Here is a 41,801-nt window from a genome sequence, read left to right as displayed (position 1 = left end):
TGGGCAGCCTGATCGGCCAGCCCCTGCCCGACCTGCGCGCCTACATCCTCGACGCCCACCGCCAGCCGGCGCCGATCGGCGTGACCGGCGAACTGTACATCGGTGGCGCCGGCGTCGCGCGCGGCTACCTGAACCGCCCCGAGCTGACGGCCGAACGCTTCATCGCCGACCCGTTCGGCGACCGCCCCGACGCCCGCCTGTACCGCACCGGCGACCTCGGCCGCTGGCTGCCGGACGGCGGCATCGAATACCTGGGCCGCAACGACTTCCAGGTCAAGATCCGCGGCTTCCGCATCGAGCTCGGCGAGATCGAAGCGCGCCTGGCCGCCTGCGCCGGCGTGCGCGAGGCGGTGGTCATCGCCCGCGAGGACAGCCCCGGCGAGCGCCGCCTGGTGGCCTATCTGGTGGCCGAGGCCGGCGCGCAGGAATCTGCCGCCGCGCTCGACCCGGCCACGCTGCGCGCCGCGCTGGCGACCCGGCTGGCCGACTACATGCTGCCGGCCGCCTACGTGGTGCTGGAGGCGTTGGCGCTGACCCCGAACGGCAAGCTCGATCGCAACGCCCTGCCAGCCCCCGGCCAGGACGCCGTCGTGGCGCGCCGCTACCAGGCCCCGCAGGGCCCGGCCGAGACCGCGCTGGCGGCCGTCTGGGCCGAGCTGCTCGGCCTGGAACAGGTCGGCCGCGACGACCATTTCTTCGAACTGGGCGGCCATTCGCTGATGGTGATCACGCTGATCGAGCGGCTGCGCCGGCTGGGCCTGTCCACCGAGGTGCGCGCCGTGTTCGAAGCGCCCGCGCTGCACGCCATGGCGGCCGGCCTGACCACGGGCGACGAGGCCCGCTCGCGCGCCGCGCCGGTGCCGCCCAACCTGATCGGCGCCGAGTGCGGCGCGCTGCGCCCCGAGCTGCTGCCGCTGGTGGCGCTGACCCAGCACGAGATCGACCTGATCGTCGACAGCGTGCCGGGCGGCGCCGCCAACATCCAGGACATCTATCCGCTGGCGCCGCTGCAGGAGGGCATCCTGTTCCACCACCTGCTGGACGGCGAAGGCGACGCCTACCTGATGCGCTCGACGTTCGTGTTCGACCGCCGCGCGCGGCTCGACGCCTTCCTCGACGCGCTGCAAAGCGTGATCGCGCGCCACGACATCCTGCGCAGCAGCGTGCGCTGGACCGGCCTGTCGGCGCCGGTGCAGGTGGTGCAGCGGCAGGCGCCGCTGCCGCTCCACACGCTGACGCTGGACGCCGCCGGCGACGCCGTCGAGCAGCTGCAGCAACGCACCGACCCGCGCCGGCTGCGCCTGGACCTGCGCCGCGCGCCGCTGATCGCCGCCTACGTGGCGGCCGATCCGCACTCCGGCCAGTGGCTGCTGGCGCTGCTCGACCACCACATCGTCAGCGACAACACCACGCTGGGACTGATCATCGCCGAGATCCTGGCGCTGCTGCAGGGCCGCGCCGACAGCCTGCCGCCGTCGCTGCCCTACCGCGACTTCATCGCCCGCGCGCGCGCGGTGCCGGCCGCCGCGCACGAGGAATACTTCCGCCGCCGGCTGGCCGACATCGACGCCCCGACCGCGCCGTTCGACCTGCTCGACGTGCGCCATGACGGCAGCGACGTCGGCGAGACCCGGCTCGAGCTGGACGCGGCGCTGGCGCTGCGCGTGCGCGAGGGCGCGCGCCGCCACGGCGTAAGCGCGGCGGTGCTGTTCCACACCGCCTGGGCCCAGGTGCTGGCGCAATGCTGCGGCCGCGACGACGTGGTGTTCGGCACCGTGCTGTCGGGCCGGCTGCAGGGCGCGGACGGCGCCGGCCAGATGCTCGGCATGTTCATCAACACGCTGCCGCTGCGCATCTCGCTGGGGGCGCGGCCGATCGGCCAGGTGCTGCGCGACAGCTACCGCGACCTGGGCGAACTGCTGAGCCACGAGCAAGCCTCGCTGGCGCTGGCGCAACGCTGCAGCGGCGTGGCCGCGCCGCAGCCGCTGTTTACCACCATCCTGAACTACCGCCACAACCGCGCCGCCGCCGCCGCCGCCCAGGACGCTGCGGCCCACCAGCGCGACTGGGAAGGCATGCGCGCCATCGTCGCCATCGAGCGCACCAACTACCCGGTGTCGGTTTCGGTCGACGATCTCGGCGCCGGCTTCGCGCTGACCATGCAATGCGCCGACGGCATCGATTCGGCGCGCATGGCGGCCTACCTGCTGGGCGCCGTCGAGACGCTGCTGGCGGCGCTGGCCGCCGACGCCGGCCAGCCGGCCCGGACGCTGAACATGCTGCCGGCGGCCGAACGGCGCCTGCTGCTGGCGGACTACAACGACAGCGCCGCCGACTCTCCGCGCGAGCAGCTGCTGCACCGCCTGTTCGAACAGCAGGCCGCCGCGCGGCCGGACGCCGTCGCGCTGGACTGCGCCGGCCGGCGGCTGAGCTACGGCGAGCTGGACCGGCGCGCCAACGGCCTGGCGCGGCGCCTGCTGGCGCTGGGCGTGCGGCCCGACGACCGGGTGGCGATCTGCGCCGAGCGCGGCGTCGAGATGGTGCTCGCCATGCTGGCCGTCCTCAAGGCCGGCGCCGCCTATGTGCCGCTCGATCCGGCCTACCCGGCCGCGCGCCTGGACTATATGCTGGCCGACTGCGCCCCGGCCGCGCTGCTGCTGCAGCCGGGGCTGCAGGCGCGGCTGCCGGCCAGCGGCGTGCCGCTGATCGTGCTCGACGACGCCGCCATGGCGGCCGACGCACTGCCCGCGCCGGCCGTGCCCGGCCTGCACGCGCGCCATCTGGCCAACGTCATCTATACCTCCGGTTCGACCGGCCAGCCCAAGGGCGTGATGGTCGAGCACCGCAACGTGCTGCGGCTGGTGATGCATCCCTGCTACGTGCACATCGGCGCCGACGATTGCGTGGCGCATTGCGCCAACCCGGCCTTCGACGCCTCGACCTGGGAGATCTGGGCCACGCTGCTGCACGGCGCCCGGCTGCTGATCGTGCCGCCGGCCACGCTGCTCGACGCGCAATCCTTGGGCGCGCTGCTCGGCGGCGCCGGCGTGACCGTGCTGCACCTGACCGCCGGCCTGTTCAACCAGTACGCCGAGCCGCTGGCGCCGCTCATCGCCGGCCTGCGCTATCTGCTGTTCGGCGGCGAACAGGCCGACTTCAACGCCGTCGCCCGCGTGCTGCGCGACAGTCCGCCGCGCCACCTGGTGCACTGCTACGGCCCGACCGAGACCACCACCTTCGCCACCACCCACGCGGTGACGGCGGGCACGCGGCCGCTGCCGATCGGGCGGCCGATCAGCAACACCCAGGTCTACATCCTGGACGCCCACGGCCGGCTGGCGCCGCCCGGCGTGGCCGGCGAGCTCTACATCGGTGGCGACGGCGTCGCGCGCGGCTACCTGAACCGCCGCGACCTGACGGCGCAGCGCTTCGTGGCCGACCCGTACAGCACCCTGCCCGGCGCCCGCCTGTACCGCACCGGCGACCTCGGCCGCCATCTGCCCGGCGGCGCCATCGAGTACCTGGGCCGCAACGACTTCCAGGTCAAGCTGCGCGGCTACCGCATCGAGCTCGGCGAGATCGAGACCGCCCTGACCGCCTGCCCCGGCGTGCGCGAGGCGGTGGTGCTGGCGCGCGAGGACAGCCCCGGCGACCGGCGGCTGGTGGCCTACCTGACCGCGCGCGACGGCGCCGTGCCGGACCCGGCCGCGCTGCGGGCGCGGCTGGCCACGCTGCTGGCCGACTACATGCTGCCGGCCGCCTTCGTCACACTGGCCAGCATGCCGCTGACCCCGCACGGCAAGCTGGACCGCCGGGCCCTGCCGGCGCCCGACCAGGGCGCGCTGGCCGGACCGGCCTACGCGGCGCCGCACGGCGCCATCGAAACGGCGCTGGCCGAGATCTGGCAGGATTTGCTGGGCCTGCCCCTGGCCGGCCGCGACGATAACTTCTTCGCGCTGGGCGGCCATTCGCTGCTGGTCATCGCGCTGATCGAGCGCCTGCGCGCGCGCGGCCTGGCCACCGATGTCGGCACCGTGTTCTCGTCGGCCAGCCTGGCCGCGCTGGCGGCGGCCATCGGCGCGCGCCAGGACCATGCGGCGCCGGCCTTCGTGGTCCCGCCCAACCTGCTCACCTTGCCCGGCGCCAGCGCGCCGAGCGCAGAACCTGTCGAGGAATTCCGTTTATGACTATGCAACCACTGTACGCCCGCCTGCAATCGCTGCGCGTCACGCTCGGCGTCGACGACGGCGAGCTGACCATCAAGGCGCCGCCCGGCGCGCTGGACCAGGACACCCTCGGCCTGCTGCGCCAGCACAAGCCGGCGCTGATCGCCGCGCTGGCGGCGGGCCAGGCGCCGGCGGCGCTGCTGCATCCGGCCGCGGCGGCGACGATCGCCATCACCCCGGCGCTGCTGCCGCTGGTGGCGCTGACCCAGGACGAGATCGACCTGATCGTCGACAGCGTGCCCGACGGCGCCGCCAACATCCAGGACATCTATCCGCTGGCGCCGCTGCAGGAAGGCATCCTGTTCCACCACCTGCTGGGCGGCGAAGGCGACGCCTACATCATCCGCTCCAGCTTTGCGTTCGATGGCCGCCAGCGGCTCGACGCCTTCCTCGACGCGCTGCAGCGGGTCGTCGCCCGCCACGACATCCTGCGCAGCAGCATGCGCTGGGACGGGCTGTCGACGCCGGTGCAGGTGGTGCAGCGGCGCGCGCCGCTGCCGGTCCACACGCTGACGGCGGAGGCCGGCGGCGACGCCCTGGCCCAGCTGCAACGGCACACCGATCCGCGCCGGCTGCGGATGGACCTGCAACGCGCGCCGCTGATCGCGGCCTACGTCATGGCCGATCCGCAGGCCGGCGAATGGCTGCTGACCTTGCTCAACCACCACCTGGTGAGCGACCACCTGACGCTCGAGTTCATCATCGCCGAAGTCCAGGCGCTGCTGGAGGGGCGCGGCGACAGCCTGCCGGCGCCGCTGCCCTACCGCAATTTCATCGCCCAGGCCGGCGCCGTGCCGGCCGCCGCCCACGAGGAATATTTCCGCCGCCGGCTGGCCGACATCGACGAACCGACCGCGCCGTTCGGCCTGCTCGACGTGCAACATGACGGCCAGCGCATCGGCGAGGCCCGGCTGCGGCTGGACCCGGCGCTGGCGCTGCGCGTGCGCGAGGGCGCGCGCCGCCACGGCGTGACCGCCGCCGTGCTGTTCCATACCGCCTGGGCCCAGGTGCTGGCGCAGTGCTGCGGCCGCGACGACGTGGTGTTCGGCACCGTGCTGTCGGGCCGCCTGCAGGGCGCCGACGGCGCCGGCCAAGTGCTGGGCATGTTCATCAACACGCTGCCACTGCGCATCTCGCTGGGCGCGCGGCCGATCGGCCAGGTGGTGCGCGACAGCTACCGCGACCTGGGCGAGCTGCTGGTGCATGAACAAGCCTCGCTGGCGCTGGCCCAGCGCTGCAGCGGCGTGGCCGCGCCGCAGCCGCTGTTCACCACCCTGCTCAACTACCGCCACAGCCAGGGCGGCGCGGCCGGCCAGGACGCCGGCCGCGCCTGGCAAGGCATGCGCGCCATCGCCGCCGAGGAACGCAGCAACTACCCGGTCACGGTCTCGGTCGACGACTTCGGCGACGGCTTCGCGCTGACCGCGCTGTGCGCCGCCGGCATCGACCCGCAGCGCATGGCCGGCTATCTGCTGACGGCGCTCGAGGCGCTCAGCGCCGCGCTGGCGCAGCAGCCCGACCAGCCGGCCCACGCGCTGTCCATCCTGCCGCCGGCCGAACGGCGCCGGCTGCTGGAGGACTTCAACGACAGCGCCGCCGACTACCCGCGCGAGCAGCTGATCCATCAACTGTTCGAAGCGAACGCGGCCGCCCGGCCCGACGCCACCGCCCTGGTGTTCGAGGACCGGCGCCTGGCCTACGGCGAGCTGAACCGGCGCGCCAACCGGCTGGCGCGGCGCCTGCTGGCGCTGGGCGTGCGGCCCGGCCAGCGGGTCGCGCTGTGCGCCGGGCGCGGCCTGGAGATGGTGGTCGGCCTGCTGGCCATCCTCAAGGCCGGCGCCGCCTACGTGCCGCTCGACCCGGCCTATCCGGCCGACCGGCTGGCGTATATGCTGGCCGACAGCGCGCCGGTGGCGCTGCTGACCGAGGCGCACCGGCGCGACAGCCTGCCCGCCGGCGCGCCGCCGCTGCTGCTGCTGGACGCCGACCCCGGCGACGGCGACGGCGACGGCGACGACCTCAATCCCGATCCGGCCGCGCTGGGCCTGCACGCCGGCCACCTGGCCTACATCATCTACACCTCCGGCTCGACCGGCCGGCCCAAGGGCGTGGCGGTGCAGCACCGGCCGGTGATCAACCTGTTCGACTGGGTCAACCGCCGCTTCGGGGTCGGCCCGGGCGACACCCTGCTGCTGACCACCTCGCTGTGCTTCGACCTCTCGGTCTACGATATCTTCGGCCTGCTGGCGGCCGGCGGCACGGTGCACATCGCCTCCAGCGACGATATCGCCGATCCGCGCCGGCTGCTGCGCCTGATCGACGACGCCGCCATCACGTTCTGGGATTCGGCGCCGGCGGTGTTCGCCCAGCTGCTGCCGCTGCTGGCCGAGCGCGCCGGACAGCCGCCCAACCAGACGCTGCGCCTGGCCTTCTTCAGCGGCGACTGGATACCGCTGGAACTGCCGCCGCGCTTGCGGCGGGCGTATGCGCGCTGCGAAGTGATCAGCCTGGGCGGCGCCACCGAGGCCACCGTCTGGTCCAACTTCCATCCGGTCGGCGAGCCCGATCCGGCCTGGGTCAGCATTCCCTACGGCCGGCCGATCCAGAACGCCCGCTACCACGTGCTGGACCGCCATCTGCAACCCTGCCCGCTCGGCGTGCCGGGCGACCTGTACATCGCCGGCGAGTGCCTCAGCGCCGGCTATTTCGGCCAGCCGGCGCTGACCGCCGAGCGCTATCCGCGCGATCCGTTCACGGCCGCCGCCGACGCCCGCATGTACCGCACCGGCGACCGCGCGCGCTACTGGGACGACGGCACGCTGGAGTTCCTCGGCCGCAGCGATTTCCAGGTCAAGATCCGCGGCTTCCGCATCGAGCTCGGCGAGATCGAGGCCAGGCTGGCCGCCTGCGACGGCGTGCGCGAGGCGCTGGTCATCGCGCGCGAGGACAGCCCCGGCGACAAGCGCCTGGTGGCCTATCTCACCGCCCAGGCCGGCGCCGCGCCGCAGGCCGCCGCGCTGCGCGCGCAGCTGGCGCTGACGCTGGCCGAGTACATGCTGCCGTCGGCCTTCGTCACGCTCGAGCGCTTCCCGCTGACCTCGAACGGCAAGCTGGACCGGCGGGCGCTGCCGGCGCCGGACCACAGCGCCGTCGCCACCCGCGCCTACGAGGCGCCCGAGGGCGCCGTCGAAGTGGCGCTGGCCGGCCTCTGGTCGGAGCTGCTGGGCCTGACGCGCGTGGGCCGCCACGACCAGTTCTTCGAGCTGGGCGGCCATTCGCTGCTGGCGGTGCGGCTGGTGTCGCGCCTGCGCCAGCAACTGGGCGTGGAACTGCCGCTGCGCGCGCTGTTCGAACAGCCGACGCTGGCCGGCCTGGCGGCCGCCGTGGCGCTGGCCGGCCGCGCCAGCGGCGGCGCCATCGCCGGCGCCGACCGCGGGCAGCCGCTGCCGCTGTCCTGGGCCCAGCAACGGCTGTGGTTCCTGGCCCGGCTCGATCCGGCCGGCAGCATGGCCTACCACATGCCGGCCGCGCTGCGCCTGCGCGGCGCGCTCGAGCGCGCGGTGCTGCAGGCCACGCTGGACCGGGTGGTGGCGCGCCACGAAAGCCTGCGCACCAGCTTTGCCGACGGCGCCGACGGTCCGGTGCAGCGCATCGGCGCCGCCGACAGCGGCTTCGCGCTGGCCTGGCGCGACCTGCGCGGGCTCGGCGGCCAAGAACAGGAGGCCGCCGTGGCCCGCATCGGCGCCGACGAGGCCTGCCAGCCCTTCGACCTGGCCGCCGGCCCGCTGCTGCGCGGCCAGCTGCTGTGCCTGGCCGACGACGACCACTTGCTGCTGCTGACCCAGCACCACATCGTCACCGACGCCTGGTCGATCGGCGTGCTGGTGCGCGAAGTGAGCGCGCTGTACACCGCCTTCCACCAGGGGCTGGCCGACCCGTTGCCGCCGCTCGCCATCCAGTACGCCGACTACGCGGCCTGGCAGCGCCGCTGGCTGGGCACGGCCGCGCTGCAGGCGCAAACCGCCTTCTGGCGCGCCCACCTCGACGGCGCCCCGGCCCTGCTGGAGCTGCCGCTCGACCGCCCGCGCCCGGCGCTGCAAAGCCATGCCGGCGCCAGCGTACCGCTGGCCATCCCGGCGCCGCTGGCGGCCGGCCTGCGCGCGCTGGCCGTGCGCCACGGCGCCACCCTGTTCATGACCCTGCTGACCGGCTGGGCCGCGCTGCTGGCCCGCCTGAGCGGGCAGGACGACATCGTGGTCGGCACGCCGGTGGCCCACCGCGGGCGCGCCGAACTGGAGGGCCTGATCGGCTTCTTCGTCAACACGCTGGCGCTGCGCGTGCGGCTGGACCAGCAGTCCAGCGCCGACACGCTGCTCGCGCGCGTCAAGGCCGACACGCTGGCCGCCTATGAGCACCAGGACCTGCCGTTCGAGCAACTGGTGGAGGCGCTGCGGCCGCCGCGCAGCATGCGCCACAGCCCGGTCTTCCAGACCATGCTGTCGCTCGACAACACCGCCGGCGGCGGCGCGCTGGCGCTGCCGGGGCTGACGCTCGCGCCGCACGCCACGCCGCGCACCACCAGCCATTTCGAGCTGTCGCTGGCCCTGGCCGACGACGGCGCCACCATCGCGGGCAGCCTGGACTACGCCAGCGACCTGTTCGACCATGCCACCGTCGAGCGCTACGCCGGCTATCTGCTGCAACTGCTGGCGGCGATGGTGGCCGCGCCGGCCCGGCCGCTGGCCGACTTGCCGCTGCTCGACGCCGCGCAGCGCCGGCAACTGCTGGCCGGCTTCAACGCCAGCGCCACGGCGGCGACGCCGGCCAGTGCGCTGCTGCAACAGCAGTTCGAGGCCAGGGCCGCGGCCCGGCCGGACGCGCCGGCGCTGGTGCGGGGCGATCAACGCCTCAGCTACGGCGAGCTGAACCGGCGCGCCAACCGGCTCGCGCACCGCCTGCTGGCGCACGGCGTGCGCCCCGACCAGCGCGTGGCGGTGTGCACCGACGACGGCGTGGCGCTGGTCACCGCCATGCTGGCCATCCTCAAGGCCGGCGGCGCCTATGTGCCGCTCGATCCATCCTATCCCGACCAGCGCATCGCCCACATGCTGGCCGACAGCGCGCCGGTGCTGCTGCTGGCCGACGCCGCGCAGCGCCGACGCCTGCCGACGCCGGGCCCGGCCGTGCTGGCGCTGGAGGCGGCGCAGGGCTTGCCGCCCGAGGGCCAGGGCGAGGCGGACGACGAGCGCAATCCCGATCCGGCCCAGCTGGGCCTGACGGCGCGCCACCTGGCCTACGTCATCTACACCTCCGGCTCGACCGGCAACCCCAAGGGCGTGATGCTCGAACATGCGGGGCTGGCCAACTTCGGCGCCAGCCACTACCGGCTATTCGACATCACGCCCGACAGCCGGCTGCTGCAGTTCGCCGCGTTCGGCTTCGACGCCAGCATCTCGGAAATCGCCATGACGCTGTGCGCCGGCGCCAGCCTCTACTTGCGCGAGCAGGCCGCGTATTCGGCCGCGTCGCTGGGGCTGGCGCTGCGCCGGCACGCCATCAGCCACCTGATCCTGGCGCCGACCGTGGTCGAGGCGCTGCTGGCCGCGGCCGACCCCGGGCCGCTGACCCTGATCGTGGTCGGCGAAGCCTGCCCGCCGGCGCTGGCGCGCGCCTGGTCGTCCCGGCTGCGGTTGTTCAACGCCTACGGCCCGACCGAGTCGACCATCTGCGCCACCGTGTACCGCTGCGCGCCGCACTTCCAGCTCCAGCAGGTGCCGATCGGCCGGCCCATCCCGCACACCCCGGTGTACATCCTGGACGCGCGCGGCCAGCCGGTGCCGCCCGGCGTGATCGGCGAACTGTGCATCGGCGGCGCCGGCGTCGCGCGCGGCTATCTGCACCAGCCGGCGCTGAGCGCGCAGCACTTTGTCGCCGATCCGTTCGGCGCCGATCCGGGCGCGCGGCTGTACCGCAGCGGCGACCTGGGCCGCTGGCTGGCCGACGGCAATATCGAATACCTGGGCCGCAACGACGGCCAGGTCAAGCTGCGCGGCCTGCGCATCGAGCTCGGCGAGATCGAGACGCGCCTGGCCGCCTGCGCCGGCGTGCGCGCGGCGCTGGTGCTGGCCCGCAGCGACCGGCCCGGCGAACCGCGGCTGGTGGCCTATCTGCTGGCGCAGCCGGACGCCACGCCGGACCCGGCCGCGCTGCGCGCGCAGCTGGGCGCCGAGCTGCCGTCCTACATGCTGCCGTCGGCCTTTGTGACGCTGGCCGAATTCCCGCTCGGCCCGAACGGCAAACTGGACCGCAACGCGCTGCCGGCGCCCGACAGCGAGGCGCTGCCCGCCCGCCACTACAGCGCGCCGCGCGGCGAGGTCGAAACGGCCCTGGCGGCGCTCTGGCAGGAACTGCTGGCGCTGCGGCAGGTCGGCCGCGACGCGCATTTCTTCGAGCTCGGCGGCCATTCGCTGATGGCCGCCCAGTTGCTGGTGCGCGTGCGCGATGCCTTCGGCGTCACGCTGGCGCTGCGCCAAGTGTTTGAACAACCGTCGCTGGCGGCCATGGCGGCCGCCATCACCTCATTGCAATACGCCACCTATTTGGGCGAGGACCTGGACACCATGCGCGATAGCCTGGATGGCCTGTCGAAGGAAGAACTGCTGGCAATGCTGGCCAAGGATGCACCATGAACCAACGCGAACTATCTCTGGAAGAAATCAAGCAGGCCATCCTGCAGCGCCGCGTGCGCGAACGCATGGCCGGCCAGGCCGGCGCCGCCGTCAGCGTGCCGGCGGCCGACCGCGGGCAGCCGCTGCCGCTGTCCTGGGCCCAGCAGCGCCTGTGGTTCCTGGCCCAGCTCGATCCGACCGCCAGCACCGCCTACCACCTGCCGGCCGCGCTGCGCCTGCGCGGCGCGCTCGACCTGGCCGCGCTGCGCGCCACGCTCGACCGCCTGGCGGCCCGCCACGAAAGCCTGCGCACCACCTTTGTCCAGCACGACGGCGCGCCGGTGCAGGCGATCGCCGCCGCCGACTGCGGCTTCGCGCTGCGCCTGCACGACCTGCGCGCGCTGCCCGCCGACCAGCGGGACGCCGCCGTGGCGGCGCTCGGCGCCGACGAGGCGGCCCGGCCCTTCGACCTGGCCGCCGGCCCGCTGGCGCGCGCCCTGCTGCTGCAGCTGGCCGACGACGAGCATGTGCTGCTGCTGACCCAGCACCACATCATTTCCGACGGCTGGTCGGTCGGCGTCATGGTGCGCGAAGTGAGCGCGCTGTACGCCGCCTTCAGCCAGGGCTTGCCAGACCCGCTGCCGGCGCTGGCCATCCAGTACGCCGACTACGCCGCCTGGCAGCGCCAGCGCCTCGGCGACGCCGCGCTGCAAGGCCAGGCCGACTGGTGGCGCGCCCATCTGGACGGCGCCCCGGCGCTGCTGGCGCTGCCGGCCGACCGTCCGCGTCCGGCGCTGCACAGCCACGCCGGCGCCGGCATCGCGTTGACCATCCCGGCGCCGCTGGCGGCCGGCCTGCGCGCGCTGGCCGCGCGCCACGGCGCCACGCTGTTCATGACGCTGCTGGCCGGCTGGGCCGCGCTGCTGTCGCGCCTGAGCGGCCAGGACGACGTGGTGGTCGGCACGCCGGTGGCCAACCGCCAGCACGCCGGACTGGAGGGCCTGATCGGCTGCTTCGTCAACACGCTGGCACTGCGCGTGCGCCTGCAGGACAACCCCAGCGTGGCGAGCCTGCTGGCCGCCGTCAGGGCCGACACGCTGGCCGCCTACGAGCACCAGGACCTGCCGTTCGAGCAGGTGGTCGAGGCGGTCAACCCGCCGCGCAGCCGCAGCCACAGCCCGCTGTTCCAGGTCATGCTGTCGCTCAACAACAGCAGCGGCGCCAACGCCGCCCTGTCGCTGCCGGGCCTGACGCTGGCGCCGGTCGAGCTGCCGCATTCCACCGCCCAGTTCGATCTGTCGCTGAACCTGGGCGACAACGGCCACACCCTCGGCGGCCATCTGGAATACGCCACCGCGCTGTTCGAGCGCGACAGCGTCGAGCGGCTGGCCGGCTACTGGCTGACGCTGCTGGCGGCGATGGTGGCCGACGACCGCCAGCGCGTGGCCGCGCTGCCGCTGCTGGACCCGCAACAGCGCCAGCAAGTGCTGGTCGGTTTCAACGACACGGCGCGCGCCTATCCGCCAGCGCGCCTGCTGCACCAGCTGTTCGAAGACCAGGCCGCCGCCCGGCCCGACGCCGTGGCGCTGGAGTACGGCGGCGAGCGCCTCGGCTATGCCGAGCTGAACCGACGCGCCAACCAGCTGGCGCACCGCCTGCTGGCCATGGGCGTGGGGCCGGACCAGCGCGTCGCCCTGTGCCTGGAACGCGGCGTGCCGATGATCGTCGGCGTGCTCGGCGTGCTCAAGGCCGGCGCCGCCTATGTGCCGCTGGACCCGGCCTATCCGGCCGAGCGGCTGGCCTATATGCTCGACGACAGCGCGCCCAAGGCGGTGCTGAGCCTGACCGCGCTGCAAGCGCGCCTGCCGGCGGGCGCCGGCGCGGCCCGGCCGCCGCTGCTGCTGCTGGACGCCGACGCCGGCCTGGCCGGCCAGCCCACGCACAACCCCTGCCCGCCCGGCCTGCACGCGCGCCACCTGGCCTATGTGATCTACACCTCCGGCTCCACCGGCCAGCCCAAGGGCGTGATGATCGAGCACGCCAACGCGGTCAACTTCATCCACTGGGCGCTCGAGCAATTCAGCCCGCAACAGCTGGCGCACACGCTGTTTTCCACCTCGATCAATTTCGATCTGCACGTGTTCGAGCTGTTCGCGCCGCTCGCCTGCGGCGCCACCATCCACCTGGTGCGCGACATCCTGGCGCCGGCGCCGGCCGTCACGCTGATCAACACCGTGCCGTCGGCCATCAGCGCCCTGCTCGACGCCGGCCGGGTGCCGGCCGCCATGCGCTCGCTCAATCTGGCCGGCGAGCCGCTCAAGCGCGCGCTGGTGGAACGGCTGTTCGCCGAGACCGGCGTCGAACAGGTGGCCAACCTGTACGGCCCGTCGGAAACCACCACCTATTCCACCTGGGTGCCGATGGCACGGCGCAGCGGCTTCGCGGCCCATATCGGCCGGCCGGTCGCCAACACCACGCTGTATGTGCTGGACGCGCAGCGCCAGCCGGTGCCGATCGGTGTCGCGGGCGAACTGTACATCGGCGGCGCCGGCGTCGCGCGCGGCTATCTGAACCGTCCCGAGCTGAGCGCCGAGCGCTTCATCGCCGATCCGTTCAGCGGCCGCGCCGGCGAGCGCCTGTACCGCACCGGCGACCTGGTGCGCTGGCTGGCGGACGGCTGCGTCGAGTACCTGGGCCGCAACGACTTCCAGGTCAAGCTCCGCGGCTTCCGCATCGAGCCCGGCGAGATCGAAGCGTGCCTGGCCGGTTGCGCCGGCGTGCGCGAGGCGGTGGTCATCGCCCGCGAGGACCAGCCCGGCGAGCGCCGCCTGGTGGCGTATCTGGTGGCCGAGGCCGGCACGCCTTCCGAGCCGGCCGCCGCGCTCGATCCGGCCGCGCTGCGCGCCGCGCTGGCGACCCGGCTGGCCGACTACATGCTGCCGGCCGCCTACGTGGTGCTGGCGGCGCTGCCGCTGACCCCGAACGGCAAGCTCGACCGCAGCGCCCTGCCGGCCCCGGACCGCGACGCCGTCGCGGCGCGCCGCTACCAGGCCCCGCAAGGCCCGGCCGAGACCGCGCTGGCGGCGCTCTGGGCCGAGCTGCTCGGCCTGGAACAGGTCGGCCGCGACGACCATTTCTTCGAACTGGGCGGCCATTCGCTGATGGTGATCACGCTGATCGAGCGGCTGCGCCGGCTGGGCCTGTCCACCGAGGTGCGCGCCGTGTTCGACGCGCCCACGCTGCAGGCCATGGCGGCCGGCCTGGCGGCCGGCGATGCCGCGCCGCGCGCCGCGCCGGTGCCGCCCAACCTGATCGGCGCCGAGTGCGACGCGCTGCGCCCCGAGCTGCTGCCGCTGGTGGCGCTGACCCAGCACGAGATCGACCTGATCGTCGACGGCGTGCCGGGCGGAGCCGCCAACATCCAGGACATCTATCCGCTGGCGCCGCTGCAGGAAGGCATCCTGTTCCACCACCTGCTGGGCGGCGAAGGCGACGCCTACCTGATGCGCTCCGTGCTGGCCTTCGACCAGCGTGCGCGGCTCGACGCCTTCCTCGACGCGCTGCAAAGCGTGATCGCGCGCCACGCCATCCTGCGCAGCAGCGTCCACTGGGACGGGCTGGCGACGCCGGTGCAGGTGGTGCAGCGGCGCGCGCCGTTGCCGGTCCACGCACTGACGCTGGAGGCCGGCGCCGACGCCATGGCCCAGCTGCAACAGCACACCGATCCGCGCCGGCTGCGCCTGGACCTGCGCCGCGCGCCGCTGATCGCCGCCTACGTGGCGGCCGATCCGCGCACCGGCGAGTGGCTGCTGGCGCTGCTGAACCACCACCTGGTCAGCGACCACCTGACGCTGGAATTGATCATCGCCGAAATCCAGGCGCTGCTGCAGGGCCGCGGCGACAGCCTGCCGCCGTCGCTGCCCTACCGCGACTTCATCGCCCAGGCGCGGGCGATGCCGGCCGCCGCGCACGAGGAATATTTCCGCCGCCGGCTGGCCGACATCGACGCCCCGACCGCGCCGTTCGGCCTGCTCGACGTGCGCCACGACGGCGGCCGCGTCGGCGAGGCGCGGCTGGAGCTGGACGCGGCGCTGGCGCGGCGGGTGCGCGAGGGCGCGCGCCGTCACGGCGTGAGCGCCGCCGTGCTGTTCCATACCGCCTGGGCCCAGGTGCTGGCGCAATGCTGCGGCCGCGACGACGTGGTGTTCGGCACCGTGCTGTCGGGGCGCATGCAGGGCGCCGACGGCGCCGGCCAGGTGCTGGGCATGTTCATCAACACGCTGCCGCTGCGCATCTCGCTGGGCGCGCGCGCGATCGGCCAGGTGGTCGCCGACTGCCAGCGCGACCTGAGCGAGCTGCTGGCGCACGAACAAGCGTCGCTGGCGCTGGCGCAGCGCTGCAGCGGCGTGGCCGGCACGCTGCCGCTGTTTACCACGCTGCTGAACTACCGCCACAGCCGCCCCGCCGGCATGGCGCCGGGCGCCGCCGCCCCGCTCGAGGGCATGCGCGCGGTGGCCGGCGAGGAGCGCACCAATTATCCGGTCACGGTCTCGGTCGACGATTTCGGCGACGGTTTCGGCGTGACGGCCCAATGCGCCGACGGCATCGATGCGCGGCGCATCGCCGCCTACCTGCTGACCGCGGTCGAGGCGCTCGGCGCCGCGCTGGCGCAGCACCCCGAGCAGCCGGCCCACGCGCTGTCCATCCTGCCGCCGGACGAGCGGCTTCAATTGCTGGAAACCTTCAACGACAGCGCCGCCGACTACCCGCGCCACGTCCTGATCCATCAACTGTTCGAGCACAGCGCGGCCGCGCACCCGGACGCCGCCGCCGTGCTGTGCGACGGCGACACGCTGAGCTACGGCCAGTTGAACCGCCGCGCCAACGAGCTCGCCCACCAGCTGCTCGCGCGCGGCGTGCGCCCCGACGACCGCGTCGCCGTCTGCCTCGAACGCGGCTGCGACATGGTGGCCAGCTTGCTGGCCATCCTCAAGGCCGGCGCCGCCTACGTGCCGCTCGACCCGGCCTATCCGGCCGCGCGGCTGGCGTACATGCTGGCCGACAGCGCGCCGGTGGCCCTGGTCACCACGCGCGCGCTGCTGGCGGCGCTGACGCCGGCCGTGCGCGCCATGGACGGCGCGCCGGCCGCGCTGCTGCTGGACGCCCCCGCCGAGGCCGCGCAAGCCGGCGCCGGCGCCGAGCGCAATCCCGACCCGGCCGCGCTGGGACTGGCGCCGCACCACCTGGCCTATGTGATCTACACCTCCGGCTCGACCGGCCAGCCCAAGGGCGTGATGATCGCGCACGCCAACGCGGTCAATTTCATCCACTGGGCGGGCGCGCACTTCCCGCCGCGGCAGCTGGCGCTGACGCTGTTCTCGACCTCGATCAATTTCGACCTCCATGTGTTTGAACTGTTCGTGCCGCTGGCCTGCGGCGCCACGGTCAAGCTGGTGCGCGACGTGCTGGACGCGCCCGAGGCGGTGTCGCTGATCAATACCGTGCCGTCGGCGCTGAGCGCGCTGCTGGCGGCGCGGCGCGTGCCGGCCTCGGTGGAGTCGGTCAACCTGGCCGGCGAGCCGCTCACGCGCGCACTGGCCGAGCGCTTGTTTGCCGAGACCGGCGTACTGCGCCTGGCCAATCTCTACGGCCCGTCCGAGACCACCACCTATTCCACCTGGGTGCGGATGGAACGGCACACCGGCTTCGTGCCCCACATCGGCCGGCCGGTCGCCAACACCCGGCTGTACGTGCTGGACGCCCACCGGCAACTGGCGCCGCTGGGCGTGGCCGGCGAGCTCTACATCGGCGGCGCCGGCGTCGCGCGCGGCTATCTGAACCAGCCGCTGCTGACGGCGCAGCGCTTCCTCGCCGATCCGTTCAGCGGCGCGCCCGAGGCCCGCCTGTACCGCACCGGCGACCTGGTGCGTTGGCTGCCGGACGGCAATCTGGAATACCTGGGCCGCAACGATTTCCAGGTCAAGATCCGCGGCTTCCGCATCGAGCTCGGCGAGATCGAGACCCGCCTGGCGGCCTGCGCCGGCGTGCGCGAGGCGGTGGTGCTGGCGCGCCAGGACGGCGTCGGCGAAGCCCGCCTGGTGGCCTATGTGCTGGCCGCCGCCGAGGCGCCCACGCCGGCCGCGCTGCGCGCCGCGCTGGCGCAGCACTTGGCCGAGCACATGCTGCCGGCCGCCTACGTGATGCTGGCGGCCTGGCCGCTGACGCCGAACGGCAAACTCGACCGCAATGCCCTGCCCGCGCCGGACCAGGACGCGGTCACCGCGTCCGCCTATGCGGCGCCGCGCGGCGCCACCGAACAGGCGCTGGCCGGCCTGTGGCAAGAACTGCTGGGGCTGCCGCAGGTCGGCCGCCACGACCATTTCTTCGAACTGGGCGGCCACTCGCTGCTGGCGGTGCAACTGACGGCGCGGCTGCGCAGCCGGCTCGGGGTCGAGCTCGGCCTGCGGGCGCTGTTTGCCCAGCCCACGCTGGCCGCCCTGGCCGAGCTGGTCGACCAGGCGCGCGGCGCCGGCGCGGCGGCCGACAGCCCCGCCATCGCCGCGGCCGACCGCGCCGGCCCGCTGCCGCTGTCCTGGGCCCAGCAGCGCCTGTGGTTCCTCGACCAGCTCGATCCGGCCGCCGGCGCCGCCTACCACATGCCGGCCGCGCTGCGCCTCAGCGGCACACTGGACCAGGCCGCGCTGCAGGCCTGCCTGGACCGCGTGGTGGCCCGCCACGAGGGCTTGCGCACCCGCTTCGCCGGCGGCGCCGACGGGCCGCGGCAGCACATCGCCGCGCCCGATTGCGGTTTCGCGCTCGCCACCCACGACCTGCGCCAGCTTGCCGGCCAGGCCAGCGACGACGCCGTGGCCCGCCTCGGCGCGCAGGAGGCGGCGCGGCCGTTCGACCTGGCGGCCGGGCCGCTGGTGCGCGGACAGCTGCTGCGCCTGGCCGAGGACGAGCACCTGCTGCTGCTGACCCAGCACCACATCGTCACCGACGCCTGGTCGGTCGGCATCCTGGTGGGCGAGGTCAACGCCTTGTACACCGCCTTCAGCCAGGGCCGGCCCGACCCGCTGCCGCCGCTGGCGCTGCAATACGCCGACTATGCCGCCTGGCAGCGGCAGTGGCTGCAGGGCGCGGCCCTGCGCCGGCAGGCCGATTTCTGGCGCGGCTACCTGGACGGCGCGCCGGCGCTGCTGGCGCTGCCGCTGGACCGGCCGCGCCCGGCGCTCCAGCAATACGCGGGCGCCAGCGTCGCGCTGACCATCCCGGCCGATCTGGCCGCCGGCCTGCGCCGGCTGTCGCAGCGGCACGGCGCCACCCTGTTCATGACCCTGCTCACCGGCTGGGCCATGCTGATGGCGCGCCTGAGCGGACAGGACGACATCGTGGTCGGCACGCCGGTGGCCAACCGCCAGCGCCCCGAGCTGGAAGGCTTGATCGGCTTGTTCCTCAACACCCTGGCGCTGCGCGTGCGCCTGGACGGCAACCCGAGCGTGGCGGCGCTGCTGGCGCGGGTCCGCGACAGCAGCCTGGCGGCCTACAGCCACCAGGACCTGCCGTTCGACCAGGTGGTCGAAGCCGTGCAGCCGCCGCGCAGCCTGGCCCACGGGCCGCTGTTCCAGGTCATGCTCAATCTGATGAACACGCCGGGCGACGGCGCCCTGGCCCTGCCCGGCCTGTCGCTGCGCCAGCAGAGCCGTGCGCCCGACACCACCCACGACGACCTGTCGCTGTCGCTGGTCGACAGCGGCGACGCCATCTCGGGCAGCCTGAACTACGCCAGCGCGCTGTTCGAGCATGGCACGGCCGAGCGCATCGGACACCGCTTCCTGCGGCTGCTGGCGGCGATGGTGGCCGACGCCGAGCAACCCGCCGGCGACATCGCCCTGCTCGACCCGGACGAGCGGCAACTGTTGCTGGCCGGCTTCAACGCCACCGCCCGCGCATGGGACGCGCCGGCCACGCTGATACACCAGCTGTTCGAGGCGCAGGCGGCCAGCCGGCCGGACGCCGTCGCGCTGCTGTGCGACGGCGTCGGCGTCGGCTATGGCGAACTGAACGCACGCGCCAACCGGCTGGCGCATCGCCTGCTGGCGCTCGGCGTGCGCGCCGACGACCGGGTCGCGCTGTGCGCCGAACGCAGCCCGGAGCTGGTGGTCGGCCTGCTGGCCATCCTCAAGGCCGGCGCCGCCTACGTGCCGCTCGACCCGGCCTACCCGGCCGCGCGCCTGGCCCACATGCTGCGGGACTGCGCGCCGGTGGCGCTGCTGGCGCAGGACGGGCTGCAGGCGCTGCTGGAGGCCATCGCGGTGCCGGCCACGCTGCCGGTGCTGGCCCTGGCCGGCGACGACGGACCGCCCGACGCCGACCACAATCCGGCGCCCGCCACGCAGGCGGCGCAGCTGGCCTATGTGATCTACACCTCCGGCTCCACCGGCCTGCCCAAGGGCGTGGCGGTGGAGCACGGCAACGTGCTCAACCTGGTCCGCCACCACATCGACAGCTGCGCGCTGCGGGCGGACGACCGCGTGCTGCAATTCGCCTCGTTCAGCTTCGACAGCTCGATCGAAGAACTGTTCCCGGTGCTGGCGGTGGGCGCCACCGTCGTGCTGCGGCCGGCCGACATGGTCGCGCCCTCGCCGGCCTACATCGCCTTCCTCGACCAGCACCGGATTACCGTGGCCGACTTGCCGACCGCGTTCTGGCACCAGTGGATGCTGGAAAGCCAGGCCGGCCTGGCGCCGCCGTCGGCGGCGCTGCGGCTGGTGATCATCGGCGGCGAGAAGGCCGAGCGCCGCCACCTGGACAGCTGGCTGGCCTGCGCGCGCCTGCGCCGGTGCGAACTGCTCAACACCTACGGCCCCACCGAGACCACCGTGTACGCCACCGCCCAGCGCTTCGGGCCCTGCGCCCCGGCGCCGGCCGCGGGCGTGCCGATCGGGCGGCCGATCGCCAACACCCAGGCCTACCTGCTCGACGCGCGCGGACAGCCGGTGCCGCTGGGCGTGGTGGGCGAGCTGTATCTCGGCGGCGCCGGCGTGGCGCGCGGCTACCTCAACCTGCCGGCCCTGAGCGCCGAACGCTTTATCGACGATCCGTTCGGCGGCCGGCCCGGCGCCCGCCTGTACCGCACCGGCGACCTGGCGCGCTGGCTGCCCAATGGCGACCTCGACTATCAGGGCCGCAACGATTTCCAGGTCAAGCTGCGCGGCTTCCGCATCGAACTGGGCGAGATCGAGGCGCACCTGGCCGCCTGCGACGGCGTGCGCGAGGCGCTGGTGGTGCTGCGCGAGGAGCGGCTGGTGGCCTACTTGCTGGGCGACGGCGCGGCCGCGCCCGACGCCGCCGCCCTGCGCCGCCAGCTGGCCGCCACCTTGGCCGAGCACATGCTGCCGTCGGCCTTCGTGACGCTGCCGGCCTTCCCGTTGACGCCCAGCGGCAAGCTGGACCGCCAAGCGCTGCCGGCGCCGGGCCAGGACACCTTCGCCACCGGCGGCTACGAGGAAGCGCTGGGGGCGACCGAAGTGGCGCTGGCCGCGGTGTGGGCCGAGGTGCTCAAGCTGGACCGTGTGGGCCGGCATGACGATTTCTTCGCGCTGGGCGGCCACTCCCTGCTGGCGGCCAAGCTGATGTCCCTGATCGAAATGCGGCTGCGGCGCAAGGTACCGTTGCAGCGTATTTTCAGCTGCCCCACGGTCCATCTGCTGGCCGGCGCAATCGATCAGCACCAGGCGCTGCCGGGTGCTTCCATGCCGCTGGAGCACGCGTTGCTGCGCGCGGTGCCGGCGGTCGACAACGCCGCGGCGCCCGCCGCGGCGGACGTGCTGCTCACCGGCGCCAACGGCTTCGTCGGCGCATTCCTGCTGCGCGAACTGCTGGCGTCGCGCCCGGAGGCCACCATCTATTGCCTGGTGCGCGCCGCCACTGCGCCGGCCGCGGCCCGGCGCCTGCAACAGGCGCTGGCAGACTACGGCTTGTGGCGGCCGTGCTACGCCGAGCGCATCGTCGCGCTGGCGGGCGACCTGACGGCGCCGGAACTGGGCCTCGATCACGCCACCCAGCGCCTGCTCGAACAGCGCGTCGGCCTGGTGGTCCACAACGGCGCCGCGGTCAATCACGCACAGCCCTACCGCGCGCTGCGCGCGGCGAATGTCGAGGCCACCTTATTCCTGCTGCAACTGGCGGCCAGGGCGGGAGCGGCGCGCTTTGCCTACATTTCCACCACGGCGACGTTTGCGCCGGCGCCCAGGCGCGCCACGGTGGACGAGCAAACGTGCAACCTCGACGAGCGTCATGTCGAGCATGCCGGGTACGCGGCCAGCAAGTGGCAGGCGGAAGTGCTGGTGGAGCGGGCAAGGCAGCAAGGGATGGCCGCCAGCATCTTCCGTCTCGGCCGGGTGGTCGCCGACAGCGTCCACGGCAAGGGCCGCGACGACGATATGGTGGCGCGCTATCTACGCACCTGCCTGGCGCTGGGCATCTACCTCGACACCCCGTACAACGAGACCGTCATTCCGGTCGACGCGGTGGCGGCGGCGGTGTGCCGCCTGTGCACGCCGGCCAGCGCGAGCGGCAACTACCACCTGCTCGGCCAGCAGGTCTTCGACTGGAACCAGCTGATGGACTGGGCGCGGCAGAACGACGCGGCGCTCCGACCGGTACCGCTCGGCAGCTGGTACGCCGAGGCCCTGCGGGCGTCCGCGGAAAACAGCGCCTTGCCGTTCGCGCCCTATCTGCATCTGTTCGACCCGGCGGCAGGCGCCGCGGTCGCCGCCGAGGCGGCGCTGGACCAGCAGGCGACCTGCCGGGCGCTTGCCGAGCTGGACTACGAAGTGCCGGTCATGACGGCGCCGGTGCTGTTGAAGTACCTGGACGGCATCGCCGGCGGCGGCGTGTAAGGCAGGCAGGGATAGGCCGCACGCCGCTACGCTGGCGTGCGGCCGCTGCGCGGCGGCAGAAAATGACATTGATCCGGAATTGACGACCTGTCGGATCGCGTCGGGATGAACGATCTCGACCTTGGGAAGGGGCGAAGCCCCTCCCGGCAGCACAGCTAGGCGGTACGGAAGGCCAGCGCCGGCGCGATGCCGGTGGCCTTGAGCGTGTGGCGCAGCGTGGCGCACAAGGCCACCAGGGCGACCAGCGCCAGCGCCAGGGCCAGCGCCAGCCCGGCCAGCGGCGCGCGCTCGACAAAACTCGACAGATAATGCTCGGTGGCGAACCAGGCCAGCGGCAGGCCGATGGCGGCGCCGACGCCCACCAATACGCTGAACTCCTTGCCGATCAACAGCCCGATCGCGCGCGCATCGGCGCCATACAATTTGCGCAGCACGATTTCGCGTTCGCGCCGTTGCACGCTGTAGGCGGCCAGCACGTAGATGCCGAAGGCGGCGATGCCGATGGCGATCGCGCTGGCCAGGCCCAGCAGCTTTGCCAGGCGCAGGTCGTCGGCGTAATTGAGCGCGAAATAGCTGCCGGCGCGGCGCACTTCCAGCACGTCGTTGGGGAAGTATTGGCGCTGCAGGTCGCCGACCGCGCTTTCCAGGGCGGTCAGGTCGCCGTGGCTGCGCGCGGTCAGCGTGTTGATCGACAGCGCCGGGAAATACACGATCGGCTGCGCCACATCATGCAAGCCCTCGTGGCGGATGTCCGGGGCCACGCCGATCACGCGCGCGGCCACCGCCTCGGGCCCGTCGCCCATCGTGACGAGCTGGCCCACCGCCGCCTCCGGCGTGGCGAAACGCAAGGCGCGCACCGCCGCGCCGTTCAGCACCACCGTGTCGCGCCGGTCCTCCTGGTCGCGCTGGCTGTCGAACAGGCGCCCGGCGCGCGCCGCCACGCCGTAGACGCTGAAGAAGTTCGGGCTGACCGGACGCGTGACGACGCTGGCCTTGATGCCGTCGCTGCGAGCCAGTCCGACATTGGCGCCGATGAAGCCGCGGCCGACCGGATCGGCCGCCGCCGCGACGCCGTCGACGCCGGGCAGATGCGACAAGGCTTCGCGCAGGCCGCGGCTGGCGGGGTTCTGCAGGTCGGCCGGCAAGCCGACCACCAGCAGCGGATGCGTGTCGAAGCCGGGATCGGCCGCCATCGCGTAGCGGGTCTGGTAGGCGATGGTCAGCGTCACGCCGGACAGGCCGATCGCGGTGGAAAACTGCAATACCGTCAGCGCGCGGCGCAGCCACAGGCCGGCGCCGGTCTCGCTGCCGCCGCGGCCGGCCAGGGTGCGCGGTGGACGCACCCGCCACGCCACCCAGGCCGGATAGCTGCCCGCCAGCGCGCCGACCGCCGCGCCCAGCGCCAGCGCCAGCAGCACCGCGCCGGCCGTGAACATATGCTCGAGGCGCCGGTCCATCAACTCCGAGAACAGCGGCAGCAGCAGCGCCGCCAGCGCCAGCCCCAGCACGGTGGCGCTCAGCGACACCAGCAGCGATTCGGCCAGGAACTGGCCGGTCAGGCGGCCGACGCCGGCGCCGAGCACCTTGCGCACCGCGATTTCACGCTGGCGCCGCAGCGTGCGCACGGTGGCCAGGTTGACGTAGTTGATCACCGCCAGCAGCAAGATCAGCACGGCGACGCCGGCCAGCGCGATCACCACCCGCAGGTCGCCGTGCTGGCTGCTCATCGGCGAATAGGCGGTGTCGTTGTCGAAGTACATGTCCGACAGCGCCCCAAGGCGCAGGTCCATGACCTTCTTGCCGCCCAGCTCGGCGATGACTTCCGGGCCCAGCTCCTTGATCAGCGGCGAATGGTCGGCCGCCTCCTGCAGCACCCCGGCCAGCGCCTCGGGCATGGCGCCCGGTTTGAGCTTGACGTACATCTTGGCGCCGATATTGCCCCAGGACTGGAACAGGAATTTGCGCTCCTCGTCGGCCCAGGCGGCGCTGTCGATGCCGACCAGGCCGTCATACGTGACGGTGCTGTTGCCCGGCACGTCGGCCAGCAAGGCCCCCAGCGTGTACGACTTGCCGGCGATCTGCAGCGTACGCCCCACCGCCGCGCCGTCGCCGAACAGGCGATTGGCGGTGCTGCGGGTCAGCGCGATCGTGTCGGGGCGGCTCAGCGTCTGCGCCAGGTCGCCCTCGATCGGATGGAGATGGAACATCTCCGGGAAGCTGGCGTGCACCGCCGACAGGCTCAGCGGCTGAACCACGGCGCCCACCTTGGCCGACACGTCCAGCGACATCAGGGCGGTGCCGCTCTCGACCATGCCGCTGCGCTGCGCCACCGCCAGAAACGGCAGCGGCGTCGACTCGTACCACGCCGGCTTGCCGATGATGTTGAGCTTATGCTTGATCAGGTAGATGCGCGAGGCGTCCGGCACGAAGGCGTCGTAACTGCAGGCATAGCGCACGAAACCGAGCAGCAGGAAACAGACGGCGAAGCCGACCGACAGGCCGAGCACCACAACGCTCGAATACGCCGGCTCCTTCACCAGCAGACGCAAGCCAATACGAAAATCACGCAAATTCATGGGGATCCTTTACGCACGGCGCACCGTGCGGGCAATGGGGTAAGGGTGCGGCGCGCGGCAGGTTCAGGCGGCGGCCTGGAAGGCGTCGTGGACCAACTGGCCGTCGAGCAGGCGCAGCACGCGCGAAGCTTGCAGCGCGTGCTCCGGCGAGTGTGTGACCATGATGACGGTCGTGCCTTCGGCGTTGATCTGGCGCAGCAGCTGCATGACTTCGTCGCCGTGCGCCGTGTCCAGATTGCCGGTCGGTTCATCGGCCAGCAGCACGGCGGGCGCGGCCACCAGCGCGCGGGCGATCGCCACGCGCTGCTGCTGGCCGCCGGACAGCTGGGATGGACGATGGCCGGCGCGATGGGCGACGCCCAGCTTGTCGAGCATGGTGGCGACGCGCTCGCGCCGTTCCTTGGCCGGCGTGCCGGTATATTCCAGGGCCAGTTCGACGTTCTCGAACACCGACAATTCCTCGATCAGGTTGAAACTCTGGAAAATGAAACCGATACGCCCACGCCGCAGCTGGTTCAAGCGGGATTCGCTCCAGCCAGCCACATTCTGCCCCTCGAACCAATACTCGCCGCTGTCCGGCACGTCGAGCAAACCCATTAAGCTCAGCAAGGTTGACTTGCCACAACCCGACGGTCCCGTGATGGCGAGGTATTCGCCGGGAAGGATTTCAAGGTTGATCTGGCGCAGCGCCGTGGTTTGCACTTCGCCAGCCTGATGGATCTTGTTGACGCCGACAAGTTTGATCATGGATTTTCCTGAGCAGGGTGTGAATAACTGGATTTACTGGGAAAGCTGCAAGCGCTCGGCTTTGCCAAACGACGCGTAGCTGGAAACGATGACTTTTTCGCCGGCGGCCAGGCCGGAGAGAATTTCGATCTGGCCATTGCTGCGGCGGCCGGTCCTGGTCACCCGCCGCTCCACGCTGCGGCCATCACGGCCGACCACGAACACCCAGCTGCCGCCGCTGTCGTTGACGAAGGCGCCGTTGGGCAGCAGGATCGCCTTGCCGGGCTCGCCCAGGGTGATGTGCGCGTCCAGGCTTTGGCCGGGCGACATCGCCTCGGGCTGGCCCTGCGTGAAGACCATCTCCACGGTGAAGCGGCCGTCCTTGATTTGCGGATAGATGGCGCTGATATCGACGGGATAATTTTTGCCCGCCTGGCTGATGGCGCCGTGGCGGCCGATCGTCACCCGGTTCAGGTAGAACTCGTCGAGCTGCGCGCTGAGCTTGAACAAGGTCGGGTGATCGATGCGGCCGATATGCTGGTCGGTCTTGACGGTTTCGCCCACCTGCAGGCGGAAGCCGGTCAGGCGGCCGGCGACCGGGGCGCGCACCGCAAGCGCCTCGACCGTGGCGTTGACCAGCGCCAGCCCGCTGTTGAGGCCGCGGATCGCGCCGTCCAGCTGCGCCAGCGCCTTGCTGCGGACCTTGAACTCCGCCTCATTGCTGGCTTGCTCCTGCGCCAGCAAGTGACGCTGCTGCGCCAGGCTGTCGTTGGACTCTTCCAGCTGCACCGCGGAAATAAAGCCCTGGCTGGCGAGTTTGACATCGCGCGCGTATTGCTTCTGGCGCTGGGAAAGGGCGAATTCCAGATCGGCTGTGCGGCGCTGATGGTCGATACGGCTGGCTTCGTCGCCGACGCGCAAGATGGACAGATTCGATATCTGCTGCGCGATTTCAGTCTGCCGGGCCAGCAAATCCAGGTTGCGCTGGGGATTGGACAAGCGGAACAACAACTGGCCCTTGCCGACCAGCGCGCCATCGGTGGCGGCGACCTCTTCGACCCTGCCCATCTCGACCGAATCAAGCAATACCGAGTTCAAGGGCTCGGCCTTGGCCCGGACGGTGACGTCGTCAATGAACAGGCCTTTTTCAACGGTCGCGATGCGGACCTCGCTGGCTGGCACTTGCAGTCCGTGCGGCAGCCAGCGCCAGGCCAGGTAGCCGCCAGCCATCAGCACAAGTACCGCGACGCTGATCAGGACAGCTGGCTTGTGGCGGCGCCGGGGAATAATAGAGTCCATCGCCGCACCGGTGGCGGCGCGATTGGTCGAAGCGGTCATTTAGAAATCCAAAGGACAAGTGGAACCACACTTGTGGCATTTTAAGCAAACACGGCAAATTGGCTGGGTGAGTATAGCCGTTCTCACTTCCCGATAGTTGAAATAAAAGAAATGTTTAGTGTTTTAGCTATTGATAAAACAACAGTGCCAAGGGGCACTGGATCGGGGCGGACAACGGCGGGAGTCGCTGGACAACAAGAAGGCCGTTTCTCCTCTGAGAAAGGCAGAAATGAAAAAACCCGCCGAAGCGGGTTTTTAAAAATACTGGCGGAGACGGTGGGATTCGAACCCACGATACAGGTATAAGCCGTATGCATCCTTAGCAGGGATGTGCCTTCGGCCACTCGGCCACGTCTCCTAGTCGATTACTCAACTATGTCTTTTCTACCAAACTGCGCTAGAGCAGACGACCGTCATAGTATAGAGCGAGACCGGATTGGTCAAGGCTAGCTGACGATATTTTTTGAAAATTTTATGCCTTCTCCAACTCGAACGCCTTGTGCAGCGCGCGCACGGCCAGTTCCATGTATTTTTCGTCGATCAGCACGGAGATTTTAATTTCCGAGGTCGAGATCATCATGATGTTGATGCCCTCTTCCGACAAGGTGCGGAACATCTGCGACGCCACGCCCACATGCGAACGCATGCCCACGCCCACCACCGAGATCTTCGACACCTTGGCGTCGCCGGTGATGCTGGCCGCGCCCAGCTCTTCCTTGGTGCTGTTGAGCACGTCAATTGCGCGCTGGTAGTCGTTGCGCGACACGGTGAAGGTGAAGTCCGTCTTGCCATCCACCGACTGGTTCTGGATGATCATGTCAACTTCGATGTTGGCGTCGGCCACCGGGCCCAGGATGTGGTACGCCACGCCTGGACGGTCGGGCACGCCCAGCACGGTGATTTTGGCCTCGTCGCGGTTAAACGCGATACCGGAGATGACTGCTTGTTCCATGTGTGTATCTTCCTCAAACGAAATCAGGGTGCCCGAGTTGGCTTCTACTGCCAGGTCCAGCATCGGGTCGGTCAGCGACGACAGAACGCGGGTCGGCACGCGATAGTTGCCGGCGAATTCCACCGAGCGGGTTTGCAGCACCTTCGAGCCCAGCGACGCCAGTTCCAGCATTTCCTCGAACGTGATCGCCTTGAGCCGGCGCGCTTCCGACACCACGCGCGGATCGGTCGTGTACACGCCGTCTACGTCGGTGAAGATCAGGCATTCGTCGGCCTTCATCGCGGCGGCGATCGCCACGGCGGAAGTGTCCGAACCGCCGCGGCCGAGCGTCGAGATGTTGCCGCCATCGTCCACGCCCTGGAAGCCGGTGATGATGACGATCTTGCCGTCATCCAGGTCGCGGTTCACTTTTGCATTGTCGATCGACTGGATGCGGGCCTTGGTGAAAGCGGAATCGGTTTTAATCGCGACTTGCCAGCCGGCGTAGGACACGGCTTTCTTGCCGATCGCCAGCAGCGCCATCGACAACAGGCCAACCGACACCTGCTCGCCGGTGGAGGCGATCATATCCAGTTCGCGCGGGTCGGGCTGGGCCTGGATTTCCTTGGCCAGGGCGATCAGGCGATTGGTCTCGCCGGACATGGCCGAGGGGACGACGACGATGCGGTGCCCGGCGTCATGCCACTTGGCGACACGCTGCGCCACGTTCTTGATACGGTCCGTCGAACCCATCGACGTACCGCCATATTTGTGCACGATTAAAGCCATAACAGAGAGTTTTCCGCTCAAATAAAGGTAAATGGAACCCTTAACTCTACATGCCGCACTGCAAAATAACAAGTCAAAAAACTCATAAAGTCATACCGTATAGACATATCTACATACAAAATTCGGCAGATAGGGGCTATTGTCTATACAGCCTGCCAACGCAGGCGCCAGCGTGAAACGCCCTCACCCACCAGCTGATTGCAATCCATGCCGACGCCGGCCGCGAACAGCACCTGGCGACCGCTGCTGACCACCGGCAGGCGCGAGCGCTCCCAGGCCGGGATGTTCAGCGCCTGGTAATGATACTTGAGTCCGCGCGTCGGACGGTTGTGGGCCGGCTTGAGGCGTTCGCCGCCCTTGCGGAACTCGATCAGCAAGGGCTGGGCGCGCAGCCAGCCGGCGTCCAGCCCGCCTTCGCCCTCGCCGGCCGGCTCGAAGTGCAGCACGCCGCCGTAGGCCGGGAACGCCATCTCGGTCTCGCCGTTCCAGCTGAACGAAGTGCCCGGCGTTTTGTCGAACTCGTCTTCGCGCGTGCCTTCCAGGTCTGCCAGTTTCGGCGTGATGTGCAGGCGGTCGCGGTGGCGCCTCACGTGGCAATCGGGATGCGTTACCAGCGGTTGCGCGCCGTCGCGCGCTTCCAGCAGTTGCACCAGCATTTCGGACAGCCAGGCCGCGCTCGGCATGCGCAGCTGGCGGGTGGCGAACCAGTGGCGCAGCATGTTGTAGCTGCGATCCAGGCTTAGCAGGCGCAGCCTGGCGATATCGATGCAGTCATCGACCAGGCACAGGGCCAGGTCCTGCTCGGCCAGCTCGGTCAGCAGGCGCTGGGCCGACTGCGCGTGCTGGGCGCTGCGCGCAAAGCGCTCCTGGAAGCCGGGGAAGGCCAGGTCCAGCGCCGGCATCACCTTGTGGCGCAGCGCGTTGCGGGCAAAGCGCGGGTCGTCGTTGGATTCATCCTTGATGTAGGCGATGCCGTGCTCGCTCACATACGCGGCCAGTTGCTTGCGCGAGGCCGGCAGCAATGGACGCGCCATCACCAGGTCGGGATTGGCCAGCAGTTCGGGCGCGGCGTTGGCGGCGTCCATGCCGGACAGGCCGGCGGGGCCGGAGCCGCGCAGCAGTTGCAGCAGCACGGTCTCGGCCTGGTCGTCCAGATGATGCGCGGTCAGCAGCAGCTTGACGTCGTGCGCGGCGCACAGCGCGCCCAGCGCGGCGTAGCGCACCTTGCGGGCGGCCGCTTCGGTGCCGCTCTTCTGCTGGTTGGCCAGCTGCACGCGGCGCGCTTCGAACGTCACGCCCAGCGCGGCGCAGGCTTGCTCGCAGTGCGCCAGCCAGGCGTCGGCGTTGGCGCTGAGGCCGTGGTGGACGTGGAAGGCGTACAAGGCCACGCCATGCGCTTGCGCGTAGGCGTGCGCGAGGTGGAGCAGCGCCGACGAGTCGAGCCCGCCGCTGAGGGCGACGGCCATGCGTGGCGCGCTTGGCTGCTGCGCCAGCGCGGCGGCGACGGCCTGTTCGAAGGTTGAGGACAAGGTCGGGATCTGTTGCTTCTTCAATTGCTGCTCCAAAATGCAAACCGGGGGCATGCGCCCCCGGTCGTTGTGTCATGCCGCGCGCGATTACTCTTGCGGCGTGGTTTCTTTGAACTTACCGTAGCTCATCAGCTTTTCGTGACGGGCTTCCAGCAGGTCCTTGGTCTTCATGCCGTGGAACTGGCGCAGCGAATCAGCCAGCGCGCGCTTGAGCAGCGTGGCCATCTGTTTCGGATCGCGATGCGCGCCGCCCAGCGGCTCGGTGACGATCTTGTCGATCAGGCCCATGGCCTTCAGGCGGTGCGCGGTCAGGCCCAGCGCTTCGGCCGCATCGGCGGCGCGCTCGGAGGTCTTCCACAGGATCGAGGCGCAGCCTTCCGGCGAGATCACCGAGTAGGTCGCGTATTGCAGCATCAGCACCGCGTCGCCCACGGCGATCGCCAGCGCGCCGCCGGAGCCGCCTTCGCCGATGATGGTGGCGATCAGCGGCACTTTCAGTTCCGCCATCACGTACAGATTGTGGCCGATCGCTTCGGACTGGCCGCGCTCTTCTGCGTCGATGCCCGGGAAGGCGCCCGGCGTGTCGACGAAGGTGAAGATCGGGATGCCGAACTTCTCGGCCAGCTTCATCAGGCGCATGGCCTTGCGGTAGCCTTCCGGCTTGGGCATGCCGAAGTTGCGCAGCGCGCGTTCCTTGGTGTCGCGGCCCTTTTGATGGCCGATGACCATGCAAGCCTGACCGTTGAAGCGCGCCAGGCCGCCCACCACGGACAGGTCGTCCGCATAGCTGCGGTCGCCGTGCAGTTCGTGGAAGTCGGTGAAGATTTCGTTCACATAGTCCATCGTGTAGGGACGCTGTGGGTGGCGCGCGATCTGCGCGACCTGCCAGGGGGTCAGCTTGGCGTAGATGTCTTTGGTCAGTTGCTGGCTCTTTTTGGCCAGACGGTCGATCTCCTCAGAGATGTCGACAGCCGAATCGTCCTGGACGAAGCGCAGCTCTTCGATTTTGCCATCGAGTTCGGCGATCGGTTGCTCAAAGTTGAGGAAAGTCGTTTTGGTCATTGTACCTCCGTGATTATTCTCAGCCATGCAGGCACAAAAAGGCCTCGCACAGCGATTAGAGCATCTATTCTACAGCAACCGGGTCCAGGCTACGCCATAAGTACCAGGTCGCCACCGTGCGCCACGGCTCCCAGTTGGCCGAAACCTCGCGCGCGTCGCTACGGGACACAGGTTCGCCGGAAAAATAATTCTGGCTGATGCCCTGGATCAAACCGGGGTCATCGAGCGGCAAAACATTCGGCCGCAGCAGATTAAATATCAAAAACATCTCGGCTGTCCAGCGGCCGATGCCGCGGATCTGCACCAGTTCGGCGATGACGGCCTCGTCATCCATTTGGTCCCACTGGCTGGTGTGGACGCGCTTGTTCTTGAAGTGGTCGGCCAGGTCGAGGATGTATTCGGTCTTGCGCTTGGACAGGCCGCAAGCCGACAACTGCTCGGCGCCGGCCTTGATGATCTGCGCCGGCGAGCATTTCGGGCTGACCAGCAGTAGCTTCTTCCAGGCGACGTCGGCCGCCTTGGTGGTCACTTGTTGGCCGACGATGGAGCGCGCCAAGGTGGTGAACGGGTCGTCGTGGCCGACCAGGTGCAGGTCGCCAAATTGCGGGATCAGCTTTTTCATGATGCGGTCCCGCTTCATGAGCTCGATCTTGGCCTGCTCCCAGTACGGCGGCACGGCCGATACTGCGCCGTCTGCGCCCTCGTTATCCTTGGCGGTGACCATTATGCGCGGCGCCAGTTGGTCGTGCCGTCAGGCTTGTCTTCGAGGATGACGCCGGCCGCCAGCAGATCGGCGCGGATCTTGTCCGATTCGGCGAAGTTGCGCGCCTTTTTGGCTTCGATGCGCTTGGCGATCTGTGCCGCGATGGCGGCGTCGCCGGAGGCGTCGGCCGCGCCGACCGCCGCCTGGCGGAACTGCTGCGGCGTGCGGGCCAGCAGGCCGATGACGCCGGCCAGGGCCTTGAGCTGACGCGCCACGGCGGGCGATTTCGATTTGTTCAGCTCGCTCACCAGGTCGAACAGCACGGCCAAGGCGACCGGTGTGTTGAAGTCGTCGTCCATCGCCTCGGCGAAGCGCACGGCGTACGGTTCGCTCCAGTCCAGCGCCAGGCCGTCGCCCTCGACGCCGTCCAGCGCGGTGTACAGGCGGGTCAGCGCGACGCGGGCGTCGTCCAGGTGCACGTCCGAATAGTTCAGCGGGCTGCGGTAGTGGGCGCGCAGGATGAAGAAGCGCACCACTTCGGCGTCGTACTTCTTGAGCACGTCGCGGATGGTGAAGAAGTTGCCCAGCGATTTGGACATCTTCTCGTTATCCACGCGCACGAAGCCGTTGTGCACCCAGTAGTTGACCATCGTATGGCCGAACGCGCCTTCCGACTGGGCGATCTCGTTTTCGTGGTGCGGGAACTGCAAGTCCGCGCCGCCGCCGTGGATGTCGAAGTGTTCGCCCAGCAGCGCCGAGCACATGGCGGAGCACTCGATGTGCCAGCCCGGACGGCCCTTGCCCCACTTGGAATCCCATTTGACCTCGTCGGGCTCCGATTCTTTCGATGCCTTCCACAGCACGAAGTCCAGCGGATCGCGCTTGCCGGTGTTGACGTCGACGCGCTCGCCGGCGCGCAGGTCGTCGAGCGACTTGCCGGACAGCTTGCCGTAGTTGGGGAAGTTGCGCACCGCGTAGTTGACGTCGCCGTCCGCGCCCTGGTAGGCCAGGTCCTTGGACTCCAGCGTCTCGATCAGCGCCAGCATCTGCGGCACGTATTCGGTGGCGCGCGGCACCAGCGTGGCCGGCAGGATGCCCAGCGCGCCGGTGTCCTCGTCCATGTAGCGCGTGAAACGGGTGGTCAGCTGCGAGATGGTCTCGCCGTTCTCGACCGCGCGCTTGATGATCTTGTCGTCGATGTCGGTGATGTTGCGGGCATAGGTGACCTGGTAGCCGGAGGCCAGCAGCCAGCGGTACATGACGTCGAACGCCATCATCATGCGGGCGTGGCCGATGTGGCAGTAATCGTAGATGGTCATGCCGCAGACGTACATGCGGACTTTGCCTGCCTCGATGGGAACGAATGTCTGCTTGTCACGCGCCAGCGTGTTGTAAATCTTTAAATTGCTCATCGGGCTCTTGCGGTTTCTCTGCTTGTTCTTTGTAGTGCGCGCGCCGCGGTCCCGGGCAATACGAGGACCGGGCGCGGCGCGGTAGGCGCGCACCTGGCATTCATCGCATCACGTTGGAGACCGGCTGACACTCGGTAGTTATTCTTTCCACCTTCTAAGGGGTAGAATGGACAAGTATAGCATTGATAAAAACAGCATAGACCCAATCTGCTTTAGGATTTTTGGCAAGTCGGCCAGTTCAACCCGGATAAAACCACTACGAGGAAGTAACAATGCACCAAACTCAGCCATCACTGTTCGCCAAACTGATGACCATGTTTGCCGGCGTCGCCCTGTCCGGCGCGGCCCTGGCAGCCGCTCCCGCCAACAACGCCACGCCGCAAGTTGAAATCAAGACCTCGATGGGCGATATCGTGGTCGAGCTGAACCACGAGAAGGCGCCCAAGTCGGTCGACAATTTCTTGACCTATGTGAAGGCCGGCTTCTACAAGGGCACCATCTTCCACCGCGTGATCGACGGCTTCATGATCCAGGGCGGCGGCTTCGATGAAAAACTCAAGCAAAAGAAAACCAACCCGCCGGTGGCTATCGAATCGCAGAACGGCCTGACCAACAACAACTACACGCTGGCCATGGCCCGCACCGGCGATCCCAACTCCGCCACCTCGCAATTCTTCATCAACGTGGCCGACAACGAAGCCCTGAACTACCCCGGCCGCGACGGTTTCGGCTACACGGTGTTCGGCAAAGTCATCAAGGGCCAGGAGGTGGTCGACAAGATCAAGGGCGTGCTGGTCGACGACAAGGGCATGTTCCAAAACATCCCCGTGATCCCAGTCGTGATCAAGTCGGCGACGATTTTGAAGACCCCTATCCAGCCAAAACTGTAAAATAGCGGCCTGCCGTATTTTTTAACCACTTCGGGATAACAACATGACCAACGTAATCATCACCACCAACATGGGCAAAATGACCGTCGAACTGAACGACGAGAAAGCGCCTAAGTCGGTCGCCAACTTCCTGGCCTACATGGAAGCCGGCCACTATGCCAACACCATTTTCCACCGCGTGATCGACGGCTTCATGGTCCAGGGCGGCGGTTTCGAGCCAGGCATGAAGCAGAAGCCAGCCGACACCACCGTGGAAAACGAAGGCAAGAACGGCCTGAAGAACGACACCTACACGCTGGCCATGGCCCGCACCTCGGCGCCGCACTCGGCATCGGCCCAGTTCTTCATCAACGTCAAGAACAACTCCTTCCTGGACTACCCAGGCCAGGACGGCTGGGGTTACGCCGTGTTCGGTAAAGTCATCGAAGGCACCGAAGTGGTCGACGCCATCAAGAAAGTCAAAACCACCCGCAGCGGCATGTTCGCCGACGTGCCGGCGGAAGACGTCATCATCGAGAAGATCGAACTGGCTGCTTAATTAATGAGCGATGCCAACATGCGCGCGGACCAGGTCTGCGCGCTGTTTATCTCCGATCTGCATTTGCAGCCCGCGCATCCTGCCACCAGCGTCGCGTTTTTCGACTTCCTGGAGCGGCATGCGCGGCGCGCGCAACAGTTGTACCTGCTGGGCGACCTGTTTGAATACTGGGCCGGCGACGACGATATCAGCGATCCCTATCACCAGCACATCATTGCCGCGCTGCGCAGCGTGAGCGATGCGGGCGTGGCCGTCTACTGGATCGCCGGCAACCGCGATTTCCTGGTCGGCGCGCAGTTCGCCGCCGCGGCGGGCCTGACCCTGCTGCCGGAAACCTATGTGACCGAGATCGCCGGCCAGCGCCTGGTGGTGCTGCACGGCGACGCCCAGTGCACCGAGGACGTCAAGTACATGGAGTTCCGCGCCATGGTGCGCCAGAGCGCGTGGCAGCAGCAGTTCGTGGCGATGCCGCTGGCGCAGCGCAAGGCCATCATCGCCGGCATGCGCGAGAACAGCCGCAAGGACCAGGGCAACAAATCCTACGAGATCATGGATGTGACGCCGCAGGCGATCCGCGACGTGTTCGCCGCCACCGGCGCCGACGTCATGATCCACGGCCACACCCACCGCCCCGCCCTGCACACGGTGGACGGCAAGCGCCGCTACGTGCTGCCGGACTGGGAGCCGGAAGCCCAGCCGCCGCGCGGCGGCTGGATCGCCATCGACAGCGCTGGCGCCATCACGCGCCACGCGCTCGACGGCGCCGTCATTCCAGCGTAATCGCCACCCCGTCCGCCGGCGGCGCGGCGTCGATCGGCGTCACGCAATAGGCCGAGATCGACGTCAGTCTGCGCATGCGCCGTACCAGCTCCGGCCACGGCTGCGCCCACACTTGCGGATACAACTGCTCGCCCGGCGTCACCACCGGGAAGGCCAGGTTCTCCACGCCCGGCGTGAATTCGCAATGCACGGTGGCCTTGTTGCCGCGCGCATCGCAGCGGTACCAGCCGCCCTCTTGCAGCCACACCGCCACCAGCCCATGCGTGCAGAACGGCGAACCGGCGTCGCGCAGCGTCAGGCGCTGGTAGCAGAAGCCGGACGGGATGCCGTTGGCGCGCAGCAGCGCCACCAGCAGATGGCTTTTCGCGGTGCACAGGCCGGTGCCCAGCGCCAGCGCCTCGGAGGCGTTGCAGCTGATCTCGTCGCGCTTGTAATCGATGCTGTGCTCGATCTGGTCGCGCACCCACTCGAAGCAGCGCTGCGCCGTGGCGCGCGGCGTGCCGGCCTGCAGCGAGCGGGCCAGCGCCGCCACTTCGGGATGATGAAAATCGACGACATCGCTGGCGGCGACGAATGCGGGCAACTTGGCGTTCATGGATCTCCTTTTTATCAAACGAACAAGATTCTCCCACAGTTCTGGCGGCGGCGCAGCGGATGGCCCTATAATCGATTTCATGACGATACGCATAAGTTTCTTTCGCAGCAGTCTACTGGCCGCCACCGCACTGCTGAGCGGCAGCGGCTGGTGCGCTCCCCAGACCATTACCGTCGCCTGGCGCGACAAGCCGCCCTACCATCACATCGGGCAAGGCCAGCCGCAGGGCTTCCTGCTGGAGCGCGCCAGGAACATCTTCAGCCTGGCCGGCATCCCTGCGCAGTTCGTCAACGAACCGCAAAAACGGATCTGGGCCAACTTCACGCATGGCGCCACCAATTACTGCTCGATCAGCTGGTACCGGCTGCCGGAGCGCGAAGCGGTGGCGCAGTTCACCGCCCCCATCCATGAAGACTTGCCGCACACCGTGTTGATTTCGCAGGACTTTGTGCAGCGGGTCACGGCCCATCCGACGCTGAATTCCTTGCTGGACGACCCGAGCCTGACGCTGGGCGTGGTGGAAGGCGTGTCCTATGGGCCGGCGCTGGACCAGATGATCAAGAGTGGAAAGATCCGCATCATGAGCCGCACGGTGGAAACCACGCTGATGATGCGCATGCTCGCGGTGGGCCGCGCCTCGTTCATGTTTGTGGACCGCGAAGACTTGAACTATTTCCGCCCAAGGGAAAAGTTGTTGCAGTCGACCGTGCAGTTCGATTTCCCCGACATGCCGCCGGGGATGAAGCGCCACATCGCTTGCAGCAAGGACGTGGCGCCGGAGACCATGGCCAAGCTCAACCAGGCCATCGCCGCCACCGGGGGCGCCTACAACCCCGGCCACAGCGTCAAACCGAAGTAATCAGCGCTTGACGGCTGCCATCGCCGCGTTCAGCCGGCGTATCAATTCCTGGTTCATGTCGCGCGTATGGCGGGTCCAGCGCTCCATCGTGCGTTGCAGCTCGGCGTGCAGCTGGCCGGCGCGCGCCGTGTCGCCGGCGCCGGCCGCCCAGATCGCGAACTCGGCCTGCACGGCAAAGCTGTTGTAGCGGCCCAGCGCAAACTCGAACTCCGTCTTCGCCTCGTCCTGGCGGCCGGCCGCGGCCAGCGACTGGGCCAGCAGCAGCGACACCTGTTCGCCACGGAAACCGGCGTCGGCGGCGCGGATGGTTTGCAGATGCGTGACCGCGGCGGCGGCGCGGCCGCAAGCCAGCGTGGCGCGCGCGGCGCCGTAGCGGATTTCCAGGTCGCCCGAGAACGGTCCTTGCAGGCAGGCTTCGTAGGTGGCGGCGGCCTCGTCGGCGGCGCCGGCCTCCATCTGCGCGCTGGCCAGGCGCATCTGGTTCTGCGCGGTGGGCGTGTAGGCGTAGGCGTCGCGCGCCTCGCGCAATTCCCGGCCCGGATCGAGCGAGCGGGCCGCCGCCGTCACCACCTTGCGGGCGCCGTGGTTCAGTTTTGAATCCGGCAGATAGATCGCGATGAAGTACACGATGCTGCCCAGTCCGGGAAACATAAACAGGATCATCAGCCAGTACATCTGCTGCCCGCTGCGGATCACGTGCACGGCGAAGAACAGCGCCACCAGCACGTGCAGTCCAATTCCAAATATCGTCATGAGGCTAGCTCCTACAGTTCGTCAATGTCGCGAATTGTAGAAGCTCTTGCCCCGCGCCACAAGGAAACATGCGAAACCATCAAGCCACAGTTGCCTCGGGCTGCAGCAGCCAGGCCGCCACATAGCGGACCATGCGGCCGATGAACACGCCGTTGAACAGGCCGAACATCGTGGTGACGGCGGCCGCAAACGCCAGGTCCTGCTGCATCTCGGGATGCATGGCAGTCAGCACCGCCACCACATATTTGGTGCTGAAGATGGCGATCATCAGCATCAACGGCGCCCAGCTGCCGCGCTGGCGCACGGTGCCCGCGGCGCGGTTGACCACGATGACGGCGCCGCTGCCGAGCCTCCACACAAGCGCCACGCCGGCCGCCACGCCCAAGGCCCAGACCAGCCACACGCCGCCGCCCAGCGCGCCATGTTCGTTCATGCTGGACAGCGACAGCCACACCATCACCGCCGGGATGATGAACAGTTTCTGCAGGGAGATCTCGCGGTCGCGGCTGGCCAATACACCGCGATACAGCAGGAAGGCCAGCAAGGCCCAGACGTAGGTAGGTGTATGGCTGACAATTTGCTGAATCATGATCGGCTCCGCATGGCTGGTTAAGGTGAGGCCACTATGCCCGCCGGCGCAACGGCGTGGAACACGATGCGACGAAACGCGGCAAAACGGCGCGAAATGCACGCTGGCGGCGCCAGCGTCGGTCTGGCGGGGATGAGCGAGGCCTCGGCCGCCACGGGCCGGATGATGTCGGCCAGGGCCGCCTGCTGCCGACCACCTCGATCGAACAGTACGCGACCTCGGCTTCGTCTGGCGCTTACTGCGCCGGCTGCAGGTTGGCGACCAGCGCGCCAGGCTTGGTGCTGATCCCGGTCAGCACGAACTGCACGCCGGCGTAGCGCAGGTCTTCCGGCCGGAAGGTGTGTACCGGTACATCCTTGAGCGTGCTCTCGCCCAGCAGGTTGACGACGCTGGCGATCTGGTTCTGCTTGCCCTCGTCCATGCCGTCGACCACGAAGCTGTCCACATGGGCGTCGCCGATGTAGATGACGTTGCGCACGTTATCGACCCTCAAGCGCCCCGACACCGCCATGCTGCCATGCCACGCCTGGCGCGCCAGCAGCGGCGCCACGTTCACGTCCAGGGTCAGCGCCACGCGGTCGTTCTCGGGCAGGATGGCCAGTTGCGGATGGCTCAGCTCGACCTCGAACACGCCCAGCACGCGGTGGCGTACCGGGAATTTGCGGTCCAGGTTCTGCTGCATGCGCGCCTGCGGCAGTTCCACCTGGCGCGGGCCGATCAGCGTGGAACAGGCGGCCAGCAGGCCGGCCAGCATCAGCGGCGCGGCAAGTTTGATCGTGCGTTGAAAGTACATCATGGAATCCTTCTGCAAAAAAACATAACGCCGCCATTATGACCCAAGCCCGCCGCCAGCCTCGTCGCCGACAAAAATCCTCAAGAAGTGCTTGCCTTTTTTAATTCTAGTGTTATAGTTTACTACAACACCACTCCATTAACACACATCAAGGGGACCACATGTATGTCCACGATAGGCTGGAATGACAATGCGCCGATTTATCGGCAGCTCAAGGAGAAGGTCATCGGCATGATGCTCGACGGCCTGCTCAAGCCCGGCGACGCCCTGCCCTCGGTCAGGCAGGTGGCCGCCGACTACCAACTCAATCCGATCACCGTATCACGCGCCTACCAGGAGCTGGTGGACGAAACGCTCGTAGAAAAAAGAAGGGGACTAGGTATGTACGTCACTGAAGGCGCCCGCGACAAACTGCTGGCCACTGAACGCGAGCGCTTCCTGCGCGAAGAATGGCCGCTGATGCTGGAACGTATCCGCCGCCTCGGCCTGGAGCTCGACACCCTGCTCAAGCCGATCGCCTCCGGAGGTGCGTCATGAGCGCCCTCATCACGGCGTCCAAGCTCAGCAAGCAGTACGGCAAGCAAGCCGCGCTGAATGGCGCCAGCTTCACGGTCGAGGCAGGCCGCATCGTCGGCCTGATCGGCCCCAACGGTTCCGGCAAGACCACCACCCTCAAAGCCATCCTGGGCCTGACCCAGTTCGACGGCGAGCTGTCGGTGCTGGGCATGGACCCGCGCAAGCAGCGCGAGGCGCTGATGAACGACGTCTGCTTCATCGCCGACGTCGCCATCCTGCCGAAGTGGCTGAAGGTCAAGGACGCGATCGCCTTTGTCGAGGGCGTGCATCCGCGCTTCGACCGCAGCAAGGCCGAGAAATACCTGGCCCACACCAAGCTGACGCCGGACATGAAGGTCAAAGCCATGTCCAAGGGCATGGTGGTGCAGCTGCACCTGGCGCTGGTGATGGCGATCGACGCCAAGCTGCTGGTGCTCGACGAGCCGACCTTGGGCCTGGACATCCTGTACCGCAAGCAGTTCTACCAGAACCTGCTGGAAGACTACTTCGACGAGCACAAGACCATCCTGATCACCACCCACCAGATCGAGGAAGTCGAGCACATCCTGACCGACCTGATGTTCATCCAGGATGGCAAGATCTCGCTGTCGGCGTCGATGGACGAGGTGGGCGAACGCTTCACCGAAGTGATGGTCGAGCCGCAATTCGTGGCGGCCGCCAACGCGCTGCAACCGATGAGCCAGCGCACCGTGTTCGGCAAGTCCATCATGCTGTTCGATGGCGTGCCGCGGCTGCAACTGTCGACCTTCGGGGAATTGCGCACGCCCAGCGTTGCCGACCTGTTTGTCGCGACGATGAAAGGAACCTACGCATGAAAACGATGAAATGGCTGATCAAGCGCGAACTGTGGGAGCACAAGGGCATGCTGTTCTGGGCTCCCGCCGTGATCGCCGGGCTGATCGCGGCATTGGCGCTGACCGGCATCTTCCTGGGCCACAACGCCAACTTCAGCGACGATGGCCAGACCATGTCGATCGGCACCGTCACCGTCGAAGGCGCGATGCGCGCGCGCATCGTCGAAACGGCGTCGCAGGCCTATATGCTGTCGTCGCTGCCGATCATGATGGTGTTGAGCTTCCTGGTGTTCTTCTACTGCCTGGGCGCGCTGAACGACGAGCGCCGCGACCGCAGCCTGCTGTTCTGGAAATCGCTGCCGGTGTCGGACCTGACCACCGTCATGTCCAAGGTCGCGCTGGCCCTGGTGGTGGCGCCGCTGATCACGGTGGCGATCGGCACCGTGCTGTCCTTGGTGATCCTGCTGGCCGGCTGCCTGGCGATGCTGGTGCACGGCACCAACCTGTTCGGCGCGCTGCTGGTGGCGCCCGACCTCTACCTGACGCCGCTGCGCCTGCTGGGACTGCTGCCGGTCTACATCCTGTGGGCCTTGCCGACGGTGGGCTGGTTGCTGATGGTGTCGAGCATGGCGCGCTCCAAGGTGTTCCTGTGGGCCGTGGGCACGCCGCTGGTGACGTCGCTGCTGCTGATGTGGGCCGAGAAGGCGCTGCACTTCGGCTTCAACGCCGGCTGGTTCGTCACCCGCGTGGTCGACCGCATCCTGCTGGGTGTGATTCCCGGTTCGTGGATCATCTTCGAAGCCGACACCGTGTCGCTGCGCCATGAAGCGAACAAGCTGGCGCTGCCGGACACCATCTTCAGCGCCTCGTGGGGCACGCTCAGTGGCGTCAGCGTATGGATCGGCGTCGCAGCTGGGGTGGCGATGATCGCCGCCGCCGTCTGGATGCGCCGCCGCCGCGAGGAAGGCTGAGCATGGCGGGCAAGCACTTCATGAGCGCCGCGCTGCTGGCGGCCGCCGTGGCGGCGCTGCCGGCCACGGCGGCCGACACGGAAGCCGGAGAGGGACAGATGGTCGTCATCAACGGCACCCGCAGTCCGGAAATGCAGCCTTACCGCTACATGCTGTCCGGCCTGGACGCCTTCGACAGCCAGCACGCGCTGGCGCCGAATGCGCAGCAAGTGCGCTTCCGCATGCACACCAAAAGGAAGGCGCCCGCAGGCGCCATCGACACGCTTTCGGTACGCCTGTTCGGCAACGAGACCGACATCCCGCTGCCGCTGGCGGCCGATCACAGTTTCAGCCTGCCGCGCAACCGGGCAGCGGAAGACGACAACGCCGATGTGGTGCTGAACCAGAAGAAGAACTACTACGGCTGGATGCCGGACGTGCGCAGCGCCGGCGTGCCGGCCGACATGCGGCGCCTCGGCGATATCCGGCTGGAGTGCCGGGTGCTGATCGCGGTAGCGAAGAACTACATCCCCTTCCTGCTACGCGCGACGATCAACACCCTGACCCTGACCACGGACTGGTGTTCGTTCAAGGACTTCACTTTGAGCGTGCACAGCGACCGCGTCATCGCCAGCGCCACGCTGGTGGATGGTGCCCGCAGGCTGGAGCTCAAGGTCGACGAGGATGGCAAGATGTACTCGGTGCCGCTGAACGACCAGGCCTACCCCAACGACGCCTTGATCGAGTTCAAGTTCGAGTAAGCACGGGGGTCAAGTCTGACATTCGGACACGGCCTCTGCTGTAGCGCTCGCTACAGCAG

The 41,801-nt window shown here is 69.1% G+C and carries 23 protein-coding genes and 1 tRNA gene; 11 read left to right on the top strand and 13 right to left on the bottom strand.

Features of this window, described 5'->3' with window-relative positions; translation table 11 throughout:
• From KVP70_RS31520 to KVP70_RS31510, 3 genes are all read left to right on the top strand, one after another.
• The coding region (locus KVP70_RS31520) for a non-ribosomal peptide synthetase (RefSeq protein WP_217946326.1) at positions 1-4,187 on the top strand (4,187 nt) is incomplete at its 5' end.
• Positions 4,184-10,915, top strand: a complete 6,732-nt coding sequence (locus KVP70_RS31515; protein WP_217946325.1) for a non-ribosomal peptide synthetase — start codon at positions 4,184-4,186, stop codon at positions 10,913-10,915. The genes KVP70_RS31520 and KVP70_RS31515, both read left to right, overlap by 4 nt.
• Positions 10,912-21,798, top strand: coding sequence for a non-ribosomal peptide synthetase (locus KVP70_RS31510; RefSeq protein ID WP_217946324.1), 10,887 nt, complete (start codon positions 10,912-10,914; stop codon positions 21,796-21,798). The genes KVP70_RS31515 and KVP70_RS31510 overlap by 4 nt, the downstream gene beginning before the upstream one ends.
• A gap of 155 nt (positions 21,799-21,953) precedes the next feature.
• Here the strand turns inward: KVP70_RS31510 and KVP70_RS31505 are convergent, their stop codons facing one another.
• The 9 genes from KVP70_RS31505 to cysS all read right to left on the bottom strand — a co-directional run bounded on the left by KVP70_RS31505 (position 21,954) and on the right by cysS (position 32,864).
• Positions 21,954-24,374 carry an ABC transporter permease gene (locus KVP70_RS31505; RefSeq protein WP_217946323.1) on the bottom strand — a complete coding sequence of 807 codons (2,421 nt, stop codon included), beginning with the start codon at positions 24,372-24,374 and terminating at the stop codon, positions 21,954-21,956.
• A gap of 63 nt (positions 24,375-24,437) precedes the next feature.
• Entirely contained in the window at positions 24,438-25,121 is a 684-nt protein-coding gene (locus tag KVP70_RS31500) for an ABC transporter ATP-binding protein (protein ID WP_217946322.1), read from the bottom strand.
• Positions 25,122-25,154: 33 nt separating this feature from the next.
• Positions 25,155-26,438: an efflux RND transporter periplasmic adaptor subunit gene (locus KVP70_RS31495; protein WP_229225221.1), complete on the bottom strand. Its 1,284-nt coding sequence runs from the start codon at positions 26,436-26,438 to the stop codon at positions 25,155-25,157.
• Between the two features lie 265 nt (positions 26,439-26,703).
• A tRNA-Ser gene (locus tag KVP70_RS31490) sits at positions 26,704-26,796 on the bottom strand.
• A 114-nt stretch (positions 26,797-26,910) separates the two neighbouring features.
• Positions 26,911-28,158: an aspartate kinase gene (locus KVP70_RS31485; RefSeq protein ID WP_217946321.1), complete on the bottom strand. Its 1,248-nt coding sequence runs from the start codon at positions 28,156-28,158 to the stop codon at positions 26,911-26,913.
• Between the two features lie 143 nt (positions 28,159-28,301).
• The gene (gene tilS, locus KVP70_RS31480; protein ID WP_217946320.1) at positions 28,302-29,711 is read right to left on the bottom strand and encodes a tRNA lysidine(34) synthetase TilS; all 1,410 of its coding nucleotides are present in this window, start codon (positions 29,709-29,711) and stop codon (positions 28,302-28,304) included.
• A 63-nt stretch (positions 29,712-29,774) separates the two neighbouring features.
• Positions 29,775-30,749, bottom strand: a complete 975-nt coding sequence (locus KVP70_RS31475; RefSeq protein WP_020706147.1) for an acetyl-CoA carboxylase carboxyltransferase subunit alpha — start codon at positions 30,747-30,749, stop codon at positions 29,775-29,777.
• A 64-nt stretch (positions 30,750-30,813) separates the two neighbouring features.
• Positions 30,814-31,473: a DNA-3-methyladenine glycosylase family protein gene (locus tag KVP70_RS31470; protein WP_217946319.1), complete on the bottom strand. Its 660-nt coding sequence runs from the start codon at positions 31,471-31,473 to the stop codon at positions 30,814-30,816.
• Positions 31,473-32,864 (bottom strand): cysteine--tRNA ligase, encoded by a 1,392-nt coding sequence (gene cysS, locus KVP70_RS31465; RefSeq protein ID WP_217946318.1) that lies wholly within the window; start codon positions 32,862-32,864, stop codon positions 31,473-31,475. The genes KVP70_RS31470 and cysS overlap by 1 nt, the downstream gene beginning before the upstream one ends.
• Before the next feature lie 272 nt (positions 32,865-33,136).
• On the opposite strand from cysS, the gene KVP70_RS31460 reads away from it, so the two are divergent.
• Genes KVP70_RS31460 through KVP70_RS31450 form a run of 3 tightly spaced genes read left to right on the top strand, consistent with a single transcriptional unit; the run spans position 33,137 to position 35,072 of the window.
• On the top strand, positions 33,137-33,754 hold the full coding sequence (locus KVP70_RS31460) for a peptidylprolyl isomerase (RefSeq protein WP_217946317.1): 618 nt from the start codon (positions 33,137-33,139) through the stop codon (positions 33,752-33,754).
• A 43-nt stretch (positions 33,755-33,797) separates the two neighbouring features.
• Complete coding sequence (locus tag KVP70_RS31455) at positions 33,798-34,292, top strand: peptidylprolyl isomerase (protein ID WP_217946315.1); 495 nt, start codon at positions 33,798-33,800, stop codon at positions 34,290-34,292.
• 3 nt (positions 34,293-34,295) lie between these two features.
• Entirely contained in the window at positions 34,296-35,072 is a 777-nt protein-coding gene (locus KVP70_RS31450; RefSeq protein WP_217946314.1) for a UDP-2,3-diacylglucosamine diphosphatase, read from the top strand.
• Here KVP70_RS31450 and KVP70_RS31445 read toward each other — a convergent pair.
• The gene (locus tag KVP70_RS31445; RefSeq protein ID WP_217946312.1) at positions 35,059-35,667 is read right to left on the bottom strand and encodes a transglutaminase-like domain-containing protein; all 609 of its coding nucleotides are present in this window, start codon (positions 35,665-35,667) and stop codon (positions 35,059-35,061) included. The genes KVP70_RS31450 and KVP70_RS31445 overlap by 14 nt on opposite strands.
• 79 nt (positions 35,668-35,746) lie before the next feature.
• Here KVP70_RS31445 and KVP70_RS31440 point away from each other — a divergent pair, with 79 nt between their 5' ends.
• Positions 35,747-36,526 (top strand): substrate-binding periplasmic protein, encoded by a 780-nt coding sequence (locus KVP70_RS31440; protein ID WP_217946311.1) that lies wholly within the window; start codon positions 35,747-35,749, stop codon positions 36,524-36,526.
• On the opposite strand, the gene KVP70_RS31435 is transcribed toward KVP70_RS31440, so the two are convergent.
• From KVP70_RS31435 to KVP70_RS31425, 3 genes are all read right to left on the bottom strand, one after another.
• Positions 36,527-37,279, bottom strand: a complete 753-nt coding sequence (locus KVP70_RS31435; protein ID WP_217946310.1) for a tetratricopeptide repeat protein — start codon at positions 37,277-37,279, stop codon at positions 36,527-36,529.
• A 79-nt stretch (positions 37,280-37,358) separates the two neighbouring features.
• Positions 37,359-37,970, bottom strand: coding sequence for a DUF6622 family protein (locus KVP70_RS31430; RefSeq protein WP_332844107.1), 612 nt, complete (start codon positions 37,968-37,970; stop codon positions 37,359-37,361).
• Positions 37,971-38,103: 133 nt separating this feature from the next.
• Positions 38,104-38,664 (bottom strand): DUF1439 domain-containing protein, encoded by a 561-nt coding sequence (locus KVP70_RS31425; RefSeq protein WP_229225220.1) that lies wholly within the window; start codon positions 38,662-38,664, stop codon positions 38,104-38,106.
• A gap of 162 nt (positions 38,665-38,826) precedes the next feature.
• Between KVP70_RS31425 and KVP70_RS31420 the strand changes: the two genes are divergently transcribed.
• From KVP70_RS31420 to KVP70_RS31405, 4 genes are read left to right on the top strand one after another with little or no spacing between them, the layout of a single operon-like run.
• Positions 38,827-39,198 (top strand): GntR family transcriptional regulator, encoded by a 372-nt coding sequence (locus KVP70_RS31420; protein ID WP_217946308.1) that lies wholly within the window; start codon positions 38,827-38,829, stop codon positions 39,196-39,198.
• Positions 39,195-40,052, top strand: a complete 858-nt coding sequence (locus tag KVP70_RS31415; protein WP_217946307.1) for an ABC transporter ATP-binding protein — start codon at positions 39,195-39,197, stop codon at positions 40,050-40,052. Before KVP70_RS31420 ends, KVP70_RS31415 begins: the two co-directional genes overlap by 4 nt.
• The gene (locus tag KVP70_RS31410; RefSeq protein WP_217946306.1) at positions 40,049-41,002 is read left to right on the top strand and encodes a hypothetical protein; all 954 of its coding nucleotides are present in this window, start codon (positions 40,049-40,051) and stop codon (positions 41,000-41,002) included. The genes KVP70_RS31415 and KVP70_RS31410 overlap by 4 nt, the downstream gene beginning before the upstream one ends.
• Before the next feature lie 2 nt (positions 41,003-41,004).
• Positions 41,005-41,742, top strand: a complete 738-nt coding sequence (locus KVP70_RS31405) for a hypothetical protein (protein WP_217946305.1) — start codon at positions 41,005-41,007, stop codon at positions 41,740-41,742.
• The last annotated feature ends 59 nt before the right edge of the window (positions 41,743-41,801 follow it).

Origin of the sequence: Duganella violaceipulchra (assembly GCF_019166075.1) — a bacterium.
Lineage (GTDB): Bacteria > Pseudomonadota > Gammaproteobacteria > Burkholderiales > Burkholderiaceae_D > Rugamonas > Rugamonas violaceipulchra.
Note: the sequence above shows the minus strand (reverse complement) of the source record. Positions and strands in the feature narration are given on the sequence as shown.

What these genes read in the sequence shown, in the direction of transcription:
- KVP70_RS31515 (WP_217946325.1), top strand. Translation starts at nt 4,184, where the DNA reads ATGACTATGCAACCACTGTACGCCCGCCTGCAATCGCTGCGCGTCACG.
- KVP70_RS31455 (WP_217946315.1), top strand. Translation starts at nt 33,798, where the DNA reads ATGACCAACGTAATCATCACCACCAACATGGGCAAAATGACCGTCGAA.
- KVP70_RS31425 (WP_229225220.1), bottom strand. Translation starts at nt 38,664, where the DNA reads ATGATGTACTTTCAACGCACGATCAAACTTGCCGCGCCGCTGATGCTG.
- KVP70_RS31450 (WP_217946314.1), top strand. Translation starts at nt 34,296, where the DNA reads ATGAGCGATGCCAACATGCGCGCGGACCAGGTCTGCGCGCTGTTTATC.
- KVP70_RS31500 (WP_217946322.1), bottom strand. Translation starts at nt 25,121, where the DNA reads ATGATCAAACTTGTCGGCGTCAACAAGATCCATCAGGCTGGCGAAGTG.
- KVP70_RS31475 (WP_020706147.1), bottom strand. Translation starts at nt 30,749, where the DNA reads ATGACCAAAACGACTTTCCTCAACTTTGAGCAACCGATCGCCGAACTC.
- KVP70_RS31460 (WP_217946317.1), top strand. Translation starts at nt 33,137, where the DNA reads ATGCACCAAACTCAGCCATCACTGTTCGCCAAACTGATGACCATGTTT.
- KVP70_RS31420 (WP_217946308.1), top strand. Translation starts at nt 38,827, where the DNA reads ATGTCCACGATAGGCTGGAATGACAATGCGCCGATTTATCGGCAGCTC.
- KVP70_RS31435 (WP_217946310.1), bottom strand. Translation starts at nt 37,279, where the DNA reads ATGACGATATTTGGAATTGGACTGCACGTGCTGGTGGCGCTGTTCTTC.
- KVP70_RS31505 (WP_217946323.1), bottom strand. Translation starts at nt 24,374, where the DNA reads ATGAATTTGCGTGATTTTCGTATTGGCTTGCGTCTGCTGGTGAAGGAG.
- cysS (WP_217946318.1), bottom strand. Translation starts at nt 32,864, where the DNA reads ATGAGCAATTTAAAGATTTACAACACGCTGGCGCGTGACAAGCAGACA.
- KVP70_RS31470 (WP_217946319.1), bottom strand. Translation starts at nt 31,473, where the DNA reads ATGGTCACCGCCAAGGATAACGAGGGCGCAGACGGCGCAGTATCGGCC.
- KVP70_RS31445 (WP_217946312.1), bottom strand. Translation starts at nt 35,667, where the DNA reads ATGAACGCCAAGTTGCCCGCATTCGTCGCCGCCAGCGATGTCGTCGAT.
- KVP70_RS31405 (WP_217946305.1), top strand. Translation starts at nt 41,005, where the DNA reads ATGGCGGGCAAGCACTTCATGAGCGCCGCGCTGCTGGCGGCCGCCGTG.
- KVP70_RS31495 (WP_229225221.1), bottom strand. Translation starts at nt 26,438, where the DNA reads ATGACCGCTTCGACCAATCGCGCCGCCACCGGTGCGGCGATGGACTCT.
- KVP70_RS31510 (WP_217946324.1), top strand. Translation starts at nt 10,912, where the DNA reads ATGAACCAACGCGAACTATCTCTGGAAGAAATCAAGCAGGCCATCCTG.
- KVP70_RS31415 (WP_217946307.1), top strand. Translation starts at nt 39,195, where the DNA reads ATGAGCGCCCTCATCACGGCGTCCAAGCTCAGCAAGCAGTACGGCAAG.
- KVP70_RS31440 (WP_217946311.1), top strand. Translation starts at nt 35,747, where the DNA reads ATGACGATACGCATAAGTTTCTTTCGCAGCAGTCTACTGGCCGCCACC.
- KVP70_RS31410 (WP_217946306.1), top strand. Translation starts at nt 40,049, where the DNA reads ATGAAAACGATGAAATGGCTGATCAAGCGCGAACTGTGGGAGCACAAG.
- KVP70_RS31485 (WP_217946321.1), bottom strand. Translation starts at nt 28,158, where the DNA reads ATGGCTTTAATCGTGCACAAATATGGCGGTACGTCGATGGGTTCGACG.